49 protein-coding genes are annotated in these 46945 nt (G+C 40.9%); 7 read left to right on the forward strand and 42 right to left on the reverse strand.

Features of this window, described 5'->3' with window-relative positions:
* Positions 1 to 491 precede the first annotated feature (491 nt).
* The 14 genes from ODU37_RS07520 to ODU37_RS07585 all read right to left on the reverse strand — a co-directional run bounded on the left by ODU37_RS07520 (position 492) and on the right by ODU37_RS07585 (position 15597).
* Complete coding sequence (locus tag ODU37_RS07520) at positions 492 to 1202, reverse strand: ABC transporter ATP-binding protein (protein ID WP_023370933.1); 711 nt, start codon at positions 1200 to 1202, stop codon at positions 492 to 494.
* On the reverse strand, positions 1202 to 1966 hold the full coding sequence (locus ODU37_RS07525) for an ABC transporter ATP-binding protein (RefSeq protein ID WP_024390245.1): 765 nt from the start codon (positions 1964 to 1966) through the stop codon (positions 1202 to 1204). The genes ODU37_RS07520 and ODU37_RS07525 overlap by 1 nt, the downstream gene beginning before the upstream one ends.
* Positions 1966 to 2913 carry a branched-chain amino acid ABC transporter permease gene (locus ODU37_RS07530; protein ID WP_002937293.1) on the reverse strand — a complete coding sequence of 316 codons (948 nt, stop codon included), beginning with the start codon at positions 2911 to 2913 and terminating at the stop codon, positions 1966 to 1968. The genes ODU37_RS07525 and ODU37_RS07530 overlap by 1 nt, the downstream gene beginning before the upstream one ends.
* Before the next feature lie 2 nt (positions 2914 to 2915).
* Positions 2916 to 3803, reverse strand: a complete 888-nt coding sequence (locus ODU37_RS07535; RefSeq protein ID WP_024387920.1) for a branched-chain amino acid ABC transporter permease — start codon at positions 3801 to 3803, stop codon at positions 2916 to 2918.
* Between the two features lie 200 nt (positions 3804 to 4003).
* Entirely contained in the window at positions 4004 to 5173 is a 1170-nt protein-coding gene (locus ODU37_RS07540; RefSeq protein WP_015647140.1) for an ABC transporter substrate-binding protein, read from the reverse strand.
* Positions 5174 to 5304: 131 nt separating this feature from the next.
* Positions 5305 to 5577 carry a YlbG family protein gene (locus ODU37_RS07545; RefSeq protein WP_002937299.1) on the reverse strand — a complete coding sequence of 91 codons (273 nt, stop codon included), beginning with the start codon at positions 5575 to 5577 and terminating at the stop codon, positions 5305 to 5307.
* Between the two features lie 126 nt (positions 5578 to 5703).
* Positions 5704 to 6315 carry an ATP-dependent Clp protease proteolytic subunit gene (locus tag ODU37_RS07550; RefSeq protein WP_223375679.1) on the reverse strand — a complete coding sequence of 204 codons (612 nt, stop codon included), beginning with the start codon at positions 6313 to 6315 and terminating at the stop codon, positions 5704 to 5706.
* 95 nt (positions 6316 to 6410) lie between these two features.
* Positions 6411 to 7040 carry a uracil phosphoribosyltransferase gene (gene upp / locus ODU37_RS07555; protein ID WP_012027487.1) on the reverse strand — a complete coding sequence of 210 codons (630 nt, stop codon included), beginning with the start codon at positions 7038 to 7040 and terminating at the stop codon, positions 6411 to 6413.
* A gap of 79 nt (positions 7041 to 7119) precedes the next feature.
* Entirely contained in the window at positions 7120 to 8736 is a 1617-nt protein-coding gene (locus ODU37_RS07560) for an alpha-glucosidase (RefSeq protein WP_398580449.1), read from the reverse strand.
* A gap of 72 nt (positions 8737 to 8808) precedes the next feature.
* Positions 8809 to 10257, reverse strand: a complete 1449-nt coding sequence (gene gtfA / locus ODU37_RS07565; protein ID WP_029172452.1) for a sucrose phosphorylase — start codon at positions 10255 to 10257, stop codon at positions 8809 to 8811.
* A 69-nt stretch (positions 10258 to 10326) separates the two neighbouring features.
* Positions 10327 to 11157, reverse strand: a complete 831-nt coding sequence (locus tag ODU37_RS07570; protein WP_002937312.1) for a carbohydrate ABC transporter permease — start codon at positions 11155 to 11157, stop codon at positions 10327 to 10329.
* 10 nt (positions 11158 to 11167) lie between these two features.
* Positions 11168 to 12040 carry a carbohydrate ABC transporter permease gene (locus ODU37_RS07575; protein WP_013730463.1) on the reverse strand — a complete coding sequence of 291 codons (873 nt, stop codon included), beginning with the start codon at positions 12038 to 12040 and terminating at the stop codon, positions 11168 to 11170.
* 134 nt (positions 12041 to 12174) lie between these two features.
* A complete protein-coding gene (locus tag ODU37_RS07580) occupies positions 12175 to 13410 on the reverse strand; it encodes an extracellular solute-binding protein (RefSeq protein ID WP_024400474.1) in 1236 nt (411 codons plus the stop codon).
* Positions 13411 to 13422: 12 nt separating this feature from the next.
* The gene (locus ODU37_RS07585) at positions 13423 to 15597 is read right to left on the reverse strand and encodes an alpha-galactosidase (protein WP_249562182.1); all 2175 of its coding nucleotides are present in this window, start codon (positions 15595 to 15597) and stop codon (positions 13423 to 13425) included.
* 104 nt (positions 15598 to 15701) lie between these two features.
* On the opposite strand from ODU37_RS07585, the gene ODU37_RS07590 reads away from it, so the two are divergent.
* Complete coding sequence (locus ODU37_RS07590) at positions 15702 to 16541, forward strand: AraC family transcriptional regulator (RefSeq protein WP_024395295.1); 840 nt, start codon at positions 15702 to 15704, stop codon at positions 16539 to 16541.
* A gap of 31 nt (positions 16542 to 16572) precedes the next feature.
* Here the strand turns inward: ODU37_RS07590 and ODU37_RS07595 are convergent, their stop codons facing one another.
* On the reverse strand, positions 16573 to 17733 hold the full coding sequence (locus ODU37_RS07595; RefSeq protein WP_044753338.1) for a MalY/PatB family protein: 1161 nt from the start codon (positions 17731 to 17733) through the stop codon (positions 16573 to 16575).
* A 3-nt stretch (positions 17734 to 17736) separates the two neighbouring features.
* A complete protein-coding gene (locus ODU37_RS07600) occupies positions 17737 to 18828 on the reverse strand; it encodes a cystathionine gamma-synthase (RefSeq protein WP_249562181.1) in 1092 nt (363 codons plus the stop codon).
* A 477-nt stretch (positions 18829 to 19305) separates the two neighbouring features.
* Here ODU37_RS07600 and ODU37_RS07605 point away from each other — a divergent pair, with 477 nt between their 5' ends.
* The 4 genes from ODU37_RS07605 (at position 19306) to ODU37_RS07620 (ending at position 20913) form a co-directional block, all read left to right on the forward strand.
* The gene (locus ODU37_RS07605) at positions 19306 to 19560 is read left to right on the forward strand and encodes a hypothetical protein (protein ID WP_044768121.1); all 255 of its coding nucleotides are present in this window, start codon (positions 19306 to 19308) and stop codon (positions 19558 to 19560) included.
* Between the two features lie 9 nt (positions 19561 to 19569).
* Positions 19570 to 19821 (forward strand): hypothetical protein, encoded by a 252-nt coding sequence (locus ODU37_RS07610; RefSeq protein WP_029171324.1) that lies wholly within the window; start codon positions 19570 to 19572, stop codon positions 19819 to 19821.
* 80 nt (positions 19822 to 19901) lie between these two features.
* Positions 19902 to 20651 (forward strand): tRNA1(Val) (adenine(37)-N6)-methyltransferase, encoded by a 750-nt coding sequence (locus tag ODU37_RS07615; protein WP_044768122.1) that lies wholly within the window; start codon positions 19902 to 19904, stop codon positions 20649 to 20651.
* Positions 20641 to 20913, forward strand: a complete 273-nt coding sequence (locus ODU37_RS07620) for a GIY-YIG nuclease family protein (protein WP_044768123.1) — start codon at positions 20641 to 20643, stop codon at positions 20911 to 20913. Before ODU37_RS07615 ends, ODU37_RS07620 begins: the two co-directional genes overlap by 11 nt.
* Before the next feature lie 15 nt (positions 20914 to 20928).
* Here ODU37_RS07620 and ODU37_RS07625 read toward each other — a convergent pair whose 3' ends face one another.
* The 6 genes from ODU37_RS07625 to ODU37_RS07650 form a co-directional block, all read right to left on the reverse strand.
* Positions 20929 to 21540: an FMN-dependent NADH-azoreductase gene (locus ODU37_RS07625; protein ID WP_044759055.1), complete on the reverse strand. Its 612-nt coding sequence runs from the start codon at positions 21538 to 21540 to the stop codon at positions 20929 to 20931.
* A 118-nt stretch (positions 21541 to 21658) separates the two neighbouring features.
* The gene (locus tag ODU37_RS07630; RefSeq protein ID WP_044759056.1) at positions 21659 to 22069 is read right to left on the reverse strand and encodes a GNAT family N-acetyltransferase; all 411 of its coding nucleotides are present in this window, start codon (positions 22067 to 22069) and stop codon (positions 21659 to 21661) included.
* Between the two features lie 130 nt (positions 22070 to 22199).
* Complete coding sequence (locus ODU37_RS07635) at positions 22200 to 23780, reverse strand: DEAD/DEAH box helicase (protein ID WP_249562180.1); 1581 nt, start codon at positions 23778 to 23780, stop codon at positions 22200 to 22202.
* Between the two features lie 569 nt (positions 23781 to 24349).
* Positions 24350 to 24943 carry a YitT family protein gene (locus ODU37_RS07640; protein WP_002936201.1) on the reverse strand — a complete coding sequence of 198 codons (594 nt, stop codon included), beginning with the start codon at positions 24941 to 24943 and terminating at the stop codon, positions 24350 to 24352.
* 77 nt (positions 24944 to 25020) lie between these two features.
* Positions 25021 to 25404 carry a PH domain-containing protein gene (locus ODU37_RS07645; protein ID WP_002936200.1) on the reverse strand — a complete coding sequence of 128 codons (384 nt, stop codon included), beginning with the start codon at positions 25402 to 25404 and terminating at the stop codon, positions 25021 to 25023.
* A gap of 90 nt (positions 25405 to 25494) precedes the next feature.
* A complete protein-coding gene (locus ODU37_RS07650) occupies positions 25495 to 28071 on the reverse strand; it encodes a pneumococcal-type histidine triad protein (RefSeq protein ID WP_249562179.1) in 2577 nt (858 codons plus the stop codon).
* A 386-nt stretch (positions 28072 to 28457) separates the two neighbouring features.
* On the opposite strand from ODU37_RS07650, the gene ODU37_RS07655 reads away from it, so the two are divergent.
* Positions 28458 to 29210, forward strand: coding sequence for a hypothetical protein (locus ODU37_RS07655; protein ID WP_029751660.1), 753 nt, complete (start codon positions 28458 to 28460; stop codon positions 29208 to 29210).
* A 518-nt stretch (positions 29211 to 29728) separates the two neighbouring features.
* Here the strand turns inward: ODU37_RS07655 and ODU37_RS07660 are convergent.
* The 18 genes from ODU37_RS07660 to ODU37_RS07745 form a co-directional block, all read right to left on the reverse strand.
* Positions 29729 to 30259, reverse strand: a complete 531-nt coding sequence (locus ODU37_RS07660; RefSeq protein WP_024399926.1) for an ECF transporter S component — start codon at positions 30257 to 30259, stop codon at positions 29729 to 29731.
* On the reverse strand, positions 30256 to 31101 hold the full coding sequence (locus ODU37_RS07665; protein WP_105153638.1) for a pyridoxamine kinase: 846 nt from the start codon (positions 31099 to 31101) through the stop codon (positions 30256 to 30258). The genes ODU37_RS07660 and ODU37_RS07665 overlap by 4 nt, the downstream gene beginning before the upstream one ends.
* A 198-nt stretch (positions 31102 to 31299) precedes the next feature.
* Positions 31300 to 31989: a 5'-methylthioadenosine/adenosylhomocysteine nucleosidase gene (locus ODU37_RS07670; protein ID WP_015647163.1), complete on the reverse strand. Its 690-nt coding sequence runs from the start codon at positions 31987 to 31989 to the stop codon at positions 31300 to 31302.
* Positions 31990 to 31997: 8 nt separating this feature from the next.
* Positions 31998 to 32318: a cell wall synthase accessory phosphoprotein MacP gene (gene macP, locus ODU37_RS07675; protein ID WP_002936700.1), complete on the reverse strand. Its 321-nt coding sequence runs from the start codon at positions 32316 to 32318 to the stop codon at positions 31998 to 32000.
* 10 nt (positions 32319 to 32328) lie between these two features.
* A complete protein-coding gene (locus ODU37_RS07680) occupies positions 32329 to 32874 on the reverse strand; it encodes an NUDIX hydrolase (RefSeq protein ID WP_105121634.1) in 546 nt (181 codons plus the stop codon).
* 8 nt (positions 32875 to 32882) lie between these two features.
* Positions 32883 to 34265: a bifunctional UDP-N-acetylglucosamine diphosphorylase/glucosamine-1-phosphate N-acetyltransferase GlmU gene (glmU, locus tag ODU37_RS07685; protein WP_398580450.1), complete on the reverse strand. Its 1383-nt coding sequence runs from the start codon at positions 34263 to 34265 to the stop codon at positions 32883 to 32885.
* Positions 34266 to 34440: 175 nt separating this feature from the next.
* Complete coding sequence (locus ODU37_RS07690) at positions 34441 to 34911, reverse strand: ASCH domain-containing protein (protein ID WP_249562177.1); 471 nt, start codon at positions 34909 to 34911, stop codon at positions 34441 to 34443.
* Positions 34908 to 35459 (reverse strand): GNAT family N-acetyltransferase, encoded by a 552-nt coding sequence (locus ODU37_RS07695; RefSeq protein WP_249562176.1) that lies wholly within the window; start codon positions 35457 to 35459, stop codon positions 34908 to 34910. The genes ODU37_RS07690 and ODU37_RS07695 overlap by 4 nt, the downstream gene beginning before the upstream one ends.
* An 11-nt stretch (positions 35460 to 35470) precedes the next feature.
* Positions 35471 to 36169 carry a 3-oxoacyl-ACP reductase gene (locus ODU37_RS07700; RefSeq protein WP_249562175.1) on the reverse strand — a complete coding sequence of 233 codons (699 nt, stop codon included), beginning with the start codon at positions 36167 to 36169 and terminating at the stop codon, positions 35471 to 35473.
* Positions 36162 to 36398, reverse strand: a complete 237-nt coding sequence (locus ODU37_RS07705) for a DUF2829 domain-containing protein (protein WP_148115820.1) — start codon at positions 36396 to 36398, stop codon at positions 36162 to 36164. The genes ODU37_RS07700 and ODU37_RS07705 overlap by 8 nt, the downstream gene beginning before the upstream one ends.
* A 3-nt stretch (positions 36399 to 36401) precedes the next feature.
* A complete protein-coding gene (locus tag ODU37_RS07710; RefSeq protein ID WP_148115821.1) occupies positions 36402 to 37226 on the reverse strand; it encodes a bifunctional 2-polyprenyl-6-hydroxyphenol methylase/3-demethylubiquinol 3-O-methyltransferase UbiG in 825 nt (274 codons plus the stop codon).
* Positions 37227 to 37269: 43 nt separating this feature from the next.
* Positions 37270 to 38064: a hypothetical protein gene (locus ODU37_RS07715; RefSeq protein ID WP_249562174.1), complete on the reverse strand. Its 795-nt coding sequence runs from the start codon at positions 38062 to 38064 to the stop codon at positions 37270 to 37272.
* Between the two features lies 1 nt (position 38065).
* Positions 38066 to 38383: a PadR family transcriptional regulator gene (locus ODU37_RS07720; protein ID WP_105148144.1), complete on the reverse strand. Its 318-nt coding sequence runs from the start codon at positions 38381 to 38383 to the stop codon at positions 38066 to 38068.
* Positions 38380 to 38544: a hypothetical protein gene (locus ODU37_RS07725; protein ID WP_105209698.1), complete on the reverse strand. Its 165-nt coding sequence runs from the start codon at positions 38542 to 38544 to the stop codon at positions 38380 to 38382. Before ODU37_RS07725 ends, ODU37_RS07720 begins: the two co-directional genes overlap by 4 nt.
* 177 nt (positions 38545 to 38721) lie before the next feature.
* Entirely contained in the window at positions 38722 to 40731 is a 2010-nt protein-coding gene (locus ODU37_RS07730; protein ID WP_172115157.1) for an ABC transporter permease, read from the reverse strand.
* 1 nt (position 40732) lies between these two features.
* Positions 40733 to 41491 carry an ABC transporter ATP-binding protein gene (locus ODU37_RS07735; RefSeq protein WP_105105153.1) on the reverse strand — a complete coding sequence of 253 codons (759 nt, stop codon included), beginning with the start codon at positions 41489 to 41491 and terminating at the stop codon, positions 40733 to 40735.
* Between the two features lie 95 nt (positions 41492 to 41586).
* Complete coding sequence (locus tag ODU37_RS07740) at positions 41587 to 42579, reverse strand: HAMP domain-containing sensor histidine kinase (RefSeq protein WP_105105154.1); 993 nt, start codon at positions 42577 to 42579, stop codon at positions 41587 to 41589.
* Positions 42572 to 43255 (reverse strand): response regulator transcription factor, encoded by a 684-nt coding sequence (locus ODU37_RS07745; RefSeq protein ID WP_024400006.1) that lies wholly within the window; start codon positions 43253 to 43255, stop codon positions 42572 to 42574. The genes ODU37_RS07740 and ODU37_RS07745 overlap by 8 nt, the downstream gene beginning before the upstream one ends.
* 169 nt (positions 43256 to 43424) lie before the next feature.
* Between ODU37_RS07745 and ODU37_RS07750 the strand changes: the two genes are divergently transcribed.
* Complete coding sequence (locus ODU37_RS07750) at positions 43425 to 44606, forward strand: DUF2974 domain-containing protein (protein ID WP_249562173.1); 1182 nt, start codon at positions 43425 to 43427, stop codon at positions 44604 to 44606.
* Between the two features lie 13 nt (positions 44607 to 44619).
* On the opposite strand, the gene ODU37_RS07755 is transcribed toward ODU37_RS07750, so the two are convergent.
* Complete coding sequence (locus ODU37_RS07755) at positions 44620 to 45744, reverse strand: aminotransferase (RefSeq protein WP_044758692.1); 1125 nt, start codon at positions 45742 to 45744, stop codon at positions 44620 to 44622.
* 635 nt (positions 45745 to 46379) lie between these two features.
* Positions 46380 to 46945: G5 domain-containing protein (locus ODU37_RS07760; protein WP_398580451.1), on the reverse strand; the 566-nt coding region annotated here is incomplete at its 5' end.

Consider the following 46945-nt stretch of genomic DNA (forward strand, 5'->3'; position numbering starts at 1 on the left):
GAAACCAAATTGACCGCGATTGTAGTCTGGATTTTCTTTGTGTAACATAGCGATTCTCCCTCTGCTTATTAGCTAGTATTCCTATCTCTATTATACTACTTTACATATGAAAAAGCCGTTAGAAATATAATTCTAACGACTTTGTCTTCATTCTGAAACTAGCAACCCAAGTTGCTAGTTTTCCTATCTCCCGATTAAAACTGCCTATCCGAATATAAAAAAACTGCCTGCCGGCAGTTCTCATCTCCAACTTAAAACGTGAGGTAACTCACTTATAAAGAAAACCGCTTACCAGCGGTTCAGAACGTAGACAAACTCCTAAAAATATAAAAAATTGAAGAAGTTTGCGAAAGATAGCAAGTCATTAAACTCTTAGAAACATTGATATTTCGGCGTTTCTGAGAGTTTTTAATTTTCAACATAAAGAAAAAAGGAAAGACCGTCTGCCGACGGTCCCTATTTCCAACCTAAAATGAGGCGTCAGCCTCATTTTAGCCACCCAGATATGCTTTTTTGACTTCTTCTGAGGCGAGGAGTTCTTTTCCTGTGCCTGAGAGGACGACTTTTCCTGTTTCTAGAACATAGCCACGATCTGCAATAGCGAGAGCTTTGTTGGCATTTTGCTCAATCAAGAGGACAGTTGTTCCTTGTTTTTGAATATCTTGGATAATATCAAAAATTTCTTGGATAAAGATTGGAGCCAAGCCCATTGATGGTTCATCAAGAAGCAAGAGCTTTGGTTGGCTCATTAGGGCACGTCCCATGGCCAACATCTGTTGTTCACCACCCGAAAGGGTAGCGGCATCCTGGTTTTTACGCTCTTCCAAACGTGGAAAACGAGCAAAGATTTTTCTCAAGTTTGCTTGGTTTTCTTCACGATTGTTACGAAGGAAGGCACCCATTTCCAAGTTTTCCATAACAGTCAAGCCTGCAAAGACATGTCGACCTTCTGGAACTTGCGACAAACCGTCCGCAACGATTTTACGAGCAGGAACTTTTTGAATCTCATTTCCAAGGAAAGAAATCGTTCCAGCTGATGGACGAACAAGTCCTGAAATAGTACGAAGGATAGAGGTTTTACCAGCACCATTAGCACCGATAAGGGTTACAACTTCACCTTCATTAACCTCAAAGCTAACATCTTTAACAGCTTCGATAACACCGTAGTTAACGGAAAGATTTTTTACTTCTAACATTGCCATTAAGCTTCACCTCCAAGGTAGGCTTCAATTACACGCTTGTTATTACGAATTTCTTCTGGTGTACCATGGGCAATCAAACGACCGTACTCCAATACGTATATCCGCTCCGTTACTTCCATAACCAAGCTCATATCGTGTTCAATCAAGATGATAGTAATGCCAAATTCTTCTTTGATTTTACGGATAAGTTGGGTCAATTCTGCCGTTTCTTGTGGGTTCATACCAGCCGCTGGTTCATCCAAGAAAAGAATTTTTGGTTCAGTCGCAAGGGCACGAACGATTTCCAAACGTCGTTGTTGACCGTAAGGAAGGTTTTTAGCTAATGTATCTGCATCTCCATCCAAATCGAAGATTTTCAAAAGTTCAATCGCTTTTGTTTTCAACGCTTCTTCATTCTTATAGAATGCTGGGAGACGGAAGAAACTTGCAAATACTTCTGATTTACCATGATTGCCAAGACCAATCAAAACATTTTCCAAAACGGTCATATCTTTGAACAAACGAATGTTCTGGAAAGTACGACCAAGACCAAGCGAAGCAATTTTTGATGGTGCTTTACCGTTCAAAATAGTCCCTGCAAGAGAAATTGTCCCCTCGCTTGGCTCATAAACACCTGTCAAGAGGTTGAAAAGAGTCGTTTTACCAGCACCATTTGGACCGATAAGACCAACCAATTCCCCTTCATGAAGTTCCATGGTCACGTCACCAACGGCAGTCAGGCCACCGAAGTTCTTGGTTAAATCTTTTACTTCAAGTAATGCCATTACTTAACCTCCTTCTTCTTGAGTAGAGCTGCTACGCTGAATTCCTTAGTTCCCAAAAGACCTCCAGGACGGAAAATCATCAAGAGAATAAGAGCTAATGAATAGATAATCATTGAAATATCAGAGTAACTCTTGAGGAATACGTTCAAAATACCAAGTACAATGGCTGCTACAAAGGTACCTGTGATAGAGCCCAAACCACCCAATACAATGATAATCAAAACGTTAACGGAGGTCATAAAGGCAAAGTCTTTCGGAACAATTGTCCCAACGTATCCTGCATGGAGACCACCTGCAATGGCTGCCGTCATGGCACCAAATACAAAGGCTGAAACTTTCACAAATGTTGGATTGACACCTACAGATTCTGCCGCAATTTCATCCTCACGAACAGAAATTGTAGCACGTCCCATCGGACTGCGCAAAAAGTTAACTGTCACCAAGGTTGTGATGATTACAAAAATATAAACTAAAGGCCAGCTTGTAAAGAGTGGAATAGACATAATACCTGCTGCACCATTCGTTACACTACCACCATTGATAATTAAAATACGAATAATCTCTGCAACACCAAGAGTAGCAATTGCAAGGTAGTCCCCTTTCAAACGAAGGGTTGGAATACCAACTAAAAGAGCCACTGCACCTGAGATTAACATCCCAACAATCAAGGCGATAGCAAATCCACCATAAGTTGGCATCATTTTCCCAAGAATACCTACTGCATAAGCACCAATAGCCATAAAACCAGCATGACCAAGTGAAAATTGACCTGAGAAACCAACAATCAAGTTTAAACCAACTGCCAAGATAATTTGAATACCGATTTGCTGAACAATCTGGATGTAGTAAAAATTCAGAATCCCTGCTGATACAAGACCTTGAATAAGCCCAAAACCAGCCAATAAGATAGCCAACCAAATCGCATTAACTTTTAAATTTTGCTTCATGGTTACACCTTCTCTTTCACATTTTTACCAAGAATACCACTTGGACGCACCAAGAGGATGATGATCAAAACAGTATATACAATCGCATCGCGGAAAGTATCGAATTCAATCACATAGGTGAATGTTTCGATGATACCGATAACGAAGCCACCAAGCGCAGCACCTGGAATAATACCGATACCGCCCAATACTGCCGCTACAAAGGCTTTCAAACCTGGGGTCATCCCCATCAAAGGCTCAATCTGGTTGTAGTAGAGACCTAGGAGAACACCCGCAGCACCCGCAAGAGCTGACCCAAGAGCAAAAGTAAAGCTGATTGTACGGTTTACATTGATCCCCATAAGCTGAGCTGCATCGCTATCTACAGAGACCGCACGCATGGCTTTCCCCATTTTTGTACGTTTGACAATTAATTGAAGAGCGACCATCAACGCAAGCGATACACCAAGAATAATCAACTGGATATTAGTAACAGAAACAGGACCAAGGTTAAAAGTCACAGCTTCGATTGCTTGTGGAAAGGCTTTTACGTCTGCTGTAAAGAATTTAATCATAGTGTATTCCAAGAAGAAGGATACACCGATAGCCGTAATCAAAGCTGCTATACGCGTTGAATTACGCAAAGGACGATAGGCTAAAAACTCTATAACGACACCGAGAATAGCCGTCCCTACCATCGCTAGAATGAGAGCAACAAAGAAACGCGTTCCACCATCTACAATAAAAGTTAAATTATTTAATAGGAAGTACCCCATAAAAGCACCCATCATATACAAATCACCATGGGCGAAGTTAATGAGTTTGATAATTCCGTACACCATGGTATAACCAAGGGCCAAAAGGGCATAAACAGAACCAAGAATCAAACCATTGATAAGTTGTTGAAGCATAGGTTCACCAATCTTTCTAAATATTTTTCGAGCTCAATAGCATTGTTACATTATACAAAATTTTCTGAAAATAAGCAAGTTAGATAGAGAGTTTAATCATTAAAATTACAGAAATTTTAACCAAATTTTATATCCGCATGCATACTATTCTATACATTCTGACAAGTGAAAAAGAGGGAATTCCCTCTTTTCGTCCACTATTAGTCAATAGAGATAGTATCTACAGATGATTCTTCTCCGTTTGTTAAACTAACAACATAAACTGATTTAACGACATTGTGCTCTTTGTCAATAGACATTGTACCAGTCACACCTTTAAAGTCTTTCAGAGCTGCAAGATTAGCCTTCACTGCTGCTGAATCAGCTGCACCTTTTGCTGCTTCTGCTGCCATGTAAACTGAGTCGTAAGCTAGAGCTGAGAACATTGATGGCTCTTCATTGTATTCTTTCACATAGGCATCATAGAATGCTTTTGCTTTTTCACTTGCTGATGTTACAAATGCAGAAAGGTAGTAAACATTTGATGCTGCTGATGCAGTTGCCAATTCAGTAAATTGTGGTGAGTCAAAACCATCTGAACCAAGAATTGGCTTGTCAATACCCAAACCGCGTGCTTGCTTCACAATTGTACCTGTTTCATTGTAGTAACCAGGCATGATGATCGCATCAAATTCCTTATCTTTCAATTTTGTCAAAGCAGCTTGGAAATCTTTATCGCCAGAAGCAAATGTGATTTCTGAAACGATTTCTCCTGTGTAAGCTTTCTTGAACGCCTCTGCTACACCCTTACCATAATCAGAAGAGTTGTCAAAGTAAAGAACAACTTTCTTAGCTGACAAGTTCTCAGTAGCGTATTTAGCCATAATTTGACCTTGATACCCATCTGTAAAGGTTGTACGGAAGAAGTATTCTTGGACCTCACCTTTATCGTTCACAACCAGGTTTGTTTGAGTTCCTGAAGGAGTAATCATAGGAACACCAGCAGATGTCAATGCTGGAATAGAGGCTGCTGAAGCTCCTGATGTAGCAGGGCCAATCACAACGTTTGCCCCTTCACTTGCCAAGCTTGTTGCAACAGTAGCTGCCTCTGCTGTTTCAGACTTGTTGTCTTTTGTAATCACTTCGATTTTTTTGCCGTCAATACCACCCGCAGCATTGATTTCTTTCACGGCAAGGTTGGCACCTTTTTCCTCTGTTTGACCGTAAGACGAAACAGCACCTGACAACTCCAAGTTGTAGCCGATTTTAAATGTATCACCTACAGAAGAACCTGCGGCTGAAGTATTGGTTGTCGAAACATTACCACATGCAGCGAGTAAAGCTGCAGAGGCAAATGTAGCAAGCGCTACTGCAAATTTTCTTGTTTTCATGAAAACTCCTTAAATCTTTCTTAAATTTTACGATGTATCTAATATACTGAATTATCTGAAAATTGTCAACAAAAAAAGAAAAAAATTTTAAAATAAAAAATTAGCAGGGGATACATACCTGCTAATTCCGACTATCCTACGACTGACGGTTCTTCATCTCTCCATAGATTACCTACAAAGTTTTGGTCTAATTCCTTAATGTATGAAGGAACCACTTTTTTTACAAAACGTTCCTTTTTCAATTTTAATATGGTAGCTTCTACTAGTTCTTGATCCATATACACCAAAACATATCGCAAGCGTTTGGAATGGTAAACAATATCTCCATATTGGCTGAGTTTACGTGCATCACGATTGTAGTGTAAATAGACAGTTAAGCAAGTGCGATTTTTCTTCTCAAACATGTCTTCTCCTCTAAAAATTCTCTTTCTATATTATACCGTTTTCAATGATAAATGAAAAGCTCCAACTACCTGTAAAAGAGTTGGAGCTAATAGGAATAGTCAGTACTATTACATATTTGTCACTGCTTATTTGACTTTTGTATTGTCCATAATCTGGTCAATAAATCCGTAAGCCAAGGTTTCTTCAGCTGACATCCAGTAATCGCGTTCCGCATCCTTATGGATTTGCTTGACTGTCTTACCTGAGTTGTCTGCCAAGATTTTTTCTAGCTTATTACGTGTTTTTAATAGGTGTTCTGCTGCAATAGCCATATCTGTTTGCTGAGTACCGCCACCAGTTCCACCCATTGGCTGGTGAATCATGTACTCTGCATTTGGCAACATGAAACGTTTGCCCTTGGCACCGCTTGATGCAATGATGGTTCCCATGCTCGCAGCTGTTCCCATAACGATGGTTTGAACATCAGCTTTAATGAAATTCATCGTGTCTACAATGGCAAGACCTGCTGACACCGATCCTCCTGGCGTATTAACATAGAGGTAAATATCCTTTGTAGGGTCTTGGGCATCAAGGAAAAGCAATTGTGCAATGATAGAGTTTGCCATGTTGTCCTCAACTGGTCCTGTCAACATGATAATACGGTCTTTCAAAAGGCGTGAGTAAATATCATAAGAACGCTCACCACGGCTAGTTTGTTCAATAACTACTGGAATCATAAAATTACTCCTTTTCGAGATTTTCTGTACTCATTATATATGAATAGTCAAAATTGGTCAAATAAAAAACACGATTTCAGGAAATGAAAAAGAAACCAGCAGAGCTGATTTCTTAATTATTTTGTACCGAACAAGCGGTCACCTGCATCTCCCAAACCTGGTACGATGTAGCCTTTTTCATTGAGTTTTTCATCCAAAGCTGCTGTGTAAATATCAATGTCTGGATGTGCATCTTGAAGAGCTTTTACACCTTCTGGAGCTGAAACAAGAGCAACAAATTTGATATTTGAAGCACCACGTTTTTTCAATGAATCAACTGCAAGAATAGCTGAACCACCTGTAGCAAGCATTGGGTCAACTACAAAAATATGACGTTGATCAATGTCTTCTGGTAATTTCACAAGATACTCAACGGGTTGAAGGGTTTCTTCATCGCGGTACATACCGATGTGACCAACTTTAGCTGCTGGGACCAAGCTTAGCAAACCATCAACCATACCAACACCTGCACGAAGAATTGGTACGATAGCTAATTTTTTACCTGCAATTTGTTTCTGAACTGTTTTAGTGATTGGCGTTTCAATCTCCACATCTTCAAGTGGCAAGTCACGCAAAACTTCGTAACCCATCAGCATCGCGATTTCATTAACCAACTCACGAAAATCCTTTGTTGAAGTAGATGTACGACGAAGGATAGACAACTTATGCTGAATGAGTGGGTGTGAAATGACTTGGAATTTCCCCATGATGATAAAACCTCTCTTTTTTGTTTTTTCTATTTTACCAAAAAAATTGAAAAAATGCTTGAGAATATGGCAAATTTATTTATTTTTTGAAAACGATAGCTTCAAAAGGTCTCAACATCCCTTTATTAATCGCCTCTTCGTTTTCATAATTGTTCATGAAAATAGAATATTCTTCCACAGCTATAGTATAAGCCTGCTCCTGGCTTGAAAAGTTTACTAATATGATGAAATCATCCTGTTCATCATATTTACGGTAGGCCATTACCGAGCTATTTTCAGTCTCCATCACTTCATATTTTCCTTCAGACATACAAGGATACTCTTTCCGAAGAGCAATTAATTTCTGATAGGTATAGAAAAGCGATTGTTTGTCTGCAAGTGCTTTTTCAACGTTGATGTCTTTGACAGTATCTCCCAAAGCCAGCCAGGCTTGACCTGTACTGAAGCCCGCTCCTTCTGCCTCTGTCCATTGCATTGGACGGCGAGCATTATCACGACCTTTGGCATTTATAGAAGTAATCAATTCCTCCTTGGTGAAGCCATTTTCAATCCGTTCCGCATACATGCGACGTGTTTCAATATCATCCGCTTGGCTAATATCCGTAATCGGTGTATTAATCATACCAATTTCCTCACCTTGGTAGATATAAGGTGTCCCTGACATAAAATGAAGATAAATAGCTAACATTTTACCACTTAGTTCACGAAATGCAGGTCGATCATCACCGAAGCGAGAAATGGCACGAGGTAAATCGTGGTTATTCCAGAAAAGCGAGTTCCAGCCTTTACCAACCAGTTCAGTCTGCCATTTGGATAGAACCTTATGCAAACGAGCTGGATCTAGCGGTGCCAAATCCCACTTTTCTTTCCCTTCCTGCTGATCCAGTCCGACATGTTCAAATTGGAAAATCATCGAAAATTCTTTTCTGTCAGGATGTGAATATAACTGAGCATTTTCTGGATTGGCACTCCAGGTTTCCCCAACAGTCACTAAGTCGTATGCACCAAAGGTTTTCTCATTTAATTCCTGAATAAGAGGATGGAGAGTCGGTCCATCGGCTGTAATTAATTTTTCCGGTTCTTTTCCAATCAAATCAATTACATCTAGCCTGAAACCGCCGACACCTTTTTCAATCCAAAAATTAATCATGTCCCAGATTTCTTGTTTCAGAGCAGGATTTTTCCAGTTCAAATCTGGTTGCTTAACAGAGAATTGGTGGAGATAGTATTTGTTCAGATGAGGAACATATTCCCAAGCAGAGCCTGAGAAGGTCGAGCGTAATTCATTCGGTTCATCAGCCCAAACAAAATAGTCATAATAAGGATTATCTGGACCTTTGAGAGCTTCTTGAAACCAGAAATGTTCATCCGAGGTATGATTGAGTACTAAATCCATGATTATTTTGATATTGCGCTTATGGCCTTCTGCAATCAGCTCTTCCATATCTTCCAAGGTCCCAAATTCTGGAGCAATTCCTTGGTAATCACTGATGTCGTAACCATTGTCATCCATGGGGGACTGATAAACAGGACTTAGCCAAATAGCATCAATTCCAAGATCATGGAGATAATCTAATCGGCTGATAATTCCTCGAATATCCCCGACTCCATCTCCATTTGAATCTTGAAAACTACGAGGATAAATTTGGTAAATGACGGACTTCTTCCACCAATCCGTCTTTTGTATTTCTGACATTTGATTGATCCTTTCTGCACAATCTTATTTAGTCAAGAAAAAGAGGAATCCCCCTCTTTCTATATAATCATATTATAACTCAATTGTGGTAATTTTTCCCTCTTCAATTTCAACAATTTCAAAGGATTTTTCTTTTAGGTTTGCTGTTAGACGGGCAGACACCCCTGCATCTTGATTATTCCAGAAAATTTCCATACTTGTTTCATCCAGCATCTTAACAGAGAACTCTCCGTCGAAAGCTGGACTTGTATTGCGGAATTTAAGGAGTTTGAACAAGGATTGTACAATTGGCCGTTGCACTTCCTGCTCAATTTCTTCCAAATCATAGTAATGGCGATTGATATTGCGGCCTTCCTTACTTGATTCCAAAAGCTCAATATCATTTTCACCTGCTAGTAAACCAACGTAGTAAATCTGTGGAATACCTGGTGCAAAACATTGAAGAACACGCGCCAACAGATAAGCTTGATCGTTATTGCCAAGAGCAGAATAATAAGTACAGTTAATCTGATAAATATCCAAATTATTATAGGCTTCTGTACTATAAATTTTCTTCACATTGGCACCTTGTGCATACAAGGCCTCACGCGTTTCCTCTGTCTCCTCATCCGTCAACAAGTCCTTAACGTCCACAACACCAATTCCATCATGTGTATCAAGAGTTGTAAATTGCTTGCGAGGGCAAATCTCCATCCAGTGAACCAGGCGATTGACATGACCAGAATACAAAGCGTGGAGAACCAGCATTGGCAAGGCAAAGTCATAAACATAATAATCCTGTTCCGCAATTTTCTGCTGAATGGTGTAGTGTTCATGAATTTCAGGCAAGATTTCCACATCTTTTGGTGCCAATAACTGACGTGGAAAATGGAGCATTTCCCAAATATCAGGCTCCACAAAGAAACAGTTGGTTCCTATTTTCTTATTGGCATAAGCAAAGGCGTCCAAACGAATAATCGAAGCACCATGTTCTGCCAACTGTTCCAGATTTTCTTGGATAAACCGGCGTGTTGTCTCTGTAGTCACATCCAAGTCGATCTGTTGCTCATCAAAGGTACACCATACCTTCTCCTCGCTACCATCAGCAAATGTTGCAATTCGATATGGAGCACGAGGTTTACGCTTATAGATCAAATCAACATCTTCTTGCGTTGGCTCACCATTTGGCCAAAAGTTTTTATAGCGAATAAACAAATCCGCATAAGCTGATTCATCTTTCTTTTCAAGAAAATCAAGGAAATAAGGAGATTTTGCTGAAATATGATTGATCATAAAATCGAACATCAGATAGTAGTCCTTACTCAATGCTTCAATATCTGACCAATCTCCAAATGCAGGGTCCACCTTTGTATAATCCATTGGCGCAAACCCACGGTCACCTGATGATGGGAAGAATGGTAGAATGTGAATACCTCCCACAACATCCTTTAATGGTCCCTCAAGAACTTTTTTCAAATCCTTGAGATTCTTACCCAAACTGTCTGAGTAAGTAATCAACATAGCTTGGTTTTTAATTTTCATCGATACTCTCCTTTGTAAGCCTTTTCTTTTTTATTTTTTAGAAAAGGTTGAACAAGTCAACCTTTAGATTTATTTGACTGAACCACTCGTCATACCTGAAATAATATGTTTTTGGAAGATGAGGTAAACAAGTAAGATTGGGATAATTCCTACAACATAGGAAGCAAATGATGGTCCATAATCACTGAAATACATACCTTGATAGTTGTATTGGAAAAGAGGTAAAGTCCACATGCTTTGATCACGATTCAAAACCAAGAGCGGTAATAGAAAATCGTTCCAGACCCAGAGGGCATTGATAATCAAAACCGTAGCATGCATGGGTTTCATGAGTGGGAAAATGATTTTCCAGTACATGGTAAATTTATCACAGCCATCAATAGCTGCCGCTTCATCCATTTCTTCAGGAACAATGGTCTTAATATAACCGACGTAGAGGAAGAGGGCCTGAGGAACTGCATAGGTCAAATATAGAATAATCAAACCGACAATATTGTTCAAACCAAGGCTTGACATTAATTTGGTCATTGGGAGCATAATCACTTGGAAAGGTACAAAAATCCCAATAATCAAGAAAAAGTAGATAAAGTTAAACACTGTCTGACGTTTCATTTGACGGGCTACGGCGAAAGCTGCCATTGGAATAACAAGTAGAATCAAGCCAACAGCTACAATCGTAATCAAGGCAGAATTGCCAAAATATTGTACAATCCCGTCATTAAACAAGCGTTCGTAGTTATTTAAGGTGAAATTTTCAGGAAGACCAAAGAAGTTGCTGGTAATTTCCTTGGTTGGTTTGAACGAACTTATAATCGTCACAAGAAGCGGAATAAACATGAAGAGAATACCACTGAAGAGTACGAGATAGACCCACCAATTTTTCTGTTTTTGAGTATTCATGACAGTCCTCCTAAATTTCAAATTTCTTCGAAATTCTCATCTGAATCAATGAGATGACAATAATGAAGATGAAGAGTACTACAGCCAAAGCATTGGCATAAGAGAATTTATTGTCTACAAAGGCATAGTTGTAAACGAGTAAACCCAAGGATTCTGTTTTGCCATCTGGGCCGCCACTTGTCAATGCAAAGATAAGGTCGAATGCTGTCAAACCTGACTTCATTGCTAAGATGAAAACCATACTGATAGATGGTAATAAGAATGGAAGTTCAATATTAAAGAATTGTTGAGAGCGTGTTGCACCATCGATTGCAGCTGCTTCCTTCACATCTTCTGGAATACTTTGTAAGCCAGACAGGAAGATGATAACTGGCATAGCCAATCCTTGCCAGAGAGCCACAAAAAGTACAGCTGGAATAACAGTATTTTCTTGTACCAATAAGTTTTCCATCAACCAATCGATATGAAGGATTTCTCCAATCTGTGTAAAACCATAGTTGAACAATTGAACAAAAATCAATCCTAAAGTGACTGTGGATAGTACTGCTGGGAAGAAATACCAAGTTCTAAAGAAACCAACTGCTTTAATCTTACGATTGAGGAGACTAGCCAACCAAATCCCTATAACAATTTCTCCGATGACCAAACCAATGGTGAAGATAATGGTAAAAGTCATGGAAGTGTAAAAATCAGGATTTTTTAAAATATCTAAGTAATTCTGAATACCGATTAGTTTGAAATCAGATGTCAATCCATTCCAATCCGTCAAGCTATAATAGATACCTGTAAATAGGGGATAGAAGAAAAAGATTAACTGTAAGCCAATTGGTATGGCAACAAATAGATAGGGCCAATATTTGGCAATAAAACCTTTTTGATTCATCATGGTACTCCTTTTTGATAAAGTTATAGTTGCTTAGTCTCAGTTCAAGGAATCCCATAGGGTTACTAAAACTGACACTAGGCAACTATAAGGAGGCTAGGCTACAACTAGCCCCTGCTTATAGTTTTCCTGGATTATTTTTTCATTGGATCAAAGAATGCGTTCAGTTTTTTCACTAATTCTGCTGAGTTTGGATTTTTTACCATTTCAACAGTGATGTTCCAGAACTCTTCTTCTGATTCCCATTCAGATTGCAACCAAACTACGTGTTTATCAGTAAAGGCATATTGTGTAACTCCAGCAGTTTCTTCAAACTTACCTTCTGTATCTACACCTTCAACTGAAGTTGGTGAGCCATCTACATCATAGTATTTTTGCATCACTTCTGGACGAGAGAGATATTCTAGGAATTTTTTAGACTCTTCTGGGTGCTCTGTATCTGCAGAAATAGATAGAGCAAGGTCTGCTGCACCGATGGTATAGTCACCACCATCTTTATCACCAGGGAAGGTAAACATACCATATTCAAATTCTGGTTCTTGTTGGTTTACAGCTGTAGCTGCCCATGTACCTTGTGGAAGCATGAGAGCATCACCTGCTGCAAAGGATGCCACTGCATCTGCATAGAGCGCGCCTGTTGCCCCTTTTTGTCCATTGTCTTTCAACAATTGCAAGCGTTCTAACACTGCTTTTGTTGTCGCATCATCTTGAATCGCTCCCTTTGCACTACGAATCAGAATATCTTCTGCACCATCAAATCCACCCGCAACAGTTACCCAAGCTAACTGATGGTAGCCGTTCAATGACCAAGCATCGTTCAATGAAAGAGCAAACGGTGCTGCACTGCCATCAGCCTTGATTTTGTCTACCAAAGCCACAAATTCTGCATAGGTAGTTGGAACTTCGAGACCCAATTCTTTGAACTTATCCTTATTATAGTAAATACCATAGGCATTAGCTGTCAATGGAAGAGTATAGTTTTTCTCGTTAACAAGATAAGGCGTTACAGCACCATCTTTTAGATGACTGAGACCTGCATCATCACCAATTTCTAGGAAACGTCCATCCGCTGCATATGCTTTGAAGTCCGCATTTTGTGGATAAATGTTGATCACATCCGGTGCTTCATTGTTAGCCATACGGGTTTTCAGAACAGTTCCTGCATCTGGTACATTTGAAAATTTAACATCAATCGTAGGATTTTCCTTTTCGAAATCATTAATAATTTCCTGAAGAGTAGCCTGCATTTCAGGTTTTTGTGAGAAATATTCAATTTCTACCTTATCGCTACTACTTGCATTCCCACAAGCAACCAAGAAGCTAGCAAAAGCACAAACCGATGCACATTTTAAAAATGTTTTCATTTTCATTATAAAATCCTCCTAGATTTTGTTAAAAATATATTGTACACTAAAATAATCTTTTTGAACATGTGGCATTGTAAGACCAATGTTCATCAGTTCATCCCCGTAGAATGTTTCTCCCAATTGAGGGCATCCATACAAGGTATCCGGGTCTAGCCCCTTCAACCGAACATGAAGCAAAGGCGCTTCTGGCTTGGCAAGAATTTTTACAAATGTAAAGACCACTTGATTCTTATCTTGACTAACATAATTGGCAGCCCAGATATTGCTCGTCTTTTTCAGACGGTAGAGCTGACCGAATTGTATAGTTTCACAAATGGAGTGATAGGTTTCGATTTGCTGACTGATTTCATCCAATTCCTTTTCCGAAAGTTTCGTTAAATCCAGCTCGTAACCAAATGCTCCTCCCATCATAGCCACATTGCCTCGTGTAGCAAGAGGTGTGATCCGACCAACCTGATGGTTTGGAACTGCAGAAACATGTGCACCAATTGAGGAAGGGGGATAAATCAAACTAGTACCTTCTTGAATAGATAAGCGCTCAATCGCATCTGTATCATCACTTGCCCAAGCTTGTGGCATGTAATACATGATTCCCAAATCATTACGACCTCCACCGCCTGCACAGGATTCGAAAAGAATATCCGGGAACCGCTTGGTAAGGTGGTCTAATACACGGTAGAGACCTAGCATGTAACGATGGTGGAACTCAAAGCGCTGGTCATTTGCTAAACCTTCAGGGATATTGGTGATATTACGGTTCATATCCCATTTTACATAAGAAATATTGGCTGATTCTAATATGGAAGAGACGCTATCAATGATGTAGTCACAGACTTCCTGCTTGGTCAAATCCAAAACTAATTGTTCTCGGCTGTAGATTGGTAAGCGTCCTTCTGTGCGAATTGCCCAATCAGGATGCTCACGATAAAGATCGCTATCAATAGAAATCATCTCTGGTTCAAACCACAGTCCAAATTTCATACCAAGCTCATTTATTCGCTCTGCTAAACCATTCAAACCATTTGGCAACTTATCCAAATTGACTTTCCAATCGCCCAATGAACTTTCATCATTGTTTCGTTTACCAAACCAACCATCATCCAGAACAAACAATTCAATACCAGCTCGACTTGCAACCTGAGCTAACTGTAAAATCTTTTCTTCTGTAAATTCAAAATAGGTCGCTTCCCAGTTGTTGATTAAAATGGGTCTTGGTTTGTTTACAAACGATGATCGAATGAGGTGTTTTGTGATAAAGTGATGACTATTTTGTGTCATGCCAGTAAATCCTTTATCAGTATATGATAAGAGAACTTCTGGAGTTTGAAACCGGTCATCCTTATCCAATTGCCATGAGAAATAGTGACTTTCCAATCCTAGTCCCAATCGACTGGTTTCCATGGCTGTCGTTTCGACAAATGCTGTAAAGTTGCCGCTATAGACAAGGTGGGCCGCATAAACATCGCCCTTGTCCTCACTTGCATCAGGTGAGGCTAGTGCTAAGAAGGGTGTTCTTGAGTGACTTGAAGCACCTCGAATGCTACCAATCGAATACTGACCTTTTGTCAATGGGGTCTGTGTCCACTCTTTTTCATAAGCATAACGTCCTGCCAAGCTGTGAACAATGAAATCCTGATGTGGAAAATCAAGCGTTGCAGACAAGACCTTCTCTAGTTTGCATGGATATTTGCCAGTTTGAATTGTAGCTGACCGTGCGAGATAGGAAGCTTCTTCAAAAACAGAATACTGAAGAGTTACGGTAATATCTGTCAACTGATCGTAAAGATCAATTTCAAGACTCTCTACCTCTTCTTGATTTCCAAAACTTGCTGGTAATCCCCTCAGTTCTTTTTTCCCCTTGTATAATCGATACTCTTTGTATTTTAGGTCAAGAGTGACTCCAAATTCATTCCGAACATCTAATGCTGAGGTTCTAAAATCTCCCAGACCATTGCTGGAATATTCGAGTGGGAGGACATCCAATGAGTATGTCCTATCCCCAGTAATTGGACTCGGAGAAAACGATCGATCTAAATATGTTATTTTGTTTCCATCGCTAAATTTTTCGATTTTTTTCCCAAAATAACGATGAACCAGATCGCCTGTTTCCAACACTTGGATGATATAAGAGAATTCTCTTGTTTTCAGGTGAAAAATCTGTTTTTCATTATAAATCTCAATCACATTCATCTCTCCTATCTCTTCTTTATGGTCTTATTGTACAAAATGAAAACGCTTTATTTAATGGTCTTTTGTATTTAAAACATGTTATAATGTTTCCTAGGAGGATTGAAATGAATATTCTAAATATCTATAATGAATTGGATAGTCATAATTTTGACCTAAATGTAGACCATTACGGTGCCGAACAATGTGACAAGGGCTATTCCTTCGGTCCTACTATCCGTGATAATTTTGTCCTGCATTTTATTACAAATGGAAAAGGGAAGATTCTTGTAGACGGTAAGACTAGCTATCTTTCTGCCGGGGATATATTTATTCTTCCAAAGGATGTTTCCATTTTCTATCAAGCTGATGATATAGACCCGTGGACCTATGTATGGGTTGGTTTTAGTGGTTCACGAGCAAAAGACCTACTTAATCAAAGTCAACTGCTAGAAAACTACTACCTCCACTCCAATCTAGAGTCACCAATTCTAGGCTACATGCATCAGATTAACCATGTTCAGATGCATCCCATCCCCTCTATCACAGAATTGGTCTTAATTGGCTACCTCAACCAACTCTTAGCAGCACTCATTGAGGAATTTCCCAGTGAAACATTAATTAAGCCTGAAACACAAACCAAACACTATGTTCAGCAAGCCATCAAGATGATCCATAACCACTATGCCCATCCAATTAAAGTTTCTGAAATAGCAGATTTTCTAGCTTTAAGCCGAAGCTATCTCTATAAAATTTTTAAGCAGGAAACTGGCTATTCTATCAAAGATTATATTTTACAAGTAAAAATGAATCGTTCTTGTCAACTATTAGAAGATGCTTCTCGGAGTATCACTGAAATCGCCTATTCTGTCGGATACCAAGACCCTCTCACCTTCAGCGCGGCCTTCAAAAATTATTTCCATATGAGCCCGACAGAATTTAGAAAAACACAAAAAAATAAGGATTAGGTGATTTTACTCACACCTAGTCCTTATTTCTTTATCCAAAAACCTTACCAAGTCGCTGACAGGCTTCTTCAATCATGTTGAATGGTGCTGCTACATTCAGACGTGCATGATGCTTACCTTCCTTACCAAAGGTCAAACCATCATTCAAAATCAACTTCGCTTTACAATGAAGAATATCAAAGAGCTCCGCATGCTCTAACTCATAAGCAGAAAAATCAAGCCAGATGAGGTAGGTTCCCTGGGGCTTCATGACCTTGATCCTTGTATGGGTTGTCAAATACTCCTCAACAAAGTCTATATTTCTCTCCAAAATAACCTTCAACTCCTTCAACCACTCATCTCCATAAGTGAAAGCAGCTTCTGTGGTTAACAAGCCAATCGTTGGAATCTCGTGCTGATTATTTATCAATTGACGCTTAGCGAAAGTCTTGCGAATGCTTGGATTTTCAATGATTGCAAAGCTATTTTTTGTACCAGCGATATTGAAGGTCTTGGTCGCAGATGATAAGATGATTGAAAACTCTTTAAAACTTTCATCCACTGTGTTAAAGGAATAATGCTTGTGACCATACAAGGTCAAATCTTGATGTATTTCATCTGAGACAAGGATAACACCATGTTTCTGACAAAGACGTCCAATGGCCAACACTTCCTCTCTTGTCCAAACACTACCACCTGGGTTGTGGGGATTACAGAAAATATAGAGTTTCACTTGATTCTCTACAATGTCCTTTTCAAGCTGGTCAAAATCAATCCTAAAAACACCATCCACATCAACTAGTGAATTGGTGACTAGCTGACGATTGTTTAATTTTACAGTCCGCGCAAAGGGTGGATAGACAGGTGTATTAATTAGGACTGCATCCCCTTCTTCTGTCAAAGCTTGAATAGCCACAGATAAGGCAGGAACAACTCCTTCAATGAGTAGGATGGACTCTCTTTCAATCTTGTAGCCATGCTGTCTATCTTCCCAGTCAATAATAGACTGATAGAGGCTGTCACTAGCATAAGGATAACCAAAAACATGATGATCTGCGTAGTCACGGATAACTTGGCGAATTTCTGGTAGAGGCTCAAAGTCCATATCTGCTATCCACAAGGGTAAGAGTTCTTTATCCGTCTCTACTTTTCTCCATTTTTCCGCATGCTGGGATAGGCGATTCGGACTATCTATAAAATTATACTGTGTCATATCTTATCCCTCCAAGGCTGTCTTTAAATCTGCAATCAAGTCTTCCGCATCCTCTATACCAATAGACAGACGAAGCAAGTCATCTGTCAATCCATAAGAATGACGGGTTTCAGCTGGAATGTCTGCGTGGGTCTGAGTGGCTGGGTAGGTAATCAAGCTTTCCACTCCTCCCAAACTTTCAGCAAAGGTAAAGACTTTCAGGGTGTTGAGAATATAGGGAATCCGACTTTCATCTACCACCTTAACCGAAATCATCCCACCTTTTCCTGTGTAGTAAACTTGCTTGACTGCTGGACTCTTCTCCAAATAGGCAACAATTTTCTGAGCATTTTGTGTCGCCCGCTCCATTCGAAGCGAGAGGGTTTTGAGTCCACGCATGAGTAAGTAAGAATCCAGTGGAGATAGGGTTGGACCCGATGTATTTTGGTCATAAAAGAGCTTATCATATAGGGCTTGATCATTGGTCATCAAAGCGCCAGCTAGTACATCATTATGCCCAGATAGGTACTTGGTTGCTGAATGTAGGACAACGTCCGCTCCTAGAACAAGTGGATTTTGATAAACAGGGCTGTAAAAAGTGTTATCGACAATCACCTTAGCACCTTTGGCATGGGCGATAGCCGAAACCTTAGCGATGTCAAACTCCACCATGAGTGGGTTAGTCGGTGTCTCCAGATAAACATAGTCTGTCTCTTCGGTGATGGCTGCAATCAGCTCCTCCTCGGTGTTTGCATAGGTAAATTGAAATCTACCGATGCTCTCTTGCTCATTGAACCAACGGAAGGAACCACCGTACAAATCACGCGCCGCTACCACTTGACTCCCTACAGGAAAACCATTAAAAAGTAAGACCAGAGCAGCCATTCCCGAGCTCGTTGCTAGGGCATAGTCGGCCTTTTCAATAGCTGCCAAAGTCGTCTCTAGACTGGCACGTGTCGGATTTTTTGTTCTCGTGTAGTCATAACCTGTCGATTGACCAAACTCAGGGTGTTGATAGGTCGTCGAAAGGTGGATAGGGGAAATCAAGGCACCTGTTCTCTCATCACTATTGATGCCCGTATGCGCTAAAATCGTATCAATCTTATAATCTGTCATAACATCTACTCCAATCTAACTTACAATATAGTCTAGCATGAAATAGGAGATTTGGTGTGAAAAATATCCAAAAATACTTATAGAAAAATAGCAAGCTTTGTTATAGTTTTTCTTTATAACAATATCTCCCCCCTTACATATACTTGCTGGATTATCCATTATTAATTTGATATAATGACAAAGAGGTGATCATTATGAAAATCAGATTCAACAAATACTTCTACCGTTTCAGTAATTTTTATTCTATGGTATTTTGGATTTGCTTTCTGCTACCAACTGCCAATGATAGCTTTGATCAGTGGCCACTCTGGTATACAAGCCTAATTCTAATAATCATTCCTATTCATATTTTCAGGGCTTTTTTCCTCAACGAAGAAAAGTAGCTCACTCGCATGGGTTATATCTTCTATATCGGATTGATTGTATTGATTATTTTTCTGCGTTTTATTTTTGGTAAATAGCTGAAAGGAGACAAGAATGTTTAAACAATTCAATAGAACATTTTATCGAACTTGGGAATTTTATTTCTCCATTCTTTGTATCCTACAAGTGATTTATGCTGCTGTAAATGGACCGTTTTGGTTTATCCATTTTCTCAAGCTTGGAGTCGGACTTTATGCTGGTTATCTAGCTTTCTTTAAGTCACGTAGCTGGATAAAAAAAACATGGCAGATTTATCTGACGATTGGATTGATTGCTAGTTGGATAATCATTTCCTTCTTTGTATTGTGAGGATTTTCTATGTTTAAGGAATTTAATAAAGAATTTTATCGGAGTTTGAATTTTTATTTGATGATATTGTTGCTTCTAGGAAGTGTAGGGGAGTGGCTAAATAAGGGACCTAGCCTCTGGCTTGCACTCTTGCTATTTGCGACTGTCGGTACTGCCCGTAGTGCCTTTTGGTCTAAAGAATGGACCTTGAAGGCAAATTGGCAAATCTATCTCTGTATCGCTTTCTTGCTGGTCGGGGCTTGGATTGAATTTTTTAGTTAGATTGAAAGGAGTGTGATATGCGTTCCTTTTTTCTTCCAAAATGGACTGAGATTTTCTGCTAAAGATGGTATAATAAAATCATGCAAAAAATTGAGTTATTAGACGGAGAGCGGATTGACCAGCTCTTCTCGACAGATGTTCAGATTATTCAAAATCGGGAGGTTTTTAGCTACTCGATCGACAGTGTCCTCCTGTCGCGTTTTCCAAAAATGCCTGCTCAGAAGGGGCTGATTGTTGACCTTTGTAGTGGAAATGGGGCAGTGGGTCTCTTTGCCTCCACACGCACCAAGGCTCATATTATTCAGGTCGAGTTGCAGGAACGGCTTGCTGACATGAACCGCCGCTCCATCGCCCTCAATGGTCTGGAGGAACAGGTTTCGGTTATCAATGATGACTTGGCAAACTTGCCTCAATATGATTTGCGGTCCAAGGTGGATTTGATGCTCTGCAATCCTCCCTACTTCAAGGTAGACGAGGGTTCAAACCTCAATGAAAGCGAGCATTATCTTCTAGCCAGACATGAAATCGCAACCAACCTAGACAGCATTTGCCAGGTGGCCCAACAGGTGCTCAAATCCAATGGTCGCTTGGCCATGGTCCACAGGCCCGACCGATTTTTAGATATTTTGGACACACTAAGAACCTACAAGCTGGCTCCCAAACGTATCCAGTTTGTCTATCCCAAGGCCAGCAAGGAGGCCAATATGCTACTAATTGAGGCTATCAAGGACGGCTCGGTGGACGGTCTGCACATCCTGCCACCTCTGGTTGTCCATGAGGAAAACGGCGACTATACTCCGGCTATTCGTGAGATTTATTATGGAAAATAAGGCCTACTTTTATGTGCTGGAATGTGCCGACGGGAGTCTTTATACTGGTTATACGACTGATGTGGAGAAGCGGCTTGCTACCCATAATCTTGGGAAAGGGGCCAAGTACACCCGCGGACGCTTGCCTGTCAGCCTGCTCTATCAAGAAGCCTTTGCTAGTAAGCAGGAAGCTATGTCCGCTGAGGCACTCTTTAAGAAACGCAGTCGGCAGAGCAAGTTAGACTATATCGCAGAAATGACAAAAAAACCTCGTACAAAATAGTACGAGGCTTTTTATTTAAAATACTTCCAAAATTGTATCAATTTTCCCCATAGCTTCTTCAAATATCGCTTGAGCCTGACTTGGATCAGCTGATTGCCCTTCAATGAAGACCTGATGGATGTCTTCAAAGCCAAGAAATTCAAAGACAGATTTGATGTATTGGGCTGCTGGATCCTGACCAGCATAGACACCACCATTAGACTGGATATGCAACAATTTTTTGCCCTTGACCAATCCGATGGAGCCCTCAGGTCCATACTTGAAGGTCAGTCCTGCAACGTTAATGGTATTAATCCATGACACTAATTGACTTGGCACATTGAGGTTCCAAAGGGGATTGACCACAACAATCTTATCTGCTGCAAGAAATTGTTGGGTCAAGGCATTGTAGCGGTCTAACTGCTCCGCTTGTTCAGGACTGATTTCTATACCTTTTTTTGCTGCTCCCATAGATTCTAACAAAGGCTTATCCAAAGCTGGAATCTGGTCCTCAAAGACATCGACTATTTCAATCCGATCTTCTGGGCGCAAACTGGCGTACCGAGTTTGAAACTCTTCCAAAGCCCGCAAGGCATAGGACTTTTGTGCGTCGAGGGGGTGGGCCTTTACAATTAATACGGTTGCCATTGTTCATCTCCTTATCACTAATTATTGATAGTTCTATTCTACTCTTTTTTACTTGAAATTCAAATCATTTGCTCGAAGCAAAAGGCTGGTCTCCCAGCCTCTGCATTCAAAACTGTTATCATTTTTTTAAATAGGTGTATGCGACACAGTCCAGGCTATCAACGGCTGTAAAGCCAATTGCCTCATAGAAAGACCGTGTTTTCTCAGTATTGTCCGTCAAGAGATGTAGCTGATAAATACCTGGAAAGTGGGTAATGGCCTGCTCCAAAAGCTGACGCCCGATTCCTTGTCGCTGATAGGTTGGCAGGACCAAGATGTCCTGAATAAAAACGATTGAATGGCCGTCACCAACTGCTCGCAAGAGACCCACTAGACGGTCACCGTCATAGGCCGCAAGAACAAACAGGCTATGATCCAAAGCCTTCTGTAACATGGCAGGCCGGTCAGTATAATTTGTCCAACCAACTGAAGCATAGAGTTCAAGGACAGCTTGAAAATCAAATTGAGGATCTTGTTTGTAAGTAATCATGATCTTCTCCTTTGTATTATTTTTTAGAATACAAAGGCTTTATCCATTGTCAAAATGCCCATGGTCTTACCTCCTGTTTTGCTACTTCTAGTATAACAAAAACCGCTCCAATTAGGAAGCGGTTTTGAGCTTATCTCTCACCCTTATTGCGGATAACAAAGCCTGTTTTCTTTTCACTTGATGTGCGTTGGTGTGGTTTTTTGTTGTCCTGACGGCGGTTGTCACGTTTGAACTTGTCATCACGACGGTTGCGATCGTTACGATCACCACGGCGTCCGCCACGATCACGATTGCGGTCACCGTCTCGTTGGCCACCACGATCACGGTCGCGACCACCACGGCCACCCTTGCCCTTGGCTTGACCAGGTGCAAACTTGAATGGCAAAGGTTTTTCACGCGCAATTTCTACCTCTGGCAGGCTTTCTGGATCCTGAACAGTCAAGGTCAACACATAAAGTGCTAATTCTTCTGGAGTAAATTCAGCCGCCAACTTGACAGCATCCTTCTTGAACTTATCGAAATTGCTACGGATAGTTTCATCCGCCATTTCGCGCTCAATCTTTTTCAAAGCAACTTTCTTCTTGGCTTCAAATGCTTCCTGAGCAGTTGCAGGCTTGAGACCTTTCATACGTTTCTTGGTCAAATCTTCGATGATTGCCAAGTAGCCCATCTCGTTTGGTGAAACAAAGGTAATAGACTGACCTGATTGACCCGCACGACCTGTACGACCGATACGGTGAACATAGCTTTCTGGATCCTGTGGAATATCGTAGTTATAAACATGCGTTACACCTGAAATATCCAATCCACGCGCCGCAACGTCTGTCGCAACAAGGACGTCAATCTGGTCATTTTTAAAATCACGAATAACACGGAGGCGCTTGTTCTGGTCCAAATCTCCGTGGATACCTTCTGCACGGAAGCCACGCAGTTTCAAACCACGAGTCAATTCATCGACACGGCGCTTAGTACGACCGAAGACAATAGACAATTCAGGCTGGTCAACGTCCATAAGGCGTGTCATGGTATCAAATTTTTCATGTTCTTTGACACGGATATAGTATTGGTCAACGTTCACATTGGTCAATTCTTTAGCTGCAATCTTAACGTGCTCAGGCTCTTTCATGAATTTGACACCAATACGCTTGATTGGCTCTGGCATGGTCGCAGAAAATAGGAGAGTCTGGCGACTTTCTGGCACACGTTCAATGATCGCTTCAATATCGTCCAAGAAGCCCATGTTGAGCATTTCATCAGCCTCATCAAGAATGAGGGTTTCAACGCCGTCAAGCTTGAGGGCTTTTCTCTTAATCAAGTCCAACAAACGCCCTGGCGTACCAACAACGATATGGGCACCTGAGCGAAGGGCCTTGATTTGTTTTTCAATGCTTGAGCCACCGTAAACAGAGCGGACTTTCACACCCTTTTCACGACCAAATTTGAAAAGTTCTTCTTGACTCTGCACCGCCAACTCACGTGTTGGGGCGATAATCAAGGCCTGAATTGCTTGATTGTTTGTGTCAATTTTGTTGAGGGTTGGCAAACCAAAGGCTGCAGTTTTCCCTGTCCCCGTCTGGGCTTGACCAATCACATCTTTACCTTCAAGAGCAAGCGGAATGGTCTGCTCCTGGATTGGTGACGGCGTTTCAAAACCAGCCTTCTCAACGGCAAGCAAAATATCTTCTGATAATTGTAAATCTGTAAATTTCAATTATGATACCAAGTGCGTTAAGAAAACAAGGTGAAAATAGGAGACTGACGCAGTGTGACAACACACTAGGAAGTCTATCTTTTTCACGAAGTTTTTAGCACGGGTTCGAATGCTCTTCCCGAACTAGTTTCCTAACGCATTTCCTTTCTTTTACAAGGCAGTGCGAAGCTACCTTATCTAACTTTTTTGTAACAAGATATCAGGGTCGAACCACTGATATTGGATTTGCAACTTACCAAGTATAACACAATCTAACAATAATAGTTAATATTTACCTTTAAAAAGTCAATAATACGTTTTCATGAGGAGTCCATCATTTTTATAGTCATTTGAATTAACTTTGATACATCGTCACTTTCGGCTTGCCGTACTCTAGTACCAGCTCCTTGTCTGAAAGTTATACTCTTCGGAAATCAAAATCAGAGTTGTTGACTTGATTTGATGAACTTCAGTTCTATCTGCATCTGCGTCGCCTAGTCTGTTTTTGATTTTCATTGAGTATTAATTCATTCGACTATAAGAAAAGAGAAAACTAGTTATACATGCACAACTGGGTTTCTCTTGTATTTTTATTTATGATTATTCTTTTTCAATGCTTGCAAGAACCAGTCCAAACTTTTACTGATAATGACAACCATTACCAATGTCCAAAATGTTTTTACAAGCCCAATTTTAAAAGCCAAAGGAGTTACCACAAATACATCAAAAATGAGAATAACGGTGGAAATCTTCCATTTGAAATATTTATTACACAACAATGCAATAATATCACTTCCTGCCGTGGACCCGTTTCCATAAATGACTAGAGCCATTGATAAACCTGTCACCAATCCCGCCAAGAGAGCAGAGGGAATCAGGGGCAACCATTTTATTTGCAGAAAAGTCGTATAATGCATGGTTAAGGACATAGTAGCAACCGCTAAGAAAGTATAGAAAACCGTTAACTTACTCAAAAAGCGATAGGCTAATACAATCAAAATCCCATTCAAAACAAAACTGGACAGACTTGTTTCAATCCCTGTCGTATAAAACAAAAGTAGGGTAACACCAGTAATCCCACCTTCGCCAAATTCATGTGGAATGATGAGCATATTCAAAACAAGGGCATATAGGATTGCCCCAAAACATATCAATAAGCAGTCTCTCCATTTTATCTGCGTCATATTCTCTCCTCACAAACAGTCCACCTTAGTATATCAAAAAAAGCAGAAAGCGGATAGCCACTTTCTGTACTTTTTTCCTATTTTCCTAAGACAGCTGAAGCCAGAGCTTTCTGAATAGCAATGACACTCTTATCGCTCTTAAACTGAAGAATTTCAGCAGGTTCAACAGCCGATGAAATCCATATTTTCAGCTCGGCATCCAAATCAAAATGTCCTGATGTTTCTACTGTAAAACGTGAAATAGAGCGATAAGGAATAGACTTATAGGATACTTTCTTCCCAGTCATTCCTTGCTTATCGACCAAAATCAAACGATATTCCGTAAAAACAATCAAATCACGAACCAGACTAAATGCCATCTCAACCTGTTCATTATCCAGTAGAACATGCTCCAATTCCTGTTCAATCTTATCATTATCCATTTGCGAGGCATTACCTAGTAAACCTGAAAATAGTCCCATAATATGGCTCCTTTGATATTTTTCTATAGTATAACACAAAAAGCTACTAGTTGACTATCTTAGGCACTAGGTCTTTACCAAACATGAGAATTACTCGCTTACCTTTGCTTCCTTATCAACTTCTTTAGGTTGATTGTTCTCGATACTGCCACCTTCAACTGCTGGAAAATGTTCTGCAATCGCAGATGGGATCTTCTGATCATTTAGATTTAATTCTTCCTTCGGAATGTGATTTTCACTCACATCAATTGTTTTCAAAGTCTTATTTGGCTCTGTGATGGCAAGTGTTTCAATATCATTTTTTGAAGCATTCAGGTCTTCTAAGGCTTTGTAATCATTGACTCCTTCTAAATTCTTCAATTGATTATCTGCAACATTTAATCGAACAACCGATTCTTGTTTACCCTCTATTTCCAAAGTCTTAATTTGATTCCCCTCTACATCCAGATTTACTAATTTTTCATTTTCTTCTATCCCTTGTAATTCAGTAATCTTATTATTCTTAAGAGTAAGACTAGTTAAATTGGGATTGTTTTTTACAAACTGAAGATCTTTTACATTACTTTCATTAGCTGTCAGTTCTTCTAAATTCTCTGTTTTTAGAGTTGATATATCCAATTGAGGATTCTGTGATATATACAAACGGGTTAACTTCTTCTTGTTTTGAAGCGCAGATAAATCTGTGATACGATTATTATCTAAACTAACAGCTGTCAATTGTGACAAATCTGCTAATGGGGATAAATCCGTCACTTTATTATGATCTAAATTTAAAGATTCCAAAGCTTTTAATTTAGCTAGAATAGTGATATCTTCAATATCATTTCCTGCAGCAGAAACTACTTTTAAGTTTGGAAATTCTTCCAAAAAGCCCAAATCAGAAACACCATTTTGTGATAAGTCAATTCCCTCCAATGTTGGAATTTCTTTCAAAAACTGATAATCCTTAATGCCTGTGCTAGTCATCCATAATTGTTTCATTTTTTTAAATTGCAAGATAGGTTTTACATCATCAATTGGCGTAAAACCAATCCCTAACACTTCAACATTTGGCATCAAGTCCAGACCGGCTCTCTTTAGCGGATCTTTTCGCTGACCAATATTTAGATATTTTACCGTTTTTAACCACTCTCTCATCTTCTCGGAATCTGTTTCATTAGATGGGAAAGGAGTATCGGCCGTAGCATGCAAAATATCTTCAATAATCTCATCATCAAAACCTAATTGTTTTAAAGTAGCCATTCCAATTTTATCATGAGCATGTGGGTCACCGTGAGGGTCTTCGATTGGTTTTCCAACTTCAATTTTCTCAACCAAGATTGTATGAGAATGGTCACCATGAGGGTAAACGAAAGCAGGTCCTGCATCTGTTTCTATCACCTTGATTTTTTCTTTTGAAACATGCAGATTTTCGGCTAGGTAGCTCTTTTTAGCTTCTCGTTCTTCTTCTACACTTGAGTTAGGTTTCCCACCTTCTTGTGGTGACAACGGAATTTCTACATCAACTTGAGTGGAAGTTGACGAATGGTATTCTGCTCTAGCAGTCTCTAAATACTGAATAGGAATATAAGACTCCCACAGACTTCCTATCAAATGACTGTACGGAATTAAATGAGTATGCGTACCATGGCCAATGAGTAACCCTAACGCTGTTTGACCTTGGACTCCACTACCATCAAAAATGAAACCGTCGCTTGTTGGATAATCAATACCTGGGAAAGCTTTTTTTGAATTAGACTGAGTGGAAGTATGCCCTTTTTCTGTGGTAGACTTGAGTGGGACGAAATTATTTCTTGTGGTCGGAGTATGCAACGAATGATTATCAAGAACAGTAATCTGTCCCTTTTTTCCAATGGTCTCCCCAGTATTTCCTTGTCCATATTGCAAACTTGATTTCCAAATATAATGATAATGATCTCCATGACGTACCGTATAGCCATTCGCATCTTCAGCCACTATATCTTTCGGATCAAATACATAACCATCATCAAAAGTTTGTGATAGCTTCGCTTGCTTTGCGTTGGAATGTGAGCTGGATTGGCTATTCTCAATGTACTCTTTGGGTACCAGATAGGACCATTTGCTTTCTTTTAAATCCTTATAGAAAATAAAATGTGAATGACCATTATGTTCTAAGACCAGTCCCTCATCCGTTTTTGAAAGAATTTGACCTTCATTTTCAAAAAGAAATCCATCATCCGTAGGATAATCAACACCAGCTACCCCTTTTTTAGCTTGAGAAGTAGGTTTCTTTTGATTTTTGGTGAGTTTCTTAGCTTCAGAAATAGAAATTACATTAGCATCCTTATCCTTTGGATAGTAGAAGTACTGCTCATTTACTTTTATAATATAACCTTTCTCTAACTGATACTGAATATCTTCTTTATTCAATTTATAATCAGAATCTGGAAGGGTATCTTTTAAAAAGTGTGCCGCATACGGGATAGGACCGTCAAAAAAGTATGACTCTTCTCCATATAGACGCATATAGCCATTAGATTTAATTTCAGACACTACAATCGTATTTTCATCTACTTTCGAGATATTGCTACTTTGAACATCTTGATGATTTATTGCAGTATTCTCTGTTTTTTGGCAACCCGCCAAAAAAAGATGACAAGATAGGATAATGCCTGTCAAGGCAAATAAGGTTGTTTTCTTTTTCATTTTTGTCCTCCTAAGCTCATTAACCAGTTAACAATTAACTAGTATACATTTTATTATTGATTTTTGCAAGAAAAAACAACTGACAATGATTGTTCATGAATAAATTTTCCATTCCATGGCAAACGCATGAAAAAATTTGTTTTATAAACCATATTTTCACGACTGCTGTCAGTTTTTAGTAGAAAAAATGTAATATAATAAACTTGGAAATGGGGGTATCCTTGTTAAAGTGCAGGTTTCACAAAAACTTTTTAAAAAATGCATACAACAAGAAAATAGTTACATACCTTTTTCTTCATACAGATAGCGTGTTTCCATCCCTACGACCATTGACAAAGCAAACAAACTATAGTATATTAAAAATAGGGAAATAAAAGGAGAATATTATGGAAAACACAGCTACTCAAGCTTTCGAAGAACTCGTTGCGGAACAGAAAAAGAAACGTAATCGCGTCCTTAGAATTATTATCACACTCTTTACCACTATTATCGTATTTTTTGCCTGTCTTGCATTATTCAAATACAACAGTGGCAACATTAGCGGTACGTGGCGCAATTCCCAAGCTGAACAAGATATTGTCGAAACCAGTATCAAGGAATTGCAAAATCAACTTCCAGGTATCGATAAAACGTGGATTGATGCAACTTATACGATGACAGTTGTAGATAAGAAAGCTGTCTTTACCGCTACAACAAGCTTTGATATTCCTAAAATAGCAAAATTAACCTTGGATCAAGCTTACAAGGTAATGTTGGAGGAAGCACAAAAAGAAGCAAGTTCTCTAGGAATTTCCGTAGAAGAATACTTAACAACCGCTCTCGGAGCAGACTATGAAAAGCAATTGAAATCATTTCTACCTACACAAGCTGAGGCGGAAAAAGAATTTCATAAGTACCAAGACGAATATGCTAAAGAACTAGGCGCCACATACAATCAAGAAACTGGTACTATCTCTGCTACCTTTTTCGAGGGAGAAGTCGATCAGCTCTTCCATACCGTGACCATTACAAAAATTAATGACGCAGCAATCAAACAGCTGACTACATACGATATTTCCGTAAAAGATATTATTTCCTATTCTCGCAAGGGAAATACCACCATTATTAACGGAAATGAAGAATTTACTTTAGAAAAATAATAAAAAAAGCTGGGAAAGTCATCCCTGATGGTTCCGACCTCACCCACAGAATAATGAAAATAATATGAAGCCCTCACTAGGTGTATAATCTTAGTGAGGGCTTTGTGCTTGACAAGTTAATGATGTTAGTCATCGCCGGAAAAACTAACCCACTCTATTGACGAGCTCTAAAAAATATGCAATAGACATGAGCATAAGAACTAGCCAATAAAAACACAGATAGATTCAAGCTGATTTTGATGAAATACAGCCGAATTGTCTGTGCTTTTATTTTTGTCTCTACTATAGATAGGACAACATTGTGACGATATTTGAAAGAACTTGTACTAATACTCAATGAAAATCAAAAGTAGCCTAGGAAACGAAGCCGAAGATAGAACTGGAGTTCATCAAGGCAAGTTGACAACGGATAATTTTGATTTTCGTAGAGTATAACCTCCTGTTTGTTTCATCACTTACAGTGTAGTCCTTCTGACCTTTTTTTGCATATTGAATTTAACTAATGTCACTAATATAAATTACTTTCTCTTATATAACCTTTTACATACCTGATAAAGAATAGGTACAGCAATGATGGTCGTAATTGCAGTGCCATAGGTTCCTAAAATCCTACCCAAAGCAGCTAAAAATGATGCTGATGGCGTTAGTCCACCGACTAAACTACCCGTCAATGTGTACTTCAACAGGTTCAAGATAATTTTTGTGAGGGCTGCAACTATCCCAACCAACATAATATTTGATAGACTATCGTTTGCCTGTAGGAATTTCTCATAAAATAGGTGGAGGACAAAACAGACAATGAGTGATTCTAGAATGGTAATCCAAGCAACGGAAGCATATCCCGACAGTAAATCGAAGATGCCTAGACCGAGTGAGGCTGCCAGCGCCCCTTTGTTGGCACCAAAGATTAGTACTCCTACTACCACCAGAGCATTGCCTAGATGGACAAATTGACTCCCAAAAGGAATACGAATAAAGAAGACAACCACACAAATAAGGGCTGCAAATAGGCTAATTTCTGTTAATTGACGCAATTGATTCTGTTTCATAATTTCTCCTTTAATGTTTGAAATGCCTGCTGTAATGCTGCTAGAAAAGGTTCAAAGGAAATCCCAAATTTCAAGTCTCTATCCAAAGCGAGAGTACGCTCTAAACTCTTGTCGATAAAATCTAAAGCTAGAGGGATGGCTTGATGGAGATTGATTTGTTGGATGGTTGCTACAGCCAACAAGGTAGATAGAATGTCACCTGTTCCAAAGAAATTTGCTGGATATTTTTTAGACATATAGGTAGTTATTTCCCCTGTTTCCTGCTGAAAATAGGCTACACCTATTTGGCTATCATCAAAGGAAATTCCTGTCAGTACAATATCTGCAGACACCTGCTCTGCTAAAGCTTCCAGTAAGTCCTCAATAGCCGCCCTATCGTAGCAAGCTCCCAAATAATCCCTCCCTGTCAAAAAAGCTGCCTCTGTTACATTGGGGAGAATGAGCTTGGCCGACTGAATCAATGCTTTCATGGCTTCTACATAGGTAGGGGTAAAACCTGTATACAACTTCCCTCCATCCCCCATGACCGGATCAACAATCAATGGTGTCTCTGTTTGTTTAGCATACATAGCCAACTGACTTAGCTGCCGAGGATTTCTACAGTAGCCAGACAAAATGCCTGCCAACTCCAAATTCAAGTTCTTCCACTGTTCAAAATAGGCTTGATTCAAGTCAGTCATATCTTCAGTGACAACATCTGGGAAACCGCCTGTGTGTGAGGATAAAAGAACTGTAGGTAAAAGCATTGTTTCTACCTGACAAGCTGCTGCAATTGGTATACTAGTGGCTAGGGCAACCTTGCCCACACCAGGCAAATCATTTGCAAGCAATAATCGTTGCATCAAATCTTCCTCCTAAATTATTTTTCATAAACAAAATTGTAAATGATTATCATACATTTTTCAACATTACATATTCACAACTGTATGGGGACAGATAGCCGAAACCTTATAATATCGGGCTCAAATTACTGCATAAGAAAAACAGTAACAACTCTTTGCTACTGTCATCCTTTTCAATGTATTGTTGTCAAAATCTGCTTAATTTTTCTCCAGAAAGGCAATCAAGGTCTGGGCAGAACGTTCTCCTGCTTGAATAATAAATTCATCAAAGGTGATATTGGCATCTCCCTGAGCTGTGTCACTCATGGCACGGATAACCAAGAATGGCTTACCTGTATTGACAGCTGCTTGAGCGATAGCTGCTCCTTCCATCTCTACGGCAAGGACTTCTGGAAAATGAGTTTTGATTGTAGCGATTCTCTCCTGACCTGCGATAAAACTGTCACCTGTCACAATCAGACCCACATGGCTAATCATTTCCTGCTCTGCTAAAACGGTTCTTAGCTGTTCTAACAAGACTTGGTCTGCCGGATAATACAATTCCTGCCCGGCCATTTGCCCGTAAGCATAGCCGAAAGCCGTCACATCCACATCGTGGTAAGCCAATTGATTTGCTACAACCACATCACCGATGGCAATACCTTCGGCAACAGCTCCTGCCGAGCCAGTATTAACAATGACATCAACTGAAAAACGATCTGCCAAAACAGCCACGGACATAGCTGACATAACCTTACCGATACCAGACTGAACAAGAACGACTTCATGTTGACCGATTCGTCCCTGATAGTAAGTTCGACCCAAGACATCGATTTCAGTTGCATCTTGTAGATGCTCGACCAAAATCTTTAATTCCTGAGGCATGGCTGCGATAATTCCAAATTTCATCTCTTCTCCTAAATAAATAATACTGCAATGATAAACATTATCAGTAAGATGATGACCCAAAAAAGGATTTTGTTTACCTTACTGCGGAAAGCTTCTCGCTTGATGGTTTCGATACGGCGACTTTTTACTACAGTAGGTTTGACCGGGATTCGGATCGTTTGTCCCTCTTCATATCCCTGATAATCTTCTTCTAGATATGGATCGAATAGAGCATCATCCATTGATATATCCTGGTTTGGACGATAGTGTCCAAACTGGCTAGATTGGTCGGAATACTGTTTCTTTTTCACTTTCTCTAAAATTTCATCCGTCAACAAGGGCTTGCCCATTGCTAGTTTCCTACTTTCTCATGAGTTGTAAATATTGGATAGCCATGATGGTCTTTGCATCACAAATATCGCCAGTAGTCACCAAGTTCAAAGCCTCTTCCAAGGTTACCTCATGTAATTCGATAACCTCATCTTCATCCATTGGACGAGGATTTTCAACCTTGATAAGGTTATCTGCTAAATAAAGGCGAATTCGTTCATTACAGAAACCGATGGCTGAATAGAAATCTGCCAACAAGGTCAGTTTGTCACTAGTATAGCCTGTTTCTTCTTCTAATTCACGCAAAGCAGCATCTTCAAGCGTATCTTCTTCGCCCAGCTCCAATTTCCCCGCCGGAATTTCATAAATAGTACGTTCAATAGCCTTGCGGTATTGTTTGACTAAAATCATTTTACCTTCTGGAGTGACGGCTAAAACGCAAACTGCTCCCTTGTGGAAAATGAGTTCGCGCTTACCAGTTCCACCATTTGGCAGGGCAACATCATCTACTACTACATCAAAAATGTGCCCTTTAAAAATTTCTGTCCGCTCAATGGTTTTTTCTTCAAAATTCATACGATTACCTATTTTTGACTTGGATGGAACGGAAAACGAGTCGCATAGCCTTCTTTGTTTTCTTGACGACCACGACCAATACCGATGGCATCCTCTGGAATATCTTTTGTAATAACAGAACCTGCAGCCAACAAGGCATTGTCCCCAATAGTTACTGGGGCAATAATCGTAGAATTAGAACCAACAAAAGCATTATCTCCAACGGTTGTTTTAAATTTATTTTTACCGTCGTAATTGACAGTGATGGTGCCAGCACCAACGTTAACATTATTGCCAATCGTTGCATTTCCTAGGTAGGTCAAATGACCAGACTTCGTTCCTTGACCAAGTGTAGAAGCCTTGATTTCCACAAAGTTTCCAACGTGAACATCTTTTTTCAAGAGACTGCCTGGACGAATATGGGCGTATGGTCCTACCGTCACACCTTCTTCAATGACAGATTCTTCAATGTCTGAGTTGCTGATAACGACATCTGCTGCAACTTTCGCATCGCGTACACGAGTACCATTAGTTAAGACAGTGCGTTCACCAATCACCGTTTGACCTTTCAAGACAACATTAGCTTCGATAACAGCTTCTGCGCCAATCTCAACATCAATATCAATATAGGTAGCATCTGGGTTGATAAATGTCACACCATTGACCATGTGTTTTTCATTGATTCGTTTGCGCATCACAGCTTCTGCAGTCGCAAGAGCGACGCGGTCATTGACACCCAAACTTTCATCAAAATCACGCAATACATAGGCACCAACCTTTTCGCCTGCCTGACGGAAAATCGAAATAACATCTGTCAGATAGTACTCACCTTGGGCATTGTCCGTATTAATATCTTTAAGCGCTTCAAAAAGACGTTTATTATCAAACAAGTAGGTTCCTGTATTGATTTCTTTCACTTGTTTTTCAAAATCGTTGGCATCTTTTTGCTCAACAATTTTTTGCACTTCCCCATCAGCATTGCGAATAATCCGACCATATCCGAATGGGTTATCAGCCTGAGCTGTCAAGATAGTCGCAACATTCTTGTGGCTGACATGGAAGTTAATGAGGTTTTTCAAGCTTTCTCCTGTAATCAGCGGTGTATCCCCTGCGATAACAAGGGTCTGACCTTCCAAACCTGCAAGAGCTGGCTCAGCCATCATAACGGCGTGGCCTGTCCCCAACTGTTCAGATTGAAGGGCAAACTCTGACTGCCCTTCGAGAACTGCTTGGACCAATTCTGCCTTGTGACCGACAATCGTTACTGTTTTAGCAGGTTCCATAGCATCTACAGCCCGTTTGACATGCTCCAACATGGTAATTCCTGCCACTTTGTGTAAGACCTTTGGCAAGTCAGACTTCATGCGAGTTCCCTTACCCGCCGCTAGGATAATTGCATAGTTATTGCTCATAGTTTTCTCTCTTTTCAATGATATACTCCTATTATAGCAAATTTTGATGTTTTTGGAAAATAGCAGTATTATAGGGAATTTTCGTAAATAAAAAGAAACTGGAATGAAGCCAGTTTCTCAAAAATTTCTAGTATTAGAAAACAAACTACAGGTTGATTGCATCCAATAGAATTGTCTATTTAGGATAAACCAATTTAAATTCTTCACAGACGACCAGCATGTCTTCTGAGAAGGACAGGCCTGCTTCTGCCAGCCAGATAGTGAAAAGCTCTTCATGGACCTGCCGCCAATGAATCAGACTTTTCTCTTTTATGATAGACAAGTCACCTCCCTGACGGAACTCGCCCTCCTTATAGGCATGTTCTTCCGTCACTTGGGAAAAGGGCGTCACATAGACCTTGGTGGTCTGGATAATGCACACAGCCTTACCTTGTCCGTCCAGAATGATATCATAGCCACCAGCTCTTGGAATTTCTTCTCCCTCTACTTCATAGAGGGCATGGGCAGAGCTGGTTGAAGTTTTGATGCCTCTAGCCACCAAATCAGCCAGTCGATCAGCTTCCGCCCCAAAGGCCCAGGCCTCCGGCTCAGAACCAGCTTGGGGATTGATGGCAAGAAATTCTTGCCAGAGTTGTGTAGGTGTCATAGGGGGTCCTTTCTAGACTGCCATTCCTCTCTTGTCAGCAGATTCACTCGTTCGCTACGGATCTCATCAATGAGTGGGAAATGCACATCTTCCAAGAGGTATTGGTAAACAAAGCCCAGTTTTTCTTGGACACGTAATGATTTGCTATTTTCTACAAAAGCACGACACCAGACTTTCTCTAAATTCAATTGAGAAAAGCCGTAATCCAGTAAAACTTGACTAGCCTCTGGCATGAGGCCTTGTCCCCAAAATCCCTGTCCAAGCCAGTAGCCTAGCTCAGCTTCTGAGTCAGGCAAATCAAGACCACCTTGTTTACCAAGCATGAGCCCGATACTGCCAATCACCTGTCCCGTTTCTTTGAGAACAAGGGCGTAGGTTTCGGGTTGGCTAAGGACTGTCTTGATAATTTCTCGACTTTCTTCCACGCTCTGATGAACAGGCCAACCCGCTGCGGGACCAACTTCAAGATGACTGGCCTGAGAAAATAAGTCAGCTGTGTCTGTCTCACTCCAAGGGCGGAGCAAGAGACGATTGGTTTCAAGAATCATAATCTTCCTTTCTACTTCAAACTCCAGCCGCCATCAATGGTGATAATCTGGCCTTGCATGGAAGCGAGTTTACCAGTAGCCAGCATGAAGGTCAGCTCTGCTATTTCGCTGGGCTGGGTCCAGCGTCCGATAGGGGTCTGGTCTGCCACCCAGTCCGCCAGGCCACCAGGCTCAAAGTCCTTCTGGGTCATGCCTGTCTGAACGGCACCAGGGGCGATGCCGAAGATTTGGACCTTGTCCTTGGCATAGTCCAGTGCCAACTGCTTGGTAAAACCTGCCAAAGCGTGCTTGGAGGCAGTATAGGCTGAGCCTCCTCCACCTGCTAGACTGGAGGCAATGGAGCACATATTGATAATGATGCCCGACTGTCTGTCCACCATTTGCTGCAGATAGGGGCGAGTCAGTCTAGTCACGGAGAAAAAATTAACCGCAAAGATATGTGCCAATTCATCCTCCTCAATATCGAGGTGGGGACGGTAATCATCTAGAATGCCTGCGGTATTACAGAGGACATCAACTGTCTGGCACCACGAAAAGACTGGGGATAAATCACCAGTTAGGTCTAGTTGTAGAAAGTGGAAATCGCCTGACAAATCAGGCTTGTTGGACTGGTCAATGCCGTAGACACGCCAGCCATTTTCCAAAAAAATCCGTGCCTGCTCAAGGCCAATGCCGCTAGAAACGCCTGTGATGAGGACTGCTTTAGTCATGGACTTCTACCCAGTCGGTCGCAAGGACATCACATGGGGTCGGGCTCCACATGGAGAAGCCTTCGCCCTCACCTGTCACGTTGATGAGGAAATAGGGGGTCGCCTCCAGCTTTTGCCCGTGAACCTCAATGGTGTCAAAGAGCTGGACGTAGTTCACCGCTCCGCCCCAGCCTGTGCGAACGTACTTTTTCTTGGCCTTCAAGCCTGGTAAAATCTCTTCAAATGTCATGGTTTACTCCTTTGTGAATTCATCTTTTTGGCAAATAAATAGAAAATGGTTGCTGGCCCCAAGTAAATGGGGATCCTTGCAGTGAGCAAAATGCCAGTCCAGATAGGTCTGGTAGGTCCTCTGATCCATGGCATTGATCTGGGGAGCCAGCATTTCAGTAAATCCGTCGGCGGCAAGGATAGAAAGAATAGACAGACCTGCTTGTTCCAGCATTTCTCGGCACTCCTTCAGAGTAAAGAACACAAAAGACCTATTCTTGACGCGTCCTTTCTCTGCCTGAAAACCGCTGTCCGGAGCTGTTAGATAGTGGGGATTGCGGGCAGTTTCTGTCATCGGTATCATGTCATGATTGATAAAGGCGATGAACAGCTTGCCTCCTGGTGCCATGAGTCGCTTGGCTTGTCGGAGAGTCTCCTCACGGTCTGCTGTTTGCGATAGGTGGTAGAGCGGTCCGAACAGGAGGACTAGGTCGAAATAGCCAGCGGGAAACCCTTCCAGTTCCAAGGAGCTTTTCTGCTGGGCTTCTAGATTGGTTAGCAGGCTAGCAGCAATCTTTTCTGTCAATCTTTGGTAGTTTCGAGAAGCTGGCTCTAGTGCGACTACTTCCTTCGCAATCTTTGCAAGAGGAAATGAATAGACTCCCGTCCCTGCTCCGATGTCCAATATCTTAGACTGGTCCGTCACATACTTTTCCAACTCACGAAAGGTAGTCAAAAATTCAACCTGTCCAGCTTGACTGACCAACCGCTCATCCTCGTTAAAAACAGAATACAAGGCTTCATTGCGTTGCAAATCATCTTCGATGCGAAGAATTTCCTCAAACTCCATATAGGCACCCCTTGTTTTTCTTTATTATACCAAAATATGTTTTCTATTTCTCCTTTCTCACCAACAAAACTGCAGTTCCAATCCAAAAGGCCATAGCTGGAAGAATGACCAACATCAGATTGAGCCAAACTGGAACGGTCATGACCATATTTACCACACCGCCAACAATCATGAGGAGATAGGTCGGTAAAAAGACATAGCGAACCAACTTTTCCTTTTGGAAAAATAGCAGAGCGAGACCGAGCAAGGTGAGTGGCACTAGAAGCCCCCAGCCAGTCAAGACTAAGTCAGGTTCCTTGGGGATTGCCCAGAGACGAAGTCCGCAAATCACGAGAAAAAGAAGGGGGATGCAGAGAAAGCTTGCCCATATCTTGATTTTGCTGGTCTGGTAAATCAGACTGCGAATGATGAGGAAAACCCCTGCGGGGAGGAGGAGGCTAAGTAGCGCGTCGCAGATCAAGCCCAGCCAGTTGAGGGAGATGGCGCCTGTCCCTGCAAAATCCATCAACCATTGGCTACCAAGGTAAATGATGAGCATGAGGCCACTCAGGTTTGCGACTTCCACGAAACCAATTGGAGGGAGATAGCTGAGTAGGTCGTCCGCCATCTGCTTGCTGTCTTTGCCTAGAAAATCCTCCGCCGAAAGCCCGTCTTTTTGGGCTTCAAGAACATCTTGGTAAATGGATAAGAGCTGGGTAGCCACTGCTTCTTCCTGCCTGTGAAAGACAGAGGCAATCATCATGTAGCCATTGATACGGCCCATATACTCCTTGTTTTCCTTGGTCAGCTGGTTTTCAATCACTTCAATCTGCTTGCGGTATTCCATTTGTTTGCTCATCTTATTCTCCTTTCAATCGCTGAACCTTTTGGACCAATTCCGTCCACTGGCTCCAAAAATCTTCTAGATAAGCCTTCCCCTGGTCTGTCAGATAAAAATACTTCCTGTCGGGTCCATCTGGCGAGGGCTTATTCTTACTAAAAATCAGGCTATTTTTTTCTAACTTCTGAAGGAGGGGATAGACTGTCCCTCCGACCATGTTTTCAAAGCCCTGATTTCTCAACTCCTGAACCAACTCATAACCATAAATCTCCTTCTGACTGATAATTTGTAAGACACAGCCATCTAGGACCCCCTTGAGCATCTGGGTTTCTTTCATAAGTCCTCCTCTTCCTCTACAAAAAATCCAAACAGCAAGCCTGATGCTAACATGATGCCTAAGATCAAAATAGAATCCAAGGCCCAGCCTGTTATAATGGCCGTCACAAGCGTGATACCTGCTAGTTTCCAATTTTCCCGACTTTTCTTATCCAGTTTCATACTGCCTCTCCATCTAGTTTGTAATACCGACTAGTCTGATAAAAATAAAAGTGATTTTCTTTGTCTTCTATCACTAGTTTGTTTTACCTATTAGCCTTGTATCTATAGTATAACACAAGGTAGCTAGTATGTAAAACAAAATAGTAAAAAAAATTAAAAACTTGGGTTGCCCCAAGTTTAGGAAATAATCTGTTTGTAAGATCGTGTTGTGATGGCGTAGACCACTAGGTAGAGGAGGAGATAGCCACCACAGATGCCTGCTGTCACCTGCAACATAAGCCCTGCATTAACCACGCCGATAGACAAAAGAATGGACGATAGCATCTTGTAGGCAAAGGCAAGATGGACAAAGGCAAGTAGGATAGGTAAGAAAAAGACGGTCAGCAATTGCTTGCGAATGGACTGTCTCGTCTGATCCTCATCCAGACCAACCTTAGTCATAATGACGAAGCGATCTCTGTCTTCATAGCCTTCTGAAATCTGTTTGAAGTAAATCACCAGCACCACCGCCATCAAAAAGATGAGCGAAAGTAAGAGGCCGATGAAGAAAAGTGAACCTGCAAAACTGAAGAAACTACGCATCGCATAGGCACGGTAGGCGAGACTGATGGCGTTCGTTCCATTCGGTAATATATTGGACTCCCAAAGCTCACTTTCAAAGGTACCGGATAAGAAGACCTCCTGGCTATTTACCTGTTCTTCTTCTGATAGACTACTTTCAAAGCCCATATAATAGCGATTTTCGGCTAGATTTTCAAATATTGTCAAATCTTGAACAACAATGACTAAATACTTACTAAAATTAAAAGTCACATGGTCAGGCAGATGTCCCAAGGTCACATTCTTGGGCAAGACTTGGGCAACTTTCATCTCCTTTTCATCAAAGGTGAGGGTTTGACCAGCTTGATACTGGACTCCCTTACTATAAATGGCCACTTGGTCAGCTGCCAACTCCAGTTTTTGACTAGTCATTTTTTCATATGTAGCTTTATCCAAAATATAGCCTACACCTACTTGATTAGAAAAATCCATCCATGACTCTTTTTCTGTCAAAAATTTTACTTGCTGATTTGTCACCTCAGAAAAATAGGCTTGCTGATAAGGATAGACCACCTTACTTTCAACAGGAATATCTGTCTCTTCTAAGATAGCTTCCGCCCACTCCTCCCACTTCTCCGTTTGAGCTTTTGAAGTGGTTGGTTGCATTCCAAAATCAATAGAATAATCATTTGGATTTTGATTGGCGATATAATCTTTACCACCGATGTAAATATTGAGTCCTCCAACCATGGTCACCAAAAACATGCTAGAGAGGATAGTAATGGTCGCAAGGCCCAGAGCATTTTTCCGCATACGGAAAATCAAGTTGGATACAGAAATGAAATTATCTGGCTTATAATAATAGGTCTGACGGTTCTTTAGCCAGTTTAATAGACTGATAACACCTGCGTGGAAGAGCAGGTAGGTCCCAAGGATAACCAGAAGAGTCGCTCCAAAGAAACTTGGAATAGCCTGCATCGGACTGGTCACTAGTTGGGCAATGGTATAGCCTGCCCCCAATAAGATAAGAGCTAAGAGGGTCTGTAGCCAGAGTAAGCCTGATTTCTTATCCCCACGCTTCTTACCTTGAACCAGTTTGAGTGAGTCGGTCAAGCCCAGTTTTCCAATATTAAAGAGGCTGACCAAGGCAAAAATCCCAAAGAGATAGATAAGTACAGTGACTAGACTTTTCAACTGGAAGGTTGAAGCTAGAACCACAGGCATCTGCATGGCTTTCAGCAAGAGGGCATAGAAGAGTTTATCTAGAGCCAATCCCAAGAGCAAGCCAGATAGAATGGTACCGACTGAAAAGACCAGATTTTCTAGAAAAGTCATCAAGAAGAGATGTTTTTTCTCCAGACCAAGAATGCTATAGACACCAAACTCTTTTGACCGCTGCTTCATAACAAAACTATTGGCATAGAAGACCATGATGGCAACGGCCAGCATAACCACAATCATACCAAAGCCCAGCACTTGAATCACCCCGTTGGCCCCCTTGACCTGACCTAAATCAGGATGAAAGGCAAGCGAGGCAAAAATATAGGCAATGGCTGTGGACAAAATGGTCATCAGGGCATAGGGAAAATAGAGTCTACGGTTCTTTTTGAGATTGGTCAGAGCCAATCGAACGGTTAGTCCAAACATACTACTCACCTCGATTCGCCATAAGTGTCAAGGTATCTGAAATCAACTGATACATTTCCTGACTGGTTCTCTCACCTCGGTAGATTTGATTGTAGAGGATGCCATCCTTGATGAAGAGAACCCGTTTGGCACGACTAGCTGCTACTGTCGAGTGGGTTACCATCAAAATGGTTTGCCCTTCTTGGTTGATTTTTTCAAAAATATCGAGAAGAGTTGCCGTTGATTTGGAGTCGAGGGCTCCAGTCGGCTCATCTGCCAAAAGAATTTCAGGTCGTGTGATAATCGCACGCGCCACCGCAACCCGCTGCTGCTGACCACCCGAAATCTCGTAGGGCATCTTGTCTTGCAAGGTCGCAATTCCCAGGCTATTGAGCGTATGAATGAGTCGCTTGTTCATCTCATCAATCGGATAGCGAGACAAAACCAGAGGCAAGAGCACATTGTCCTTGACAGAGAGGGTATCCAAGAGATTGAAATCTTGGAAGACAAAGCCCAATTTCTCCCGACGAAAGGCTGCCGCTTCCTTGCTCTTGATAGATTGGGTATCCAATCCATTAAGCAAGACCTTGCCCTGCGTTGGCTTATCAAGGGTTGCCAAAATATTGAGCAAGGTGGATTTTCCAGAACCTGATTCTCCCATGATGGCGACATATTCACCCTTTTCCACTGTAAAATGAATATCCTTCAAAGCCTCAACCTGTCCCGCCTTAAAGAGAGAACTGTATATCTTTTGAACGTGTTGAACATCTAAAACTGACATAACTTGACTCCTTTTCTTTTTCTACCCTCATTCTACACGGTCCCAAGACAAACTACCATAGTCTTAGCTTTCATTTACGTGACAGTTTTGTAAGATTAATCAAAAATCAACTCCACTTCTTTGATACCGATTCGCACCTCTGTTCCCCGACCCACTTTTGATTTTAGCTTTAGGGAATAGCCCAGCTCCGCAGCAATTTTCCGTGAGAGGTAGAGCCCCAGACCCGAAGATTGCTGGGTTCTGCGACCATTGAAACCTGAGAACCCACGCTCAAAGACCCGTTCCAAGTCACTCTCAGCAATCCCAATTCCCGTATCACGAATGACCAACTCATCCCCATCTAGAAAAATCGAGATGCTTCCTCCCTGACAATACTTGAGGGCATTGGATAAAATTTGCTCTATCAACAGGCCCAGCCAGCGTTTGTCTGTCTTTACGATCCTATCCAGCTGTCCCAAGTCCAAGCTGGTATTGACCTGAATGAAAAAGAGGGAATACTTTCTTACTAGATTTCTGACCAGTTCATCCAAATTGACTGATTCGATAACCAAATCATCATGAAAGGACTGTAAACGGAGATAGTTCAAGACCAAGCCTGTGTATTGCTCAATCTTGAAGAGTTCTGATTCCAGTTGGTGACGGACTGGACTACTATCTACTTCCTTGACCAAGAGCTGACTGGCTGCAATCGGCGTTTTCATCTGGTGGGCCCAGAGGGTGTAGTAGTCATCTAATTCTGTCTGTTCCTGTCGCTGTTTTTCTAGGATTTGCTTGTTCTGGACTTCTAGTCGCTCCACTTTTTCCTGCAACAAACGCTCACTAGCTGTCCCAGTAGCCACTTTCTGACCACGCCAGATTTTTCCAAAACGAGAAAATTCCCTGACAAAATCCCAGAGGAGGGCAAGAAGCCAGCAGATAGTGAGCAGGGTGAGGGCGTAGAAAACCAAGTTTCTTTGGATGTCAAAGAGGCTACTATAAGCCAGAATAGCCACAGCAAAAACGGCGTAGGCTATCAGAAAAATCAAGCGATGACCAAGCCATGAGGTCAAAAATCCTGGTATTAATGAGCCAAAATCATCCTTATTCATGTGTCCACACCAGGCCGTAGCCTACTCCTTTCTTGGTCGCAATCACATCTGGCAGACCAAGTTCTGCCAATTTCTTACGCAGGCGAGCAATGTTAACCGACAAAGTATTGTCATCTACATAAATATCACTGTTCCAGAGTTCTCTCATCAGCTCCTCACGACTGACCACTTCCTTGCCATGTTCAAATAAAACGCGTAAAATCTGAAATTCATTTCGCGTCAACTCTTCCACAACCTGTCCATAGGACACCTGCATGGTCTTTAGGTCTAGGGAAATCTCCTCAAACCAGAGTAAACTTTGTTCTCCGACAAAATCATAGGTTCTTCTGAGAAGCCCCTGTATTTTGGCCAGGAGAACCGTCATTTCAAAGGGCTTGGTCACATAGTCATCCGCCCCCATATTGATCGCCATAACAATATCCATTGGCTGGTCATGGGAAGACAGAAACATAATGGGCACACGGGAGGTCTTGCGAATTTCCTGACACCAGTAATAGCCATTGAAAAAAGGCAGGCCAATATCCAGTAAAATCAAATGGGGCTGAAACTCTTCCATCTGTTCCAAAACCATCTGAAAATCCTTGACCTCTTGCACCTGGTAACCCCAGTTTATCAAGTTTTTAGCAACTAGTTGGCTAATCGTTTTATCGTCCTCGATAAGAAGAATTTTCTGCATAACTATCTCCTTTCATATCCCTACTATTTATTATAGCTTACATTGGAACAAATTTGAGTATTTTTATACATTTACACAAGAAGTTGACTAAAAAACCAGGTCATCAGTGGTGCAGATTTGTCAGACCAATCATATTTCGTTATACTAGATAAAAAAGGAAAGGACTGCTATGCCGAATTTATTAACCTATATTGAAGAAACTCAATACGATAATTTTTATGATAAACCTATCAATAAGCTGGATATTCTGGCTCTGACCGAACTTTCCTACCTCCCTTTTGATAATCTGGTCCCCTACTCTTTTACAGAAAATGGTGTACGACTTGATCGGTTGGCAGCGGCCTTTGAAGAGACCTACAAAAATAATTTCCCTCCCTTTTCTATGGTGACCAAAAACCGCCTAGTCTTACTTGGACTTCTAGCCAAATCCAAACGCTTCAAATCTATCAAGGCATTTGGCTTCGTTGACGATTATCAGTTGGAACAGGAAAAGCAGTTTTCAGCAATCAGCTATCGCATTGACCGAAAAACAATTGTGACTTGCTTCAGAGGAACAGACGACACCATTATCGGTTGGAAGGAAGATTTCCACATGACCTATATGGATGAAATTCCTGCCCAACGTGCAGCGAGTGGCTACTTAGAAAAACTTATGATGCAGCAGATGGGCCATTTTTATCTGGCAGGTCATTCGAAAGGCGGAAATTTAGCCCTCTATGCAGCATGCCAGCAAGCTACAGACCAACAGGATAGAATCCTAGCTATCTATCCCTTTGATTCACCTGGATTACACAAAAAACACTTGGAAGCACCTAGTTACCAAGCTATTCACCAACGGATTTTCCCTGTCATTCCCCAGAATTCAATTGTCGGTATGATGTTAGAAACACCAGAAAATGCTCAAATCGTTCAGAGTAATACCCTCGGCATTCTACAACATATCAGTTTTTCTTGGGAGGTTGACGGAAGCGACTTCAAACTAGCCCCTGCCCTGACCAGCGATAGCCTACAAACCGACCAAGCCTTAAAAACTTGGACGGCTAGTTTAACAGACGATGAATTACGAGACTTCTTCGATTTGTTTTTCGGCATCTTCATCAAAGCAGGAATTGAACGTTTTAGCGACATCACGGTAAATCCCCTACAGAAATTACAAGAAATTGATCGACTGAGAAAAGAAATAGCTCCAGAAGAAGCCGAAATGGTGGACAAACTCATTCGTCTCCTCTTTGATACCCGTTATCAAATCTGGAGGGACAATATTAGCACCTCCATTCCAAGCACTGAAATCTCTCTACCAGATTGGCGGAAATTGTTTCAAAGAAATACAACTGAAAATAAAGAAAACTAGCTCAACCACTGAGCTAGTTTTCTTTATCGAATCTTCTTAAAAATTGGGATAGTTTTTCTAATCCTTTGATTAGAGTTTCTTGTTCACAGGCAAAACCTAGACGGACATAGCCGTCACGTTCAAATCGATTACCAGGAACTAGAAGAACACCGTATTCCTGCAGAAGTTGCAAGCAAAAATCTTCCATGGGCATATCCACTGCAATCTTGACAAAGCTGGTCGAAACAACCGCTGGACGGATATAGGAAACGAGGGGTTCATTCTCAATCCATTGGTCCAAAATTGCTAGATTTTCTTCTAAAATACGCCGATTTCGTTCTAGAATTTCTTGATCATGGGCCAAAGCTAATTGAGCCACCAGATCGTCAAAGACACCTGCACAAATCATAGTGTAATCCCGATAATCTCTCAATATATCTGTCACTTCAAGATTGGCAGCCACCCAACCAATGCGAATACCTGGCAGGGAATAGGTCTTGGATAAGCTATTTACAGCAATTCCTTTATCATAGACTTCTATAATAGATGGCACATCCAGCTCAGAAAAGGAACGATAGACTTCATCCGAGAGTATGTAAGCCCCAACTTCACCAGCAATTTCCGCCAATTCTTCCAAATAAGTCCTATCCATGACAGCACCAGTTGGATTATTGGCATTGTTGATGCAAATCATCTTAGTATTAGGACGAATGAGCTGACGTAGTTTTTCCAAGTCTGGCAACCAGCCATTTTCCTCCTCAATCTGCCACAAATCTACTTCTGCTCCCAAGGACTTTGGAATATCGTAGAGTTGTTGGTAGGTCGGATAAAGGGAAATGACATGGTCTCCTGGTTCAATCAAACTATAAAGAACTAACAAGTTGGCCCCTGTTGCCCCGTTGGTCTGGAGAATTTGTTCTGGCTTGACGCCTGTATAGAGTTGACTAACCGATTTTTTAAATGCTGGGGAACCTTCTATCCAGCCATAGTTGAGCTTGGTGCCCTGCAATTTCTTATAAAAATCCTCAGGATTGGTGCCCGACAAGGCAAACAATTCCTCCAAAGTCAATGAAGAAATGGACACCCCAGCTATATCATAAATCGCGCTATTTTCATGGACATTCAGCCATTCCTCAACGCCAAAACGTGGTAATTTCATAAGACTTCCTACTTTTATTTATTCTGCTCTTATTGTACCATATTACTTAAAATTACGTATAAATATACAAACATTCCCAAGTAAAGTACTTTTCTGTAAGAAATCGTTTGTCGCTAATCAAGTTAATTTTTTGAGAGAATACTGATTGTATCATCATTTAGTTTCTATTTTACTACTTCGACGAGTGAAAAACTCCAGTGGATTGTTTGAACACGCCTTGACTGATTGAAACAGTTAGGGAGTCGTTTTAATCCGCCGCCTCACAATAGTCAGGCTTAGAAGTCTATTTTGGGTTCACCAATACCAATAGCAGATGCCACAAAGAACTTTCACTTCATCCCCGACGTACCAAAAAGGAATATATGATTGCCACACTCTCATATTCTACTCAATAAACATCAAAAGTAGCCTTAAAAACAAAATTAAAGATAGAACCAGGGTTCATCAATGCAAGTTGACAACGGATAATCTGTACCGCCCAATAATGGAGTATATTGAAAAAAAGTCCCAAAATTACGATTTAATTCTGGAACTTTTCCTACCTAACAAATAATCTTTAATCCATTTCAGTTGACTGAATCATTAGATCTTTAGTATTAGCACGACTTGCTGATACAAAAAGGATTTACAGTGTTCTACATCTTTTGTTTTAATTTCGAGAAAATCAGATTTTTTTGATTCTTAACATAAACCAAAACACTAATCATTGCGATACCAACTACTGCGAAAAAAGTCTGTAAGCTCCCTTTATTTTCTCCGGTTTGAGGAAGTCTCTTAGGTTTTGGAACATCATCTGTATTTGTACCATTAATTACCTTATTTTTAGCAGTGTACTCCCGAGATTCCCCTAAGTCAGATGTAGAAACCAAGTCTAATGAACCAGCAGCAACCTCTCGAACATCATCTATCGTCTGGGCTCCAATACTAATCACATTAGTTTTTCCTGTTACACCGGCAACTTGCTCAGACTCTTGACCAACTGGAAGAGTAGGGTCGTCTTGATAAAGGGTATCAAAAGGGATTTCTTTCTCCGTGATAACAGCTTCGGCAAGGTCTGCACTCTGAGCAGCTGCCAACTTCGTACCAACTCTAACAATGCGATCTACTTTGGCAGTGGTAACGACCTCTGTCGTCTGGTCTCCAATACTAATCACATTGATTTTTCCTGTTACACCGGCAACTTGCTCAGACTCTTGACCAA

Origin of the sequence: Streptococcus sp. 2021WUSS109, from assembly GCF_044427305.1 — a bacterium.
GTDB lineage: Bacteria > Bacillota > Bacilli > Lactobacillales > Streptococcaceae > Streptococcus > Streptococcus suis.

Coding starts and splice junctions, on each gene's coding strand:
- ODU37_RS07620 (WP_044768123.1), top strand. CDS start 20,641: ATGGAAAATAAGGCCTACTTTTATGTGCTGGAATGTGCCGACGGGAGT.
- ODU37_RS07645 (WP_002936200.1), bottom strand. CDS start 25,404: ATGGGACTATTTTCAGGTTTACTAGGTAATGCCTCGCAAATGGATAAT.
- ODU37_RS07650 (WP_249562179.1), bottom strand. CDS start 28,071: ATGAAAAAGAAAACAACCTTATTTGCCTTGACAGGCATTATCCTATCT.
- ODU37_RS07640 (WP_002936201.1), bottom strand. CDS start 24,943: ATGACGCAGATAAAATGGAGAGACTGCTTATTGATATGTTTTGGGGCA.
- ODU37_RS07690 (WP_249562177.1), bottom strand. CDS start 34,911: ATGACACCTACACAACTCTGGCAAGAATTTCTTGCCATCAATCCCCAA.
- ODU37_RS07755 (WP_044758692.1), bottom strand. CDS start 45,744: ATGAAATTACCACGTTTTGGCGTTGAGGAATGGCTGAATGTCCATGAA.
- ODU37_RS07595 (WP_044753338.1), bottom strand. CDS start 17,733: ATGACACAGTATAATTTTATAGATAGTCCGAATCGCCTATCCCAGCAT.
- ODU37_RS07530 (WP_002937293.1), bottom strand. CDS start 2,913: ATGAAGCAAAATTTAAAAGTTAATGCGATTTGGTTGGCTATCTTATTG.
- ODU37_RS07750 (WP_249562173.1), top strand. CDS start 43,425: ATGCCGAATTTATTAACCTATATTGAAGAAACTCAATACGATAATTTT.
- ODU37_RS07655 (WP_029751660.1), top strand. CDS start 28,458: ATGGAAAACACAGCTACTCAAGCTTTCGAAGAACTCGTTGCGGAACAG.
- ODU37_RS07590 (WP_024395295.1), top strand. CDS start 15,702: ATGAATATTCTAAATATCTATAATGAATTGGATAGTCATAATTTTGAC.
- ODU37_RS07520 (WP_023370933.1), bottom strand. CDS start 1,202: ATGGCAATGTTAGAAGTAAAAAATCTTTCCGTTAACTACGGTGTTATC.
- ODU37_RS07545 (WP_002937299.1), bottom strand. CDS start 5,577: ATGTTTGAGAAGAAAAATCGCACTTGCTTAACTGTCTATTTACACTAC.
- ODU37_RS07600 (WP_249562181.1), bottom strand. CDS start 18,828: ATGACAGATTATAAGATTGATACGATTTTAGCGCATACGGGCATCAAT.
- ODU37_RS07610 (WP_029171324.1), top strand. CDS start 19,570: ATGTTTAAGGAATTTAATAAAGAATTTTATCGGAGTTTGAATTTTTAT.
- ODU37_RS07665 (WP_105153638.1), bottom strand. CDS start 31,101: ATGCAACGATTATTGCTTGCAAATGATTTGCCTGGTGTGGGCAAGGTT.
- gtfA (WP_029172452.1), bottom strand. CDS start 10,257: ATGAAAATTAAAAACCAAGCTATGTTGATTACTTACTCAGACAGTTTG.
- ODU37_RS07745 (WP_024400006.1), bottom strand. CDS start 43,255: ATGCAGAAAATTCTTCTTATCGAGGACGATAAAACGATTAGCCAACTA.
- ODU37_RS07680 (WP_105121634.1), bottom strand. CDS start 32,874: ATGAATTTTGAAGAAAAAACCATTGAGCGGACAGAAATTTTTAAAGGG.
- ODU37_RS07625 (WP_044759055.1), bottom strand. CDS start 21,540: ATGGCAACCGTATTAATTGTAAAGGCCCACCCCCTCGACGCACAAAAG.
- upp (WP_012027487.1), bottom strand. CDS start 7,040: ATGGGGAAATTCCAAGTCATTTCACACCCACTCATTCAGCATAAGTTG.
- ODU37_RS07710 (WP_148115821.1), bottom strand. CDS start 37,226: ATGGAGTTTGAGGAAATTCTTCGCATCGAAGATGATTTGCAACGCAAT.
- ODU37_RS07560 (WP_398580449.1), bottom strand. CDS start 8,736: ATGTCAGAAATACAAAAGACGGATTGGTGGAAGAAGTCCGTCATTTAC.
- ODU37_RS07535 (WP_024387920.1), bottom strand. CDS start 3,803: ATGCTTCAACAACTTATCAATGGTTTGATTCTTGGTTCTGTTTATGCC.
- ODU37_RS07585 (WP_249562182.1), bottom strand. CDS start 15,597: ATGAATGTGATTGAGATTTATAATGAAAAACAGATTTTTCACCTGAAA.
- ODU37_RS07605 (WP_044768121.1), top strand. CDS start 19,306: ATGTTTAAACAATTCAATAGAACATTTTATCGAACTTGGGAATTTTAT.
- ODU37_RS07615 (WP_044768122.1), top strand. CDS start 19,902: ATGCAAAAAATTGAGTTATTAGACGGAGAGCGGATTGACCAGCTCTTC.
- ODU37_RS07570 (WP_002937312.1), bottom strand. CDS start 11,157: ATGAATACTCAAAAACAGAAAAATTGGTGGGTCTATCTCGTACTCTTC.
- ODU37_RS07670 (WP_015647163.1), bottom strand. CDS start 31,989: ATGAAATTTGGAATTATCGCAGCCATGCCTCAGGAATTAAAGATTTTG.
- ODU37_RS07735 (WP_105105153.1), bottom strand. CDS start 41,491: ATGTCAGTTTTAGATGTTCAACACGTTCAAAAGATATACAGTTCTCTC.
- ODU37_RS07740 (WP_105105154.1), bottom strand. CDS start 42,579: ATGAATAAGGATGATTTTGGCTCATTAATACCAGGATTTTTGACCTCA.
- ODU37_RS07730 (WP_172115157.1), bottom strand. CDS start 40,731: ATGTTTGGACTAACCGTTCGATTGGCTCTGACCAATCTCAAAAAGAAC.
- ODU37_RS07715 (WP_249562174.1), bottom strand. CDS start 38,064: ATGAGCAAACAAATGGAATACCGCAAGCAGATTGAAGTGATTGAAAAC.
- ODU37_RS07725 (WP_105209698.1), bottom strand. CDS start 38,544: ATGAAACTGGATAAGAAAAGTCGGGAAAATTGGAAACTAGCAGGTATC.
- ODU37_RS07700 (WP_249562175.1), bottom strand. CDS start 36,169: ATGACTAAAGCAGTCCTCATCACAGGCGTTTCTAGCGGCATTGGCCTT.
- ODU37_RS07575 (WP_013730463.1), bottom strand. CDS start 12,040: ATGAATCAAAAAGGTTTTATTGCCAAATATTGGCCCTATCTATTTGTT.
- glmU (WP_398580450.1), bottom strand. CDS start 34,265: ATGAGCAATAACTATGCAATTATCCTAGCGGCGGGTAAGGGAACTCGC.
- ODU37_RS07705 (WP_148115820.1), bottom strand. CDS start 36,398: ATGACATTTGAAGAGATTTTACCAGGCTTGAAGGCCAAGAAAAAGTAC.
- ODU37_RS07580 (WP_024400474.1), bottom strand. CDS start 13,410: ATGAAAATGAAAACATTTTTAAAATGTGCATCGGTTTGTGCTTTTGCT.
- ODU37_RS07660 (WP_024399926.1), bottom strand. CDS start 30,259: ATGAAACAGAATCAATTGCGTCAATTAACAGAAATTAGCCTATTTGCA.
- ODU37_RS07695 (WP_249562176.1), bottom strand. CDS start 35,459: ATGATTCTTGAAACCAATCGTCTCTTGCTCCGCCCTTGGAGTGAGACA.
- ODU37_RS07540 (WP_015647140.1), bottom strand. CDS start 5,173: ATGAAAACAAGAAAATTTGCAGTAGCGCTTGCTACATTTGCCTCTGCA.
- ODU37_RS07720 (WP_105148144.1), bottom strand. CDS start 38,383: ATGAAAGAAACCCAGATGCTCAAGGGGGTCCTAGATGGCTGTGTCTTA.
- ODU37_RS07630 (WP_044759056.1), bottom strand. CDS start 22,069: ATGATTACTTACAAACAAGATCCTCAATTTGATTTTCAAGCTGTCCTT.
- macP (WP_002936700.1), bottom strand. CDS start 32,318: ATGGGCAAGCCCTTGTTGACGGATGAAATTTTAGAGAAAGTGAAAAAG.
- ODU37_RS07525 (WP_024390245.1), bottom strand. CDS start 1,966: ATGGCATTACTTGAAGTAAAAGATTTAACCAAGAACTTCGGTGGCCTG.